We start from the raw sequence: 54,855 nt of genomic DNA on the forward strand, positions 1-54,855 counted from the left end.
GTAATGCCCTGGCGCTGGTGGAAGAGGATCAGGGCACACTGATCATCAAGTGGGGTGAGCAGCATTGTCGTGCCGCCTATACGTTGCCACCGCAGAACAAGGCGCTGAACTACGAGCGCCAGGCACTGGTGTGTACGCCTTGATTGTGCGGGGGAATGCGCTACTGTGCCGACGACGCACCCATCCTCTGCGAGATTTGCCCATGCGTAACCTGTTCCTCGCCAGTGCCTGCCTGCTGACCGCCGCCCTGGCAGGCTGCCAGCAAACACCCCTGGCCAACGATCAACTCGACGCCGTGCTCTGGACCCAAACGTCCATCGAGCACGAACTGATCTACCGCCAGCTCTTCGCCAACGCTACCCGCCAACTCGATATAGCGCTGGCCGACCCCAACTGGGACGCACTGCCTTTGCCTGCGCGCAAGCTGACCGGTCTGCCGCCGGCGGTAATCGTGGATATCGACGAGACCCTGTTGGACAACGTGCCGCTCAACGCTCGCGACATCATCAACAATCAGGTCTATTCCTACGATCGCTGGAATACCTGGGTCGAGCAGGCCAAGGCTCAGGCGCTGCCGGGTTCCGTGGCGTTCCTGCAAGCGGCCAGACAAAAAGGTGTCAAGGTGTACTACCTCACCAACCGCGAGCACAGCCAGGTCGCGGCCACCGCCAAAAACCTGCGTTTGCGCGGCTTTCCGATTGAGAGCGACGCACAGATCCTGGCGGCCAGCACCCCCACCGGCCACTGCGAAAGCGCAGGCTACGGCAAGCAGTGCCGCCGCCAGTGGGTCGCCAGCCATGCCCGCGTGCTGTTGATGGCCGGTGACTCGCTGGGAGATTTCGTGCAAGCCGAACACAACACCCTGGATGCACAACGCAAGGCCGTCGAACCCTATGTGAATTGGCTAGGCCAGCGTTGGTTCCTGCTGCCCAACCCGAGCTACGGCAACTGGTACAGCGCACCGTATGGGGATGATGAGAGCTTGCCGTTTGCGCAGAAACGCAGGCTCAAGCAGAGCGCACTGCTCATGCAAGAGTAGCCTTGGTAGGATAAGAACGTTTTTGAGTGACTGCTCACGAGCAGCGCACCAGCAAGGACACTTTTACTTGACAGGAAGTCCACCAAAATGACCATCAAAATTATCGGTCTGCTTATACTTTCGTTTATGGCATTCGCTTTTCTCAGCGGAGTGGCGATCGTCCAATTACGCAAAAAATATGGTGATGATCTAAGAGTCACCTTCTATCTATTTTCCCTAACGATGGTCATTACCCTCGCGTTAGCGACGTACGCATTCATAACGGGCGCAATCAGCAATGGTACATTCCAAGGGCCGATTGGATCATTCCTCAGTCGCCTATTGACTGTAATGCTTGACCTTGAAAAGGACTTGATGATCTTGCTGGTGATCGTGGGCATCATCTTAATACCCCAAGTGCTGAACTACATAATTTGTGGATTCATAGGCTGCGCGTCTCCGGTGATTTTTATTGAAGGTAGCCTGACATTTCTGATATGGGGCGTCATCAAAGCTTTTTCCGTGTCCGCGGCCATATTTGCTTCGCTATTCATTCTTTATGCATGCAGTGTCCTTAAAACCAACGGACATGAAATGCTCGGAACGCTGTACATGGCGTCAATGTCGCTGTCCTTTTCACTTACCACACTTATGCTTTATAGGGACTCGCAAGGCGCGGTTGACGCACTTCAGACGAACTGTCCAAAACTCATGAACAAACTCGCCAGCCTGCATGCATTGGCTGCCCGACATGAGCAAAGCTCTGCTTCAAATAAGAAAATCAATCTTGCGGAGCAGAGCAAGCCATTTACAGAGCATTTGTCATCCAAAGAGCCGAGTGATGACACACATGCGCAGACCTCATCGAGCCCTCAAAAAGCACAGTCTTGAGGATCAAAGGTTCCTGGCCGCAATCGCCTCCACCTCCACCAACGCCCCCGGCAACGGCAACGCCACTACTTGCAACGCGGTGCGCGCCGGCTTGTTCGGTTGGTCCACCGTGCCAAAGAACTGGGTATAGCCGCGCTGCAACCCGGCAAAATCCAGCTTGCCACCGGTCTCTTCAGCGCCGACCAGAAACACCCGTAACTGCACGATGTCGCCCAGGTCCAGGTCATGTTGGCGCAGGATCTGGCGCAGTTTGTTGAACACTGAAACGCTCTGCACTTCGGTGTCGCCATATACACCAGGCACCTTCGGGTCAGCGGGGTCCGGTAGCGTGCCGCTGACAAACACCAGGCTGGCCGAGGCCGGCACGGTGACGGTTTGCGAGATAGGGAATTCGCCGACGCTGGTGCGTTGGATGCTGTCACTCATGGTGTGGCTCCTCAGGATGCGGCCAACGCCGCGAGTTGGTGTTGTTGGGTGATGCGCTCGGCCAGTTGCGCGACCACATGGCGCGCCGAGTTGGCTGCCGATTCCTGCCAGATACCCACGCCGCTCTGCACCAGACCGTCGCCGGCGAAGTACACCCGGCCATGGGGCTGTTCAAGCAAGGCGTGGGCTTGGGCGGGGAAGTGTTCGCGTTGCAACCACGGGCCTTCGCTGTAGGGGATCTGCTCCCAGGACACCGCCAGTGGATTACGCAAATGCCTGGAATAACCTGGATGCAACAGCTCCACGGCTTGCCGGGAAGCGGCGTACTGCTGATCGAGGGGCTGACCGCCAAACACGTCGGCGCCCTCGCCGGTCACGTAACCGGCCACCAGCACGCCTTCGCGAGTGTTGAGGTCGTTGCTGGGGTACCACAGCAGGCGCGTCGGGTGCTCGATCCACGACAAGCCGCCGTAGGTGCGGTAGTCGGTCTCCCAAAAGCGCGGGGATTGCCAGGCCACCTTGGTTGCCTGGTCGCTGCGGGTGCTGAGCAGGGCCGCCTTGACCGGCGCGCTGAAGTCGGTATCAAGCTTGGCCAGCAGGGGCAGTGGCAAGGTGGAGACCAGAAAGTCGCCACGCACCACCTGTTCACGGCCACTGTGCTGGTCGTGGTAGGTCACCGCCACGCCGTCCTCCAACTGGCGGATCTGCCGCACCTGGGCGCCCAGTTGCACCTGCTCCTGCACGCGTCGGTAGAAGGCCTCGGTGATGCGGTCCATGCCGCCCACCGGCTGGAACATGGTGGCCGAAAATTCCGGGAACTCGGTGTGCAGCAAAGCCCCCCAGAGTTCCGGGTGCAGCAACCGCTCTAACGTCAACGGGCTGCGGCGAGCAGGCAAGGCACCAGGGTGAGCGGCGGATTCGAGGTGCCCCGAACGCAGGGTGCCCTCAAACGCCAACGCCTGGGACAGGTCGCCATAGACCTGCAAAAAAGCCAGCAGGCGCGTGCGCTCTTCGCCACTCAGCACATCGTCAAGGGCATCGCGTTGCACCGCCTTGGCCAACAAGCCGGATAAATGCCCGCGCGTATCGTTGAGCGCCTGGCCGACGCTGAACGCTGCCTGGCTCAAGTCCGGTCGCACCTGGGCACCATGACTGCTGTTGACCAGCACTTCCAGGGGCACGCCCAGTTCACTGCAATAGTCGAGGATTGTGCGGTGCTGGCTGGGGATGCGCGCCGGCCCGGCGTTGAAATACTGGCCTGGGTCAAACCCCACCGTCTGCGAGCGACCGTCCTTATAGTCCACGCGGTCGCCGTTACGCAGGGTCCAGGTGCGGCCACCCACGCGCTCGCGGGCCTCCAGCACCTGCACACTGAAGCCGGCGCGCGTCAACTCCAGCGCAGTGACCAGGCCGGCAATCCCGGCGCCCAGCACCAGCACGCGGGTGCCTTGCCCCAGACCATCCTTGAGTTTCAGCGGTTGCGGCCGACGGTGTGACGATGGGCCCAGGCCCAACACTGCCAGTGCGTCCTTGACCGCTTTCTCACCGCCCACCGCCGCGATACTCGACAGCGCTTCACGTCGTGTCAGTCCCATGTCTGTGCCTCCTTAATCCGGCAGCCCAGGCGGGTTGATCAGCGACTGGTCGACCCGTTCCACATCCAGGCCCCAACGTTGCAGCACCTGTGCGTATTGCCCCCCGGCAATCGCACCTTGCAGGGCGGTGTGAATCGGTTTGACCAGGCCGTTGTCCTTGCGCGTGGTCACCGCGATATCGGCCTGCAACGGCCAACCACCGTTGACGGTGCCGACGCGCTTGATGCCGCCGGTGATCGCCGCCGAATAGGCGTACACCGAGTTCGGCCCGAACAGTGCGTCACTGCGCCCCGACTGCACCGCCAGTTGTGCGGCGGCCTGGTCGTCGAAGTACTGCAACAACGCAGGTTTGAGGCCGGCTTTCTCATTGGCCTCGTTCCAGGCCAGCAGGACTTTTTCCTGGTTGGTGCCGGAGCCGACGATGATCTTCAGCCCGGCAATGTCCGCCGCCTGCTTGATCTCACTGATCTTGCTGGTGCTCTTGACGTAAAACCCGAGCACATCCTGGCGGTAGGTGGCGAAGTCGAAACGCTTTTTGCGCGCCTCGGTCACGGTGACGTTGCTGATCACCGCGTCGTATTTGCCCGAGCTGACGCCCAGGGGCCAGTCTTCCCAACTGGTCTGCACCACGTTGAGTTGCAGGCCAAGGCTGTCGGCCACCAGTTGGGCGGTGTCGGCCTCGCTGCCGATGGTGGTCTTGTCGTCACTGGCCAGCAGCGCCAGCGGTGGCCCGGCTACGCCTGACACGGCGACGGTGAACTTGCCCGGCTGGGCGAACTTGAAGCCGGGCGGGATCTGCGCAATGGCCGCTTCATTGCGTGGCGCATGGATGCGCGGGCGGTCGGGGCTGAGGTCGACCTGTTGCACGGCAAATGCGCTGTGGGCAGTGGCGCCAGCAAGCGCCAACAGGACGACACGGGCAGTGGTGATAAACATGGGCAGTCACTCCTTGAACTAAAGCACTTTGCCGAGAAAGGCCTGGGTGCGGGGATGTCGGGGTTGGCGCAAGATCTGTTCGGGCGGGCCTTCTTCGATCAGTTGGCCGTCGCAGAGGAACACCACGTGGTCGGCCACTTCGCGGGCAAAGCCGATCTCATGGGTGACGATCACCAGGGTCACGCCCAGTTGGGTCAGGCCCTTGATCACGTCCAGCACCTCGCCCACCAGTTCCGGGTCGAGGGCCGAAGTGGGCTCGTCGAACAGCAGCACTTTGGGGTCGAGCGCCAAGGCCCGGGCGATGGCGACGCGTTGCTGTTGGCCGCCGGAGAGCTGACGCGGGTAGGCGTCGGCCTTGTCCGCCAGGCCGACCTTGGCGAGTAATTCATCGGCCTTGTCACGGGCCTGCACCCGGCTCCAGCGCTTGTGCGCCAGGGGCGCTTCGGCGATGTTTTCCCAGGCGGTGAGGTGGGGAAACAGGTTGAAGTTCTGGAACACGAAGCCCACGTCGATACGGCGCTTGAGAATCTCGCGTTCGGTGAGTTCAAAAAGCAGGTCGCCTTTGCGCCGATATCCGACGTATTCACCGTCGATGGTGATATGCCCGCTGTCGATCTTCTCCAAGTGGTTGATGGTGCGCAGCAAGGTGGACTTGCCCGAGCCGGACGGCCCGAGGATCACCGTGACCTTCCCAGGGTCAATGCTCAGGTCGATATGATCGAGTACCTGCTGGTTGCCAAAGCGCTTGCCCACGCCCTGGATCTGAATGCGCCCGGCGCGTGCTTCAGGCATGGGCCTTCTCCTTGAACCAGCGGCGCACGCGCTGCAACGGCGTGGGTGGCAGTACCCGCGCGGTGCCCCGGGCGAAGTGGCGCTCGACGTAGTACTGGGCGCTGGTGAGCACGGTGGTGATGATCAGGTACCAGACCGTGGCGACGATCAGCAACGGGATCACCGCCTGGGTGCGGTTGTAGATGACCTGCACGGTGTAGAACAGCTCGGGCAAGGCCAGTACGTAGACAATCGAGGTGCCCTTGACCAGGCCGATGATTTCGTTGAACCCCGACGGCAAGATCGAGCGCAGCGCTTGGGGCAGGATGATCCGGAAGATGCGTCGAGAGGCCGGCAGCCCCAAGGCCGCCGCCGCCTCATGCTGGCCGGCATCCACGCCAATCAGCCCACCGCGAATGATCTCCGCCGCGTAGGCCGCCTGCATCAGGCTCAAGCCCAGGACGGCCACGGTAAATTGGCTGAGCACATCCACCGTCGACCACTCGGCGAACACCAGGTCGGTGAACGGCACGCCTAGCACGATGTGGTCGTACAGGTAGGCAAAGTTGTAGAGGATGATCAGCACCAGCAGTGCCGGCATCGACCGGAAAAACCAGATATAGCCCCAGGCCAACGCCGCCAGCAACGGCGAACCCGACAGCCGCGCCAGGGCCAGCGCGGTACCCAGCAGGATGCTGAACACTGTGCTCAGCAGCGTCAGCAGCAACGTCTGGCCCAACCCGCGCAGCACCGAGGGCGAAAAGAACCACTGGCCGAACACCCCCCATTCCCAGCGCGGGTTGGTGGCCAGGGAGTGCACGATGGCGAGTAATACCAGCGCGGCGAAAATCGACCCGGCCCAGCGCCAGGGGTGCCGGGCCGGCACCACCCGCAACGCCTTGATCGGCGTGGCGGCACGGCGCTGGCGCAGCGGTTGGGCGCTGACTTCATCCAGCAGGTCATAGGGTTTGGCGACAATGGGCATGTTCTTTTCCTCGCAGGCCTCAGAAGGCGTAAGTCAGCCGGGTGTAGTAATACCCGCCGGTAAAACCGTAGGGCGAATAGGTGCCGTAGCTGGCAACCATGGTGCTGCTCGGCACCCCTTGTTTCTTGGGATAGAGGTCGAACAGGTTCTTGGCGCCGATGGCGATGTTCAGGTCTTTGGTGAGGCTGTAGCCAAGGTCGAGGTCGGTAATCCAGCGGGCGTTGTAGACCCGGTCCAGGTCACGATTGGCCGATGAGTTCACTTCCTTGTACGAGCCGTAGCGGGTCAGGGCCAGGTTGAGGTTGAAGCGTTCGATACTCCAGTCGCCGCCCAGGATCAGCTTGGTGTTGGGTTGCACACCGGTGATCAGGTTGCGCGCCTGGCGGTCCATCAGGTCGTAGGACGTGCCGAGAATGTGGGTGGATTCTTTGTAGTTGAGGATTTGGGTCTGGTTCCAGTTGAACGCGGCGGTCCACTTCAGCGCGCCGAACGCGCCCAGGTCCTGGTTGTAGCTGCTGACCAAATCCAGACCCTTGGTGCGAGTGTCAGCGCCGTTGATAAAGTACTGGCCGCCGGAGGTGGAGTTGATGCCGTTGTTCTGCAGCACCTGGGTGACTTCCGGGCCCAGCAAGGTGCCGGTGAGGGTAATGCGGTCACGCAGGTTGATCACGTAGGCGTCGGCGGTGAAGCTCAGGCGGTCTGTGGGTGTGAGCGTAAAACCCAGGCTGAAGTTGGTGGAGCGCTCGGGCCTCAACGCCTGCGCGCCTAGCGCCTGGGCCGCCGCCGAACCCACGGGGAGCACGCCATAGTTGATCGACTGATACACCCCATCGACGACGCCATAGGTGGTGGAGCGCGCACTGAACAGACTGTTGGCCAGGGACGGCGCCCGAAAGCCATTGCTCACCGTGGCGCGCACCGCGAACTGCGGGGTGAAGTCGTAGCGGGTGGTCAGCTTGCCGCTGCGGGTGGCGCCTACGCCCTCGTTGTAATGCTCATAACGCACCGCCGTGCCGACGTACCAGTCCGGCAGGGGGTTGAAACCCACATCCACATAACCGGCCAGGCTGTTGCGTGACGCGCTGCTTTCTTCGTCCGGTGAAATACCGTTGGTGACCTGTGCCCCGGACGATGCGCAGTTACCCGGCGCCACGCAGTAACCACCATTGGCATAGGACGCGTAATCGCCGGCTTGCACCTCGTATGTGTCGCGCCGATGCTCGAAGCCGTAGGACAGGTCCAAGGGCTTTTGCAGACCGATGTCGAAGCCACGCTTGAAGTCCAGGTTGGTGGTCAGCTCGGTGGAAATCCAGGTGCCGGAGGTGAAGCTGTTCGGGGTGACTTCGCCCAGGGAAGGGTTCTGGTTGTGGGTGGTGCCCTGCTCCGCTTCGTTGCGCCCATAGGTGGTAGACAAGTCCCAGTCCCACTCGCCCACAGTGCCCTTGCCACCGAACGCCGCCTGGAAGTCGTCCTCGTCGATGTACCAGGTCGGGGTGTACCCGGCCGGGTAACCGTTGGGCCCGGTGGTGATGGTGTTGGTAATGGTCGGCAGGCGGAAGTTCTGCCCCTGCTCGGCCTTGCGTCGCGAGTAGGTGGTAAAGGAGTAGAGGCTGAGGCTGTCGTCGATCGGCAACTCGGCGTTGTAGCCCAGGGTCAGCAGGTTGGTCTTGGGCGTGCCGTAGCCGCCATAGGTGGACTTGCCCGCCAGGCCATAGGCTTGCTCATAGGTGTAGCCGTTGGCGCTGGCCTTGTTGTCATCGTTCTGGCTGCGCGCATCCAGGGCCAGTTGCACGATGCCGCCGTTGCCGATTTCGAAGCCCTTGTTGAGGCTTTGCTGCACGGTCTGTTTCTTGCCGTCGTAGCCAAGGCCCGCGTGGGTCACCGAAGTGCCGCGGGTGTCGGCCTTGAGGATTACGTTGATCACCCCGGCGATGGCGTCGGACCCGTATTGGGCAGCCGCACCATCGCGCAGTACTTCGACATGGTCGATGGCGCTGATGGGGATCAGGTCCAGGTCAGCTGGCGCCGCGCCGGTGTTGATGCCGTTGATATTCAAGGTGGCACTGGTGTGGCGGCGCTTGCCGTTGACCAGCACCAATACTTCGGCGGCGCTCAAGCCCCGCAGGTTCGGTGCCCGGGCAATGCCGCTGGCGTCCCAACCGGTTTTTTCCGGCAGGGTCAGCGAAGGGATCACCGCGCTCAACGCTTCCATCAACCCGGGCTTGCCGGTGTTTTGCAATTGCTGGGCGCTGACCACGTCAATCGGCACCGGGCTGCTGGTGACCGTGCGCTGCTCGGCGCCACGGTTGCCGGTCACGACGACCGTCGACAAGGTGCTGTCATCCTGGGCCTGGGCTGCTGCGGCGAACAGCGACAGGGTCAGGGCAGCAGTAGGTTGCAGAATTTGCTTCATATCCATTCCCAGCTTTTTCCAAATCGCAAAGTCGGGCAGACACGCGCCTGGCGCGGTGTGGCCGGTAATCAAAGGGGCGATGCGGCTTGGGCTAGGTGTGGGGCAAGCGAGGGGGTTGAAGTGGCAACATACGTTGAGCTCCCGTCCAACGATTCTGCTGCGGCGGGATGATTACCCGGTCAGGCGCGCAGAATCTGAATCACGCTGGGTACCATCCGAGGTCAGGGGTAGGCTGTTGGGATCAAACATAACGGAATGGATATTAAAAATATAATGCTATTTGGGCATAAGCTAATATTCTGTACTTTCATTATTTATAAAAATAATTATTCATAAAAATGATTTTTAATCTGCGCGCGCAGCACGCTCAAAATGTGGGAAGGGGCGTGCTACCGATGACTGTGGGCCAGTCAAAATTCATTTACTGACACGCCCCCATCGCAACGGTAGCTACCGACGGTAACCACGATGCGAAGCGAGCCGCTCTTGATCTGGCTCTTGATCTGGCTCTTGATCTGGCTCTTGATCTGCTCTTGATCTGAGGCGCCCCGTCAAACCACGCTGGCCGGAATTCGACAGGGATTTGGGGGGTAAACCGGCAGGGATGCCGGTTTAGCCGCCCCGCGCCATGGATGGCGCGTGGCGGCGGCCCCCCAAATCACTGGCGGATTACGGGTACACCGAGCCCAAGCGAGGTGCCGAGTGGTGGGGCAAGAGCCCTTTGGTTACTTTGGGGCTCTTTTCCAAAGTGACCCGCTGTCAGAGCGGAACCCTAAGTGGTCGTTACCGCAGGAATGGATATACACCCGGTATAACTGCATCGGCTGTCAGGCCGCATTCGCGAGCAAGCCCGCTCCCACATTTTGATTGCGGGGTGTCAGATAGATAGGCGTCGGCTAGCAGGCCGCCATCGCAGGCAAGCCAGCTCCCACATTTTTGATCGCGGGGTGTCAAGTAGATAGGCGTCGGCTAGCAGGCCGCCATCGCAGGCAAGCCAGCTCCCACATTTTTGATCGCGGGGTGTCAAGTAGATAGGTGTCGGCTGGCAGGCCGTCATCGCAGGCAAGCCAGCTCCCACATTTTTGATCGCGGGGTGTCAGGTAGACAGGCGTCGGCTGGCAGGCCGTCATCGCAGGCAAGCCACACATTGGTACTCGGTGCAGCCAGGATCATTGAACAGGGCGCAACAGCTGCATCTGCTGGCGATAATCATCCGTCACCTGCCGCGCCTGGCTGCTGCTGGTAATCACCCTCGGCGTAATCAGCACAATCAGCTCCGTGCGGTCCTTGGACTTGCCGGTATTGCCAAACAACCAGCGCAACCCCGGAATCTTCCCCAGGTAAGGCACGGCACTGACGCTCTCAGCGTTGTCCTGCTTGATCAACCCGCCGAGCAATACTGTCTGGCCACTCTGCACCGCCACCTGAGTGGACACCGAGCGCGTGGAAATGCGCGGGTTCACCGGCGTCTCACTGCTCCCCGCCGGGTTCTGGGCATCACTGACCTGTTGCTGGATATCCATGTACACCAGCCCGCCCGGATTGATACGTGGCACCACATCCAGAATCACCCCCGTCTGCACATATTCGACACTGCTCAAGGTGGTGTCGGCGTCTCCGGTGTTAACGGTGGTCTGGCTGATGGGAATGTTGTCCCCCACCTGGATCTGCGCTGGCTGATTGTTCATCACCACCAGCGATGGCGCCGACAGCACCTGGGTGCGGCCGTTGGTTTCCAGGGCGTGCAGGGCCACTTGCAGGTTGGAGCTGACGAAGGAGTAGAACAACGAGTCCGCCGCCCCCAGCCCTGCCCCGCCACCGCCCAAGGCGCCTTGGCTGCCGGAGGCGTTGGCCACCGTGGTGCTGGTGGAATTGCCGGCCAGGCGGCCCAGGTACCACTGCACGCCCAGGTCCAGTTCGCCGGTGAGCTTGACCTCCAGGATGCGGGTCTCGATCTGCACTTGCAGCGGTGGGTTGTCGAGGCGTTTGATCGCCGCTTCGATCTCTTTCCATTGCGCCGGGCGGGTGCGTACCAGCAGTTGGTTGCTGCTCTTTTGCGCGGTGATGCGCGTGCCCGCTTCGAGGTCGCTGGTGGGCGGCGCCTGGGTGCTTTCGGCAGGCTCGGATTCAGGTTCTTCGGCTGCGGGCACGGGCGCGTTGGCCTGCAAACCGGCGCTGGTGGACGAGGACAAGGTGGTGGTACGCAACCCCGGCGCTACCTTCGCCGGGGCGTCATCCTTGATCGCGCCATTGCCGTAGATTTGCCGCAGGTACTTGGCGAGGTCGGCGGCCTTCATATTGCGCACGTCGTACACATACATCTGCGGCTCGTTGCCGCCGCCCTCGTCGATGGTGCGGATCCAGTCGCCCACTTCGCTGAGGTACTGGGGCTGGGAAGAAATCGCCACCACCGAGTTGGTGCGCTCGACCGGCAAGAACCGCAGCATGCCGGCCAGGGGAGTACCGCTGTCCGCGCCGAACATGGCTTGCAGCTCGGGCATCAGCTCGGCCACCGAGGCGCGCTGCAGGCCGAACACCGCCACCGACATGCCCTTGAGCCAATCCACGTCGAAGGTGTCGATGGTGTCCTGGTAGTTGGCCAGTTCGTCGGGCGTACCGGCCAGGCTCAGGACATTGCGCGCCGGGTCCACCAACAAAAAAGCGTTTTCACGGGCGAAGGGCTTGAGCAATTTCTGCATCTCGGTGGCCGAGATATAGCGCAGTGAAAACAGACGTGCCGAGAGGCCGCTGGCCGGTTGCGCCACGCGCATCTGCGGCACCAGCTTGCCCGCCACTGCCTGGTTGGCCGGCAGGATCACATAGCGGTTGCCCTGCTTGATCATGGCGTTGTCGGTCCAGGACAGCAGGGTTTCGAGAATCGACAGCGCATGCTGTTTGTCCACGGGTTTGGAGGTGGAGAAGCTGACAGTGCCCTTCACGCCCTCGGCGATGCTGTAGTTCTCGTGCAGCAGGTCGCCCATCACGCTGTTGATCACGGCCTCGATGGGCTGATCGGCGAAGTTGAACACGATATCGCCACCCTGCTCCGGCACGTTGGCAGGCGCGGCGGGCTGGCGCACGAACGCTTGATTGCCGCGAATCAACTGGCGCTGTGGCGGGGCTTGGCTGGCAGGTGGAGGGCTTTCGGCCACAGGCGCCTCAAGCGGCGGGCGTTGTGCGCCGGTGCCCTGCAGGGCCTCGTGCAGCAGGTCGTCGTCCGGGTCGAGGGTGTCGGGCAAAGATCCACAGCCGCCCAGGGAGACGGCGGTAGCCAGGCAAAACAGCGAAGTGCGCATATCGATCAAGGGAGAGACTCGCGGGGATGTGAGATCAAAGGTAACCGCTTACCGTAGAGGCTCAGGGTCTGGGTGCGCCCGTCCAGGGCAAAACGGGCGTATTGCGGGGTCAGGTGTTCCAGGCGCCAGCCGTTGGGCAACGCCTGGCCCAAGCGCACCGTAAGCGTTGGGCCACCGGTTTGCTTGAGCATGGCCATTTGCAGGTTGCCGGTGATCATGATGCCGCTGAGGGTCAGGTTGGCCAGGCTCGCCACCTGGGTTTTGCCCACCTCCCGGTCCGGGCGGCGATCCGGGCTGAACAGCGGCGCTTGCCAGGTGCCGGCAAGGTCTTGCAACGCCGGCGTGGGAGCGGCCTGCACCTGGAACGAGGGTGGCGCGTGCACCGGCGCATCGGGTAACCACCGCGGAGCATCGCCGATGCTGCTGAGGATCATCGCCATCAACACCCCCAAGAGCCCGGCCACGCCGAGCCAGCCCCATTCAAGAGGACGCAAGGGGCCGATCATGGTGCCACCCGCGCCGGTTGCAGGTAGCCGCGCACCAGGAGTTGCACCGCCAGCTTGCCTGCCCCGCCACTGGCTGGCGCCTGTTTGTCGCGACGAATATGCAGTTCATCGACGAACAGAAAAGGCGGCTGATATTCCAGCCCATGCAGGATCGCGGTCAGCGGTTCGATGGCGCAATTGAGCGTGAGGCTGACCTTGACCTGGCGATAGGGCTCGCTGTCGTCCTGTTCGGGCGTGATCGGCTTGCGCTGGGTCAGGTTGCAGCCGCCGCCGAGGTTGGCGTGGCTGTTGATCAGGTCGGCGAGACGCTGCATCAGGTCGGCGGCGACCACGTCCGGGTCGTCCCCCGGCAACAGGCTGGCGCTGCTGGCCGGGTCTTGCTGTGCTTGCGCCAGCTGTTCGCGCAAGGCATCGCCCTGGCGTATGACGCTGGCATAGCGCTGCTGTTGTTCACGCAACTGTTCGGCCTGTTCACCCATTGCCCGCAGCGGCCCGGCGAACCAGCTGTCGATCAACAGCCAATAGGCCGTGCCAAGCACCAAAGCCAGGGTCAACAAGGCGGCGCCGCGGCGTTCACGGGGTGTGAGGGGTCGGCGCATCGGCGGCCTCCTGGCGTAAGTGGGCACGCAAGGCAAACTGGTCCTTGCCGGTGCGTGCGTCGGGTTGGATCACCCCTTCGAACTGTGCGTTGTCCAAGCGCTGGCAGCCTTTGATGCGGCTGATCAAGCCACTGGCCTTGGCACTCTGGCCGGAAAAGCTCACCTCGCCGTCCTTGACGTCCAATTGGTCGAGCCAGGTGTCGGCGGGCAGGCAGCTGGTCAAGTCATTCAGCAGCCCGGCCAGGGGGGGTTGTGCCCGTTTGCGCTGGGACAGGTACTGCGCCGCACCACGGGTGTTGAGCAGTTGCTGGCGCAGGGCGTGCACCTGGGCGACCTCGGCTTTTTGCTGTTGAACAGTGGCGTGCATGCTGTCGAGTACCCGCTGGCGATCGTTGAGCCACAACAGCATCGCCGCGATCAGCAACGCGCCGCACAACCACGGCAGGCTGCGCTGCAATTGCTTGCCGGCAGAACGCGAACGCGGGCGCAACGGCGCGGGCAGCAGGTCGATACCCAGGCCCGCCACATCCACGCGGTGCGGGTACAGGCCGAGGGCGGCGCAGTCAGTAAGGACCTGGTCAAGGCGCTCGCGCAGGATCGCCACCACCCTCACCTCCAGGTGGCTGGGTGTGCGCCGCTCCTGACGGGCGACGAAGTAGAGCTGCTCGGCGTTGAACGGGGTGTAGCGGTCCAGTTCATAGCCAACCACCTCCACGAGGTTGCGTGCGGCGGCCAGAGGCAGTTGCACCCTTTGCTGCAACACGGCGTCGGGGGCAAGCATCAGCACCTGGCGCGCATTGCCTGGGACCACCGGTGCCGTCAGCGGCCAGTGATGAACCTGCTCAGGCGGGTCCTGGAACGCCAGCCACTTCGGCACACAGCCGCGTAACTCCGTGAGCCACAGGCGCCAGCCTTGTTGCAGCAGGCTGCCGCGCCAATAGCGGGCAATCGGTTCGAGTTGAATCATTCTTGCCACCGCACCACCCGATAGGGCTGTGCGCTGTCCTCCGCAGGGCTCAATAAAAGGGTCAGTCGCAAGCGTGCCTGATAGCCGCCGGGGCGCTCGGCACGGCTGTCGATTTCCACGACCTGGCCGGGGTCGGCGCCCTCGGCGTTCTGACTTGGCAGGTTCAACGCCTTGCGCATCAGGGGGCTGGCGAATGCCGGAGCGGGCCGGTCGAGGTCGCTCCACAAGGTGATTTGCGGCAGTAGTTGGCTGTAGAGCGCCTGGGTCATGCCGGGGAGTTGACGCACTTCCTCCAGCACCCGAAACGGCGCCAGGCCCTGATGGCGCCGCGTCTCAAGGGCCTTGGCCAACTGCCGGGCCTGAACCGGTGTAGCGCCGCAGGCCAGGGCCAGACGTGTAAGGTCTTGGGGGGCAGCGTTGACCAGGTACAGCTTGCCGCGCTCACTGCGCAGACTGACCTGTAAGCTGGCGTCGTCGAAGGTCAGCGCAATAGAACGCCCGTCCGCCACCCACTGCCCTTGCGCCATGACCTGTGCGATACCGGCCTGGGCGGCCAACAGCGTCTGGGTGTGCTGGCGCAGCCACAGCGCCTGGCGACTTTGCAGTTGCACCCACCCGGCCAGACCACCCAGCAATACGCTGAGCAGGGCCAGCACCCACAGCACCAGCAACAGGGCCGCACCACGTTGGCACTTCATTCTTCGCTGCTCGGGCTGGACAGGTTCAGGCGCAGCGCAACCACCTGGGCGACCCATGGCACCGGCCCGTCGACGGAGGCGTCGATGCGCACCGCTGTGGGCAGGCGCCGGGGCCAGGGCCACGAGCTCAACCAGTCGGTGGGCTGGCCCAGTGGCGAGACACCGCGATAGCTGAACTGCAGCGCCTTGACGTCATGCAAAAGCACCTGCGGCTCATCGCGCTGCGCGTTGGCGTGGGAGTCCCTCTGCGAAAAAGCCACCTGCAGATCCTGCCCGACCCGTTGCAGGGTAAAGCGCTGGATACCCCCGCCCAATACACCGGGCAAGGTCGCCACAAACTGCAGACGCTCAGGCGTGCCGATAAAAAAACCTTCGGCCTGGCTGTCATCGTCAGTGAGCTTTAGCGGCAGCGCCTCGCTGATCGAGGTGCGCAAAAACTGTTGGGCGGCGCGTATTTCATCCAGGCTGACGGTGTAGGCCTGGGCCTTGGCCACCGCCCGATTGGCCCCCAGCAACGCTGCGCTCACCAGCAGCAACAATACCGACAGCAAGCTGAGCACCACGAGCACCTCCAGCAACGTGAAGCCCTGCTCAGGGCGCTTCACAGGCGCACCTTCAAGGTGCTGAAGTGCGCCTGATGCGCGCCTTCACGCACGTTCAGGTCGAGACGAAACAGGTGCGGCTGTTGGCGGGTACTGGTCAGTTGCCAATGGATACCATCGAGTTCGCCTTGGCGGGTTCCCTCCGTCAGCGGGCCGGCGGCTTCCTGGTCCAGCACCGTGAGCGCGGCATGGCTGAGGCGGTCGCTGTGGGCCACCTGGGACAAGGCGCGCGCGCTCTGGCCGAAGGCAACCAGCAACACGCTGCTGCACACCGCCATCAACGTCAGGGCGGCGAGCATTTCCAGCAAGGTGAAACCGGCCTGGTGCTTCATGGCAGCGCCTTGGACTGCACACTGCCGGTAAGCCAGCCAATGTCGATGCGCCAACGCCGGCTGCCGTTGGCCAGCAGCAGGTTACCGCCGGTCGAACTGCCGTCGGGATAGAACACCACGGCGGACCCAGCCTGTTCGGCACCGTGCAAGGTCACCTGCACCTGCGCCGGCCACTGCTGTGACGCGCGCCCTGGAGCCTGGAACGTGCGGCCCTGGAGGTCAAACCGAGTGTGCGTCGCCTGGCCGCTGATGATCGCGCTCGCCCGCGTGGCGCGCAGCGCCTCGACCATCTGCGCGACCACCCGACGCTCCTTCGCCACCTGTAGCCCTTGCCGTACACCCAGCCCCAACAACCCCGCCGCAATGCCGATCAATAGAATGACCACCAGCATCTCCAGCAGGGTAAAGCCTCGCTGGGCCACGGGCGGGTTATTCCCAGTTGCCCAGGTCGGCACTGTAGCCCTCGCCGCCGGGTTGGCCGTCCTGGCCGTAGAAGATCAGGTCGAAGGCGCCATGCTCACCGGGGAAGCGATAGCCGAACCCGTGGCCGAACGGGTCTTTCAGCTCCGAAGGCTTGGCGTAGGGGCCGGCCCAGTTGGAAGCACTGGCCGGCTTGTCGAGCAGCTGTTGCAGGTTGTTGGGCGGCGCCCCCACGTCCAGGGCGTAGCTGTCGATCTTCATGCTCAAACTGGCCAGTTGCGCCTTGCCCGCGCCGTACTTGCCCTTGTCCACATTGCCACCGACCTGGCGCACCACAATGGTCGCGACTATGCCCAGCAGCACGATCACCGCCAGCATTTCCAAAAGGGTGAAGCCGCCTTGGCGGTGTCGGGTTTTCATCGGTTCTGCTCCTTGAAAATTCATATATGGCTGGTGAGGCTCATCAGCGGCAGCATGATCGCGAGCATGATCACCGCCACCAGCACCGCCATGACCACGGTCAGGGTCGGCACCATTGCCGCGAGCAAGCGTTCGATAGCGCGCTTGGCCTCGACGTCGAAGATGTCGGCGACCTTGAGCAGCATGCTGTCCAGTTCGCCGGCCTGTTCACCGACTTCAATCATGTGCAGCGCCAGCTCGGGTAGCAGCGGCTGGCGGCCGAACGCATCGGCCAGGGTGCCGCCGCCCTTGACCCGTTGCGCGGCCAGCGCCACTTGCGCCTGGAGCGCACGGTTGCTGCAGACCTGCCTGGCGATCACCAACGCGGGCAACAGCGCCACGCCATTGCTGAGCAACGTACCGAGGGTGCGGGCCAGGCGGGCGGCTTGCACCCGTTGCAACAGCGGGCCGATCACGCGGATGCCCAGCAGGTGACGGTCGTAACGCTCACGGCGGAGGGGGTCGCGCACGCGCGCTGCCAGGATCAATCCACTAATCACCAACCCGGCCAGCAGCACCAGGCCATAAGCGCCGAGGAACTCGCCAAGCCCCAGGATCACCTGGGTAATCAGTGGAATCGGTACACCCAGGTCCTGAAAAATCGGCACGAATTGCGGCACGACATAGGCCAGCAACAGCGCCAGGGAACCCAGTACACCCACCACCAGGAACGCCGGGTAGATCAGCGCATTGATCACCTCGCCGCGCAGCAACTGGCTGCGTTCCAGATAGTCGCTGAGCTGGCGCAGGGTGCCTTCCAGCGCCCCGCCGGCTTCACCGGCGCGCACCATGCTCAGGTACAGCGGGGAAAACGTGCCGCCCTCCTCCTCCAGCGCAGCCGAGAGCGGTTTGCCGGCCTTGACCTGATCGCGAATGCGCTCGATCAAGGCCCGCACCTGGGGATGACGGGCTTGCTTGAGCAACAGGTTTAAAGCGCGTTCGAGGGGCTGGCCGGCGCCCAGTAGCGTGGCCAATTGCTGGGTGAAACTCACCAGCGCTACGCCCTTCAACTGCCCGCGTGCCTGGCGCAACAAGGGGCCGCTGGCCGTTTCGATGTGCAGCAGCAACCACCCGCGCTGATGCAAGACGGCGACAGCGGCCGCCTGGTCAATGGCCTGCAACGTACCGCTCTGGGCCACGCCCTGGCTGTCCAGGGCGCGGAACTTGAACAGGCTCACACGTCATCTCCACGGGTGACGCGCAGTACTTCTTCCAGGGAGGTGACACCGGCCAGGGCCTGGCGCAAACCGTCTTCATACAAGGTGCGCAAACCGGCGCGGCGGGCGGCGTGTTCGAGGCTGGCGGCGTCGGCGTGGCCCATCAGCAAGCCACGCAACTCATCGTTCATCACCAACAATTCAGTGAGGGCGCTGCGGCCGTGATAATCGCCGCGGTAAAGCAGGATTGGACGCTGCTCGGTCAGGCGATCCAGGCCATGCTCCTTGATCAATTCCGCTGGGGCCTGGAAGGCTACTCGCGTGGCCGGGTCCAGGCGCCGCACCAGGCGCTGGGCGAGAATACCGCTGACCGTGGAGGCAATCAGGTAGCTTTCCACGCCCATGTCCAGCAAGCGCGTGATACTCGCCGCAGCACTGTTGGTGTGCAGGGTCGAGAGGACCAGATGGCCAGTGAGTGAGGATTGGACGGCAATGCGGCAGGTTTCCAGGTCGCGGATTTCGCCGATCATGATCACGTCCGGGTCCTGGCGCACGATGGCGCGCAGCGCTCCGGCAAAGTCCAGGCCGATGGCCGGCTTGACCTGGATCTGGTTAATCCCTTCAAGCTGGTATTCCACCGGGTCTTCCACGGTGATGATCTTGCGTTCTGCGGTGTTGAGCTGCGACAACGCGGTATAGAGCGTGGTGGTTTTGCCCGAGCCCGTGGGCCCGGTGACCAACAGGATGCCGTGGGGCCGCGTCAATAGATCCTGGAAGGCCGCCAGGCGCGGGCCATCGAAGCCCAGGCTGGGGAAATCGAATTGCACGGTTTGCCGGTCTAACAGGCGCATCACCACTGACTCGCCAAAGCTGGTGGGTACCGTGGACACCCGCAGGTCCAACGCCTTGCCCTGGATGCGCAGCATGATGCGCCCGTCCTGAGGCAGGCGCCGTTCGGCAATGTCCAGGCGCGCCATGATCTTCACCCGCGAGATCACCGCCGCCGACGAACTGGCAGGCGGTGCTTCGGCGTCGTGCAGCACGCCGTCGATGCGGTAGCGCACCTTGAGTTGGTTTTCGAAGGGTTCGATATGGATATCCGAAGCGCGCTGTTCCACCGCACGCTGCAGGATCAGATTGACCAGGCGAATCACTGGCGCTTCGGAAGCCATATCCTTGAGGTGTTCGATGTCTTCAAGGGCGCCGCCCTGCTCATCGAGGTTTTCGATCAGGCTGCCCATGGCGGAACGGCCCTGGCCGTAATAGCGCTCGATCAGCGTGTCGACTTCATTACGCGAACCGATGGCCAGCCAGACCGGCACCTCGCAGGCATACGCCAGGGCCTGGAACGGATACCACTGCGCCGGGTTGGCGGCCATTACGCGCAACCCGCCCTGATGCCAACCCATCGGCACGACCTGGTAATGACGCATAAAGCGCTCGGTGAGCACCGGAAGCGGGTCGAGCAACGGCGGCGCCGCGTCGGCCAGCAGCAGTGGCGCATTCAGCAAATCCGCCCAGGCGCGGGCCAGTTCGACTTCGGACACCAGGCCCAGGCGCGTGAGTAAACCGAGCAGGTCACCAGGCTCAGTGGATAAACGCTGGGCGCGTTCCAGATCGGCGGTTTTGAGCCCGGCGTTTTGCATCAGCCACGCGCACACCTGGTCGGTGTGCGGGATCTGCATCTTGCAAGCATCGATGGGCGCTGACGACATCATTGAGGAATATCTAACGTTGCGAAAAGTATGGCTATTTAGAACTACCGAACAATGCCATTAGTTCGCCATAGCCCAGGCAGGCGTTAGCCGGGTGTATCGACTGGAAGTTATAGCCCTAGTTCCGGATGAAGGGGTAATTAAATACAAAACATTGCCAAATGCACTGATTTAGAGCGTTAGCAGCCAATAGCCACTAGTTGCAATTAGCCATATTGAAGGTTGTTCAGGTGCTCTCTCGTTCAATTAACTGACAGTGCAAAAGATTCAAGCGCTTAACTTCCTCATCGGTGGCTAATACGCCCAGACTTTGCAGGACGCGTGTGGCAGCGAGTACACCGATCTCCAACGCGGGTGGCTGGAGGGTGCTGAGGCTGGGCAGCAACATGTGGGCAAACGGGTAGTCGCCAAAACCCAATACGGCGCAGTCCTGGGGGATGTTCAGCCCGGCGCGTTGACCGGCCAGCAAACCGCCGGCGGCGAGGTTGTCATTGGCGAAGAAAATTGCGTCGGGCGTGATCGCCTGCCCCATCAGCGCGTCCATGGCCTGCTTGCCCGCTTCAAAGGGCGCGCGGTCGGCGTCCGGCACAAAGACCCAGGGCTGCACACCCAACTCGCAGAGCGTCGCGGTAAACCCATCGCGCCGCTCCAATGCGCTGAAGTCGCCCACTGCACTGTTTTGTACGAAGGCGATGCGCCGATAGCCCTTGCCATGCAAGTAGCGCGCGGCGGTGACGCCCACTTCATAATGAGAAAAACCTACTTGCAACGGCGCGCGTTCAGGCACGTAGTCCCAGGTTTCGACGATCGGTATATCTGCCTCGGCGATCATCTTCTCGGTGCCAGGGCTGTGAAAGCGGCTGGTCAGCACTAGCGCTGCCGGCGACCAGCCGAGAAAGGCACGCACCGCGCTTTCCTCCTGCTCGATGCTGAAATAGCTGGAGGCCAGCAACAGCTGGTAGCCGTGACGACTGAGGGTGTCGCTGAACCCCTGCAGCGTATTGGCAAAAATCGGCCCCGAGATATTCGGAGTCACCATCGCAACGATTTTGCCGCGCGCGGAGGCCAACCCACCGGCCACCAGGTTCGGCACATACCCCAACTGCGCGACCACCTGGGCGATACGTTCACGGCGCTCGGGTGAAACCTGTTCAGGTTGGTTGAAGTAACGCGACACCGTAATGGCCGACACCCCGGCTTGGCACGCCACGGTGTTCAGGGTGACGCGGCCGGCGCCCCGGCGCTTACGCGGTTTGTGTTCATCCACAGCAAAACCTCAAAAAAGGAATATAAAACTAATTTTTTAGTATTTGACGCTCTAAACCGACGCCTTCAATAATGCCGATGTTAGCGCTAACACAGCGCATTGTCTGCTACTCGCTCGAGCGAATGCCCAAGACATTTTCACAGGCGCTGACGGTCGCAGAACCGCAGCGGACCAGGGTATTTTTTCGAGCGGGCACAGCATGCATAACTTTCCACGGCACACCCATTTGTGGCTTCTGGCAGGCCTCTGCGCCTTGCCCGTCTGCGGCGCTGTTGCGGCTGACGAGCAGGAACCCACGCTCCAATCCGTGACAGTCACCGCCACCCGCCGCGAAGAATCGCTGCAAAAAGTCCCGGTGGCCGTCTCGGTGCTCGATGGAGAGCAACTGGAGCGTGACAATCGCAACGGGGTGGCGAGCATCGCGCAGCAAGTACCGTCGCTGAACTTTCGCACCGGCGCTTCGAACAAGGACACGTCATTGTTCGTGCGCGGCGTGGGTACCATTTCAACCTCGCCGGGCGTTGAGCCAACGGTGGCTACGGTGATCGATGGGGTGGTCTATGCGCGCCCCGGCCAGGCCACGCTCGACCTGTTGGACTTGGAGCGCATCGAGGTGCTGCGTGGCCCGCAAGGCACGCTGTTCGGCAAGAACGCGTCGGCCGGTGTGCTGAATATCACCAGTAAGGCGCCGACTGCCCAAACCCACGGTTTTATCGACCAGTCGTTCTACAGCGGCAATGAAAGCCGCACGCGCTTTGGCATCGGCGGCAGCCTGGTGCCGGAGGTGCTCAAGGGCTCGATCAGCACTTTGTTCGGCAGCTACGACGGTAACGTCGATAACCGCCACAACGGCCAGGAGGTCAACGGTTACAACCACAAGGGCATTCGCGGCAAGCTGGAATTCACGCCCAACGATGACGTGAAACTGACCCTGATCGCCGACTACATGCAATCCCACGATGACGCGCCCAATGGCGTGGTCAGCAAATCCCTGAGCCCGGCGTTCAGCAATGCCTTGAGACCGGTACGCGCCTCAAGTGACAACCGCGATATCAACACCGATACCCGCAGCCATGTGGAAGACACCAACAAGGGTTTATCGGCGCAGTTGGACTGGAACCTCGGCGACTACACCCTCACCTCGATCACCGCCTGGCGCGGTTGGGACAACACTCAATATCAGGATGGCGACCGCCTAGGCACGGTCACCGCCGTGTTCCCCGGCACCGCCGACAAAGGCGACCTGGCGTTCGACCAGTACTCCCAGGAGCTGCGCCTGGCCTCGCCAAAAGGTGAGTTCCTTGAATACGTCGGTGGCCTGTTCTACATGCATGGCAAGGATGAGGAAACCTATCAGCGCACCCTCACCACCACGACGCGGGTCGATCGAGGCATTGCCGACTACAGCACCACCAGCGACAGCTACGCGGCGTTCGGCGAGACCACGCTCAACTTCACCTCGCGTTTTCGTGGCATCGCCGGGTTGCGTTACACCCATGACGACTTGAAGTATGACCATCGCCGCGTGTCCACCTCTGCCACTACCGTCAGCGGCATTCAACCGGCGACGTCGAGTTCAGGTTCGGTAGACGAGGATGGTTGGTCCGGTCGGCTGGGTGTGCAGTACGACATCAGCGACAACATCACCAGCTACCTCACCTACTCGCGTGGCTACAAAGGCCCGGCCTATAACGTGTTCTTCAACATGCAGCCGCGCGACACCGACGCGCTCAAGCCAGAGACCTCCAATACCTGGGAAGCCGGAATCAAGGCCACTGCCTGGAACAACCGCCTGACCACCAACCTGGCGGTGTTCCACAGTGACTACGACAACTACCAGGCCAACTTTTTCGACACCGTCGCCGGCCAAGTCGTGACGCGCCTGATCAACGCCGGCAGCGTCAGCACCGAAGGCGTCGAGCTCGATTACGCCCTGCAAGCCACCCAGCAACTCAAGCTCTCCGGTGCCCTGGCCTATACCCGAGCGCGCATCGATCAGTTCGCGTGCCCGCCAGGCGCAGCAGCAACCTGCAACGTCAATGGCAAGCCATTGCCGTTCAGCCCGGACTGGAAAAGCTACGTGCGCGCCGACTACAGCATCCCTCTGGATAACGGCCTGGATATCGAACTGGGCACTGACTACAGCTGGCAGAGCGAAGTGCAGTACGACATCAGCCAGAACCTGGACACCAAGCAAGGCGCCTACGGCATCTGGAACGCCAGCGTGGCCCTGGCCGACTACACCAATGGCTGGCGCGTGGCGCTGTTGGCGAAGAACCTCGCCGACAAATCCTACTCACCGCTGCTGGCCAGCGGCGGCAACTACATCTACCGCGCCGTGCCTCGTGACGATGAGCGTTACTTCGGCGTGCAACTGCGCAAGGATTTCTAGCATGAGCCGTCAACTCAAACTTGGCGCATTCCTGATGGCTACGGGGCACCACGTGGCCGCCTGGCGCCACCCCGATGTACCGGCGAATGCCGGGCTGGATTTCGCCCACTACAAGCACTTGGCGCAGGTAGCAGAAGCGGCCAGGTTCGACGCGCTGTTCGTGGCCGACAGCATTGCCGCCGCCACCGGTGAGATCGCCAGCCAGATGGCGCGCTCGGATCATTTCGAGCCGCTCACCCTGCTCTCGGCGCTCAGTGCGGTGACCGAGCATATCGGCCTGATCGCGACCGCTACCACCAGCTACAACGAGCCCTACCATGTGGCGCGCAAATTTGCTTCGCTGGATCACCTGTCCGGTGGCCGTGCGGGCTGGAACCTGGTGACCTCGGACAACGCCGCCGAGGCACTGAATTTCGGCCGCGACGAGCACCTGGGGCACGCCGAACGCTACAGCCGCGCGCGGGAGTTTCACCAGGTGGTGACGGGTTTATGGGACAGCTGGGACGACGATGCTTTCGTGCGCGACAAAGCCAGCGGCCGCTATTACGACCCGCATAAACGCCATGTACTGGATCACGTGGGCGAGCATTTCCAGGTCAAAGGCCCCCTGAACGTGGCGCGCTCGCCCCAGGGCCAGCCGGTGATCGTCCAGGCCGGTTCTTCGCACACCGGGCGGGAACTGGCGGCACAGACTGCCGAGGTAGTGTTTACCGCGCAGACTTCGCTGGCCGACGCCCAAGCGTTTTACCGCGACCTCAAGGGGCGCCTGGGCCAATACGGGCGCAAGGCCGATTCGCTGAAAATCATGCCGGGCGTGTTCGTGGTGGTCGGGGAAACCGAAGCCTGCGCCCAGGCGAAATTTGAAAGATTCCAAGCATTGGTCGAACCCGAGGTAGGCGTGGCGTTGCTGGGGCGCATGTTGGGTAATTTCGACCTGTCCGGCTACCCGCTGGATGGGGCGCTGCCCGAGCTACCCTTGACCGACAGCGGTCAACGCAGCCGCCAGCAACTGCTGAGCGAACTGGCCCAGCGCGAACAGCTGACACTGGCGCAACTGGGCCGACGCATTGCCGGTGGACGCGGTCATTACAGCCTGATCGGCACGCCTGTGCAGATCGCCGATGAGCTGCAGCGCTGGTTCGAAGAAGGCGCGGCGGATGGCTTCAATATTCTGGTGCCACACCTGCCGGGCGGGCTGGAGGACTTTGCTCGCCTGGTCGTTCCCGAGTTACAGCGGCGTGGCTTGTTTCGGCGCGAATACAGCGGCACCACACTGCGCGAAAACCTCGGCCTGGCGCGCCCGGTCAACCGCTTCAAGGAGACCCGAGCCTGAAAATCCCCACCCTGCTGCTGACCCAGACCGCCTGGGCGGCCAATCCATCAACCTTGCGCATCGACTACCAGAAAGGCTCCATCGCCCTGGTGCTCGCCAAGGAGCATGGCCTGCTGGAAAAACGCTTCCCACAAACCGAGGTGAAATGGATTGAATTCCCCGCCGGCCCGCAGATGCTTGAAGCGCTGAACGTCGGCGCCGAACCGCCCAAGCCCAGCGCCGAAACGTTGCTGGTACGCAACGATAGCCCAGTGCTGCCGATTGACGACAGCATCATTGGCGCACAACAGGCCACGGCGGATCTGTTTTATCAGAACCGCTTGCTGCCCAAGGCCATTGAGGTGCGCAAGGTGATATGGCGACCCGAAGCCCGTTGAGATCTGAAGTGTGAAACTGTCTACGGTTTCGTCGCCAACACCAAACGGTGCACGAGGCCGCCAAACAGCCCACCCAGCAAAGGCACCACCCAGAACACCCACAACTGAGCCATCGCCCAATCGCCCTGGAACAACGCCACACCAGTACTGCGCGCCGGGTTAACCGATGTATTGCTCACGGGAATACTGATCAGGTGAATCAAGACCAGGGCAAAACCGATGGCCAGCGGCGCAAAACCGGCAGACGCCTTTTTGTCGGTGACGCCCAGGATGATCAACAGGAAAAACGCCGTGAGTACAAACTCGGTGACCACTACCGAAAGCAGCGAGAAGCCCCCGGGTGAATGCTCGCCATAACCATTGGTGGCAAACCCCGCAGTCACATCGAATCCGGCCTTGCCGCTGGCGATCAGGTACAGCACGCCGGCCGCCGCAATCGCGCCCAGAACCTGAGTGAGGATGTAGGGCACCACATCCTTGCCGTCAATACGCCCAGCGGCGAGCAAACCCAAGGTGACCGCCGGATTGAAATGCCCACCGGAAATATGCCCGACCGCGTAGGCCATGGTTAATACCGTCAAGCCAAATGCCAATGCCACACCGGCAAAACCAATGCCCAACTCAGGGAATGCGGCCGCCAACACGGCACTGCCGCAACCGCCCAGTACCAGCCAGAACGTGCCGAAGAACTCGGCGGCGAGACGTTTTATCATCAGGAAACTCCTTGAAGTCAGGTCAAAGAGTTGGAGACTAACAACAGGGTACGGGCATTGGATGTGGGAAATTTCCTTAGCGCGTAACTAATGAGCAGGTGTGATTCGCGGTGAAGATTGTTCACGCGGGAAGACATTTATTCCCGGCATGAAAAAGCCCAACCTATTCAGGTTGGGCTTGATCAGAAATAGAGCGGGACGCAGGGATTCGAACACTCGACGCCTGGCCCCCATACAGGCGGACCTTGTGAAAGCCATAATCAGCAACAACCGTGGCGCATCAAGGCAAAGCCGGCCTCTTGCTGCTCAGCGTGGCCCCCCTCTGGATACCCTCACCGTAGCGCGCCCGCCTTGGCGATCAACTCACGCAATCGGGAATCCTTAGGCTCAAACACGTCGAGGAGCCCGATCGCCTTAAGAGCGGGCAGAGATTGAATAATTTCTCGCTCAGCTAGCAGTTGATCATCCATGCTCGCGCCTGGGTTACTCCAAACTCGTACGTTTGCCAAAAAGGCACCCACCGTCCCTTTACGTACGGTCACTCCCTCAAATGTTGCTTCGTTTGTGTCGTCGGCAAGAACATCTTCGGCACGCATATCCGTCTCCGCAGTTGGGTTGCTTTAACTTCTCGGCCTTTCGGAAAAGTGCATCACGCCGACAATAACGTAATTATCTTGCGCTGACATTTAAATGAAAACCCGACGCTTGGCCGGGTCCATTGATGCTCAGTTGTCAGGATGCTCACTGGCTACTGAATCGGCAGCGTCCACGTCCGACATATCTTCCTCGAGGGGCGCCTCGTCGTCCGGTGGCAGCGGGATATGATCCTCATCGCGCTTTGGATCATGACCAGCCTCATTGTCCGTTCCACGCGTTACTGCCTGCTGTGAAATATTGCCTGGGGCGTTCTCGTTGATTTCCAAGCTGTCTCTCCGCTCTAAAGCGCGACAAATACGCACTTAACCATTGGAGCAGGCGTGTAACAGGGAGTGCCGAACTTTGGACGAACGGAAAATCCCCGAGACGGTGTTTGGCGTAAGGACGCCAGCACCAGCAGCCATAACGGCGACTGAGGATCCCGCCAAGGGCTCACGCAGTAGCCCTGTATGTCATCCGCCTTGGCCTGATTGAGTAGTTTCAGCCAATCAATGACTTCCTTGTCGAGGCCCCTTATGGCACTTCCTCACACCGCCTGCATCTTCCTTTATTTCCTGTTGCTCAGCACTGTCTGGCCCAGCCATGCCAGGGATCTGGCCGAGGGCCTTACCGAGCAGTCACCGTCTGTGGCCCTTGAAAATAAAAACCACCGTTATCCGCAATGGACCGGCATCGGTTCACTGGAAAACGCCTTAGGCCAGACCTGCAATGCCGTTCTGCTCGACACGCGCAATCGCCAAGGTAAGGCCATCGGGCCGGCTTATGTGCTGACCGCCGGGCATTGTGTGTTCTACAGCTACGGTACAGCGCGCGTCCACCAGGCGCTCACCGCCGACGTGACCTTCAACTACTTTCATGACACACCCGAACGGCGTATCGCCTACGCCGTCAAGACGGCGCATTGGAGCAGCATGGCGGGCACTGACCTGGCCGTGCTCGAACTGGATACGTCACTGGCGGTGCTGGTGGCCAAGGCGATCATGCCACTCAAGCTGGCCTCCCAGCGTCAGACATCGGATCGAGAGGTGATCAACGTGGGAGCGCCGACTGGCTTTCTGAAAAAGGGCCTACGCATGAGCGCCTGCGTGGAATCGACCCTCAACAGTTTTGCCGAACATCCCGGCGTGTTCCCCAGCGCCTTGCGCAACCGCTGCAACGGTCTGCGCCCAGGCAGCTCCGGCAGTCCGATGCTGGACCGGAACACCAATGAAATCACCAGCATCATCAGCAAGGTCGCGTCTGCCATTCAGAAAGACATTCTCAATAGCTGCCAGAACAACTCGGCGTGCGAAGCCGCCAAATTCAACTACAGCTACCCCGTCAACGACTTGTACTACTGCTTTGTAGACGGTGTTTTCCGTAACGACACCCCAACCTGCCAGCTCAAGGCGGTTGAAATCACGCTGGATGAGCCATGGAACCTGAAGTCCTATGTGCATTTAAAACGTGACGCCACCGACCAAATTACCCGTCCGACTTGGAACCTGAGGTTCTCGATCCAGGAACCGTTCTACCGATTCAAAGCCGTGAATCACATCAGCGATTGCGCACGCACACACGGCTACCAAGTCGCTGCCGCTTCTGACGAAGCCTACATCAACCAACCCATCGGCCCAGTGCTGGGGCCGCATGTGTTATGCATACTCGGGGTGCAAACGGCCGAACAGCCGCTGACCGAAGCGCTGCTGCGCAATGCATTCACCCATTCGGTATTCCTGACCAACCCGGCACCGGCACCGCAGCTCAAGCACCGCTATCACATCGCCTGGGAAAACCAGCAGGACGGTTTTAGCCAGCATTATTACTACAGCGTGAACTCGGCGATCAGCACCATCTGCGAAGATATTGACGACGATCGCTACATCTTGGCCATTGACGGCATATTCCTTGATATAGCAGAGCTGCCGGTCACGTTATGCAGTTATGCACGCAACAACGCCGGGCAACCGTCGGCTATTCGCACAGACGTGATCACAGGCGCAACGGTTCGCTCGCAGCGTCAGGCCAGGTGAGGCAGGGAGATGTTTTAAGCAAATGTTGATGAGTCAAGTCAGCGCAATCGAGGGCAATGCCTGAAAGGCACGGCTTGAGCGGGATCACTTGGGCTCTCCCCCGCCGAACCGCAGCGGGGGCGACCCGATTACCATTGACCAGAGAGCAAACAGGTTGCCGCCTCAATCATGCTGAAGTGGTACCACGGCTGAGAATCCTGGCAACTGGTGGCGAAAGACGCATGCGCACTTGAGGTCGCTAACAGGCAGGCTGCAGCCGTCATATAGACGTACTTTTTTATAGTCATCTTCACTCCCCTTCCCATCGTTAATACATTGGCTTGCGCTTCAAACTCTACTGCCGGGTTCGTACAACGATCAATTAGGGCAGGTATGCTAGTGGCTTATCGACATGCACGCGACAACGCCTATCGACGTCACGCCAGTCATTTCAGGGGAGTGTCGTGCAGCACTGGGCAATCATGCCCCTCAGCATTGCAGTAGCGATTGCATGTTCGCTGTGCCCCACCTGCAGATCACAGAGGTGAAATAGGCTCTCGAGCCCATAACAGCCCCACGGCGCGGTAGGGGGTTTAGTAGGGGGTATTTTTCAGACATGAAAAAGCCCAATCTTTTCAGATTGGGCTAAGTCATTGAATAATATGGTCGGGACGGAGTGATTCGAACACTCGACCCCTAGCACCCCATGCTAGTGCGCTACCGGACTGCGCTACGCCCCGACTAGGCGTGTTACTGGGTTTGCTTCTTAACGAAGCGAACCGGAATATACCGCAAGCTTTTGAAATGTGGAAGTATTTTTAAAGCTTGAATCATTTTTTCAGCACCACCAGCACATCTTCCAGTTCGGAGATCATCTGGCGGATCAGTTGCTTGTATTGGGTGGTGTCGTCTTTGGCTTCATCACCGGACATACGCTGGCGTGCGCCGCTGATGGTGAACCCCTGGTCGTACAGCAACGCGCGGATCTGTCGGATCATCAGCACGTCCTGGCGCTGATAATACCGACGGTTCCCGGTGCGTTTGACGGGGTTGAGTTGAGGAAACTCCTGCTCCCAATAGCGCAGCACGTGCGGTTTTACCGCACACAGCTCGCTGACTTCACCGATGGTGAAGTAGCGCTTGCCTGGGATGACGGGTAGTTCGTCGTTATGACTTGGTTCCAGCATAAGCCTCAACTCGGGCCTTCAACTTCTGCCCTGGACGAAAGGTGACCACACGGCGAGCCGTGATCGGGATTTCTTCTCCCGTTTTTGGATTGCGGCCAGGCCGCTGGCGTTTGTCTCGCAGGTCAAAATTGCCGAAACCGGACAATTTGACCTGTTCGTTGTCTTCCAGAGCGTGGCGGATCTCTTCAAAAAACAGTTCGACCAATTCCTTGGCCTCGCGCTTGTTCAGACCCAACTCTTCGTACAGACGTTCCGCCATCTCAGCTTTCGTCAAAGCCCCCATACGTCACTTCCTTAACGTGGCGTTCAACCTTTGTTCGAGCGAGGTGAGGATATTTTGCGTCGTGGTATTCACCTCATCGTCATTAAGAGTGCGCGATGGATGCTGCCAGGTCAAGCCAACTGCGAGGCTTTTTCTATGCGGATCAATGCCTTTACCCTGATAGACGTCAAATAGCCTGAGGTCTGTCAGCCATTCCCCTGCATTTTCACGGATTACATCCAGAACGGCAGTGGCAGCGACTTCACGGTCGGCAATCAGGGCCAGGTCGCGACGCACTTCAGGGAAGCGCGACAACTCGCTGAATTTAGGCATTTTGCCCGACGCAACTTCAGCCAAGACTAGCTCAAACACGAAGACTGGACGGTCCAGCCCCAAGGTTTTCGACAGTTCCGGGTGAATGGCGCCGACAAAACCTACCAAGCGTCCTTCGCGCTCGATACGTGCAGTCTGGCCTGGATGCAAGGCTGGATGGCTACCCGGCACGAACGTAAAGGCGTCCAGCGCACCGGCAAAGCCCAGCACCGCTTCCACGTCAGCCTTGACGTCGAAGAAGTCCACGACCTCACGGCCTTGCGCCCAGCCTTCCGGCAGACGGCTGCCGCAGACGACGCCCGCCAGCATTGGCTCTTGCTTCAAGCCATCGAGTTGGCCGACGAAACGCAGGCCGCTTTCGAACAGGCGCACACGGTCTTGCTGGCGGTTCAGGTTGTGGGAAAGCGCTTTCACCAGGCCCGGCCACAGCGACGAACGCATGGCGGCCATGTCGTTGGAGATCGGGTTGGCCAACAACAGCGGCTCAACACCCGGGTTGAACAGCTCAAACTGTTTTGGATCGATGAAGCTATACGTCACGGCTTCCTGGTAACCACGAGCAACCAGCAGGCGGCGCAGTTCAGGCAGGTGCGCGCGCGCTTCGGCTTTGGGTTGCGGCGCGAGGCGCGCTTGCGGGTAGCGAACCGGCAGGCGGTTATAGCCATACAGACGTGCCAGCTCTTCGATCAGATCGACTTCCAGGCTGATGTCGAAGCGATGGCTAGGTACTGCAACCTGCCACTGCCCTTCCCCATTCGAGGAAATACCCAGGCCGAGGGCGGACAGCAGTTGCTCGATTTCAGCCGGCTCAATGACCAGCCCGAGCATCTGCTCAACGCTTTTGGCACGCAGGGTGATCGGCGCAATCGACGGCAGGTACTGTTCGTTGACGGTTTCGGTGATCGGGCCGGCTTCGCCACCGGTGATTTCCAGCAGCAGGCCGGTGGCGCGCTCCATGGCTTCACGGGCGAGATTCCAGTCCACGCCACGCTCATAGCGGTGCGAAGCATCGGTGTGCAGGCCATAGGAGCGGGCCTTGCCTGCGATGGCGATCTGGTCGAAGAACGCGCTTTCAAGGAATACGTCACGAGTGGTCGCGGATACACCGCTGTGCTCGCCACCCATCACGCCGGCAATTGCCAGGGCGCGAGCGTGGTCGGCGATGACCAGGGTGTCGGCACGCAGGCTGACTTCCTGACCGTCGAGCAGCACCAGCTTTTCGCCTTCCTCGGCCATGCGCACGCGGATGCCACCGTTGATTTCGGCGAGATCGAAGGCGTGCAGCGGCTGACCCAGCTCCAACATCACATAGTTGGTGATGTCGACGGCGGCGTCGATGCTGCGCACGTCGGCGCGACGCAGGCGCTCGACCATCCACAGCGGGGTCGGCTTGGACAGGTCGACGTTACGGACCACACGCCCCAGGTAACGTGGGCAGGCGTTCGGCGCGAGCACTTCGATGGAGCGAACTTCGTCATGCACCGGCGGCACAACAGCAACCGCAGGACGGGTGACGGGAGCGTTGTACAGCGCGCCCACTTCACGGGCCAGACCGGCCAGGGACAGGCAGTCGCCGCGGTTCGGGGTCAGATCGACCTCGATGCTGGCGTCTTCCAGTTCCAGGTAAATCCGGATGTCCTGACCCACAGGCGCGTCGGCCGGCAGCTCCATCAGGCCATCATTGCCCTCGCCCACCTGCAATTCAGCCTGAGAGCACAACATGCCGTTGGACTCGACACCACGCAGCTTGGCCTTCTTGATCTTGAAGTCGCCAGGCAGTTGGGCACCGATCATGGCAAACGGGATCTTCAGGCCCGGGCGCACGTTGGGCGCTCCGCACACGACCTGGAAGGTTTCTGTGCCGTTGCTGACCTGGCATACACGCAATTTATCGGCATCCGGGTGCTGCTCGGTGCTCAACACCTCGCCCACCACCACGCCGCTGAAAACACCGGCGGCCGGCGTAACGCTATCGACCTCAAGACCGGCCATCGACAGACGAGCAACCAGCCCGTCGCGATCTACCTGCGGGCTTACCCAGCCACGCAGCCATTGTTCACTGAATTTCATCCTGCTCTCCTAAAGATTCGTTACGACTAGCGAAATTGCGCGAGGAACCGCAAGTCGTTGTCGAAGAACAGACGCAAGTCGTTCACGCCGTAACGCAGCATGGCCAGACGCTCAACGCCCATGCCGAAGGCAAAGCCCGAGAACTCTTCCGGGTCGATCCCGGACATGCGCAGCACGTTGGGGTGAACCATGCCGCAGCCCATCACTTCCAGCCAGCCGGTCTGCTTGCAAACGCGGCAGCCTTTACCGCTGCACATCACGCATTCCATGTCGACTTCAGCCGATGGCTCGGTGAACGGGAAGAACGAGGGACGGAAACGCACCGCCAACTCTTTTTCGAAGAACACCCGCAGGAATTCTTCGATGGTGCCTTTGAGGTCGGCAAAATTGATATCGCGATCAACCAGCAGGCCTTCGACCTGGTGGAACATCGGCGAATGGGTGATATCCGAGTCGCTACGGTACACACGGCCTGGGCAGACAATGCGGATCGGCGGCTTGTTCGCTTCCATGGTGCGGACCTGTACCGGCGAGGTATGGGTGCGCAGCAGCATGTTGGCGTTGAAATAGAAGGTGTCGTGCATCGACCGGGCCGGGTGATGGCCTGGGATGTTGAGCGCCTCGAAGTTGTGGTAGTCGTCTTCGACCTCAGGGCCTTCGGCAATGCCGTAGCCGATGTGGGTGAAGAACTGTTCGATACGTTCCAGAGTCCGGGTGATCGGATGCAGACCGCCCGAGGCCTGGCCACGACCAGGCAAGGTCACGTCAATGGACTCGGCGGCGAGCTTGGCCGCAAGATCGGCCTCCTCGAGCGACGCCTTGCGCGCATTGAGAACCTCTGTGACACGCTCCTTGGCGACGTTGATCAGCGCACCGACTTGCGGACGCTCTTCAGCGGGCAAATTTCCCAGGGTCTTCATCACCTGAGTCAATTCACCTTTCTTGCCAAGGTAGTGAACCCGGATTTGCTCCAGGGCATTTACATCTTCAGCGCTTTGCACAGCCTCAAGGGCTTGGGCGACGAGCGCGTCCAGGTTTTCCATGTACAGACTCCAGATACAAAATAGGGGAAGAGCTTGAAGGCTCTTCCCCTATTTATGACGTTTACCACCTTGGGCCACAGGAGTGGCCCAGGGTGACTGTCGGGGGTACTTAAGCCAAGGAGGCTTTAGCTTTCTCGACAATCGCAGCAAACACCGCTTTTTCGTTCACGGCCAGTTCAGCCAGAACCTTACGGTCGATTTCGATGGACGCTTTTTTCAGGCCAGCGATGAAACGGCTGTAGGACAGACCGTTAACACGTGCACCAGCGTTGATACGAGCGATCCACAGAGCGCGGAACTGACGTTTTTTCTGACGACGGTCACGGTAGGCGTATTGGCCTGCCTTGATTACCGCTTGCTTGGCAACACGGAATACGCGTGAACGCGCGCCGTAGTAGCCTTTAGCAAGTTTCAGAATTTTTTTGTGACGCTTACGGGCCATGACGCCACGCTTTACACGAGCCATGAGTTACTTCCTCTATTCTTGAACCAAAATTAACGAAGGCGCAGCATGCGCTCGACTTTTGCCACGTCAGACGGATGCAGCAAGCTGCTACCGCGCAGTTGACGCTTACGCTTGGTCGACATTTTGGTCAGGATGTGGCTCTTGAAAGCGTGCTTGTGCTTGATGCCGTTAGCAGTTTTCAGAAACCGCTTAGCAGCACCACTTTTAGTTTTCATCTTTGGCATGTTCGGTACTCCGCATTCAGTTGATAAACATAATCAGAAGGCCTGCCGTGCCCTGTTGATTACTTCTTCTTTTTCGGGGCGATGACCATAATAAGCTGGCGTCCTTCCATCTTAGGATGCTGTTCGACCGAACCGTACTCGAGCAGGTCAGCTTCAACCCGCTTGAGGAGTTCCATCCCCAGCTCCTGGTGGGCCATCTCACGGCCGCGGAATCGCAAGGATACCTTGGCCCTGTCCCCATCACTCAGGAAACGTACCAGGTTGCGCAGTTTTACCTGGTAATCCCCTTCCTCCGTCCCTGGACGAAACTTGATTTCTTTTACTTGAATCTGCTTCTGGTTCTTCTTCGCTGCGGCAACCTGCTTCTTCTTTTCGAAGATCGATTTGCCGTAGTCCATCACCCGACAAACAGGTGGGATTGCATCGGCGGAGATTTCCACCAGGTCCAGCTTGGACTCTTCTGCAATACGAAGCGCTTCATCAATCGAGACGATGCCAATCTGCTCGCCATCAGCGCCAATTAACCGAACCTCGCGTGCCGAGATATTCTCGTTGATCGGGGCTTTCGGTGCAGCTCGTTTATCTTGTCTCATTTCACGCTTAATAATAATTACTCCGAATCTGGGCGACCACGCCGGGAAACCGCTTGCGCGAGGAACTCAGCGAACTGGGCGACGGGCATCGAGCCCAGGTCAGCACCTTCACGAGTACGCACAGCGACAGTCTGCATCTCGACTTCCCGATCTCCGATAACCAAGAGATAGGGAACCTTGAGCAAGGTATGCTCGCGGATTTTAAAGCCGATCTTTTCATTTCTCAAGTCGGACTTGGCACGAAACCCGCTTTCGTTGAGAGTTTTTTCAACTTCAGCGGCAAAATCTGCCTGTTTATCAGTGATATTCATGATCACTGCCTGGGTCGGAGCCAGCCACGCAGGGAACGCGCCCTCGTAGTGCTCGATCAGGATACCGACGAACCGCTCGAACGAACCGAGGATCGCCCGGTGCAGCATAACCGGGTGTTTACGGCTGTTGTCTTCGGAGACGTATTCGGCTCCCAGACGGATCGGCAGGTTAAAATCGAGCTGCAGGGTACCACACTGCCAGACACGGCCAAGGCAATCTTTGAGCGAGAACTCGATCTTCGGACCGTAGAAGGCGCCCTCACCCGGCTGCAGATCGTACGCAAGGCCCGCACTGTCGAGCGCAGCAGCCAGTGCCGCTTCGGCGCGATCCCACAGCTCGTCGGAACCGACGCGCTTTTCCGGACGAGTGGACAGCTTCATCTCGACGTCGGTAAAGCCGAAATCGCGATAAACGTCCATGGTCAGCTTGATGAACGCTGCGGACTCGGCCTGCATCTGCTCTTCGGTGCAGAAGATGTGGGCGTCGTCCTGGGTGAAGCCGCGCACGCGCATGATGCCGTGCAGCGCACCCGATGGCTCGTTACGGTGGCAGGCACCGAATTCGGCCAGGCGCATCGGCAACTCGCGGTAGCTCTTCAGGCCCTGATTAAAGACCTGCACGTGGCACGGGCAGTTCATCGGCTTGATGGCGTAGTCGCGGTTTTCCGACTGGGTGGTGAACATGTTGTCGGCGTAGTTGGCCCAGTGCCCGGATTTCTCCCACAGGCTGCGATCGACCACCTGTGGAGTCTTGATCTCCAGGTAACCGTTTTCGCGCTGCACCTTGCGCATGTACTGCTCAAGCACCTGGTACAGGGTCCAGCCATTCGGGTGCCAGAACACCATGCCCGGCGCTTCTTCCTGAAGGTGGAACAGGTTCAGGCGCTTGCCGATCTTGCGGTGGTCGCGTTTTTCGGCTTCTTCGATGCGCTGGATGTAGGCGGCCAGCTGTTTCTTATCAGCCCAGGCCGTGCCGTAGATCCGTTGCAGCTGTTCGTTCTTGGCATCACCGCGCCAGTAGGCACCGGACAGCTTGGTCAGCTTGAACGACTTGAGGAAACGCGTGTTCGGCACGTGTGGGCCACGGCACATGTCGACGTATTCTTCGTGGTAGTACAGGCCCATGGCCTGCTCGTCCGGCATGTCTTCCACCAGGCGCAGCTTGTAATCTTCACCACGCGCGGTAAACACGTCGATCACTTCGGCACGCGGGGTGACTTTCTTGATGACGTCGTAATCTTTTTCAATCAGCGCGTGCATGCGCTGCTCGATGGCCGCCAGGTCGTCCGGAGTAAAAGGACGCTCATAGGCGATGTCGTAATAGAAGCCTTCGTCAATAACCGGGCCGATCACCATCTTGGCGGTTGGATACAACTGCTTCACCGCATGACCAATCAGGTGGGCGCAAGAGTGGCGAATGATCTCCAGCCCCTCTTGGTCCTTGGGCGTGATGATTTGCAGGCTGGCGTCGCTGGTGATCAGGTCGCTGGCGTCAACCAGCTTGCCGTCGACCTTGCCGGCCACGGTGGCCTTGGCCAGGCCAGCACCGATGGATGCAGCGACCTCGGCTACGGAAACCGGATGATCGAATGAACGTTGACTGCCGTCGGGAAGAGTAATAGTTGGCATGGCGCCTCCTCTCCTAGTGGTGACCCCTACCAAAGGTCACGTGGGTTGGGATGAGCCAGTACAAGATCCAACACCAGGCCGTTCAATGAAGAACGCCTGCCTTACAGCGGCAGGAGCCTTTCGGCCAACCGATAATCGAACCAGAGTGACTGGAGTGAACAAAAAGGACCTGGCAAGGCGGCAAATGGCGCGCCCGGAAATAGCCAGGCAAGGATGCTAGCACAGATGAACGGTCATCGCGTCGGCCAAGCGTTGGGTAAAGAGCAATTGATGGCTTTATAGCTGCGAAAGTGAACTTGAGCTGTACGCAGGGCCTCAAAGCCACTGAGAATCGCCGTTCGTCCTCGACCCAAAGGAGCATCCCATGATGCGTTTTACCTCTACCCTCGCTGTCGCCGCTACCCTGAGCCTCCTTTCCCTCGGCGCGCAGGCTGCAGCCCCTTCCAACTGGCCAGCCGGCGCCCGTGACGCCTTCGTCAACGACTGCAGTGCCGCCGCCAGCCAGAACGTGGACGTCAAGACCGCCAAGGCCCATTGCGAATGTGGCGCTGACAAGATCAATGCCGAATTGAGCACTGCCGAGATCAAGGAATTGATGACCAACCAGAACGCCAGCCCGGAGCTTAAAAACAAAGCGGTCGCGGCTATTTCGTCCTGCAAAGTGGTGAAGAAAAAGTAAGATTGGCTGACGATTCGACGGCCATTTCGCTGGAAAAACAGCCTGAAAACTGCCATTTCACACAAATTACGCAGGTTTTATGGCTTTTTTTAACAGCTGATATTTCGTCGCAAAGCCCCGTAAATCGGGGCTTTCAGCCGAATGATGAATCAAACGCAAAGCGATTGATTAGCAAACAGTGCCTTGGGGGGGCTCCCAAGCCGAACATTTCGACTATGATAGCCCAGTGTGCCCAGTTGGCCTGAGCAGCACAGCACTACTGAAAATATATGTTTCTTGGAGATACACCATGTCTAATCGCCAAACCGGCACCGTTAAATGGTTCAACGATGAAAAAGGCTTCGGCTTCATCACTCCTACAGGTGGCGGTGACGACTTGTTCGTACACTTCAAAGCTATCGAAAGCGACGGTTTCAAAAGCCTGAAAGAAGGCCAAACCGTTTCCTTCGTGGCTGAGAAAGGCCAAAAGGGTATGCAAGCTGCACAGGTTCGCGGCGAGTAATTCTCCGCTGAGCTAAAAAAACCCCGTCCATGTGACGGGGTTTTTTATGGGTGATGCAAAAACCGTATCAGCCGCAGTTAACCCGGTTGATCACCAGATTGTTGTCGGTGTTCAGGTTCAAGCGGTCGGAGCGATACTCCAGCGTGATCATGTCATTGGGCTTGAGAATACGTGCATTCTGCGCGCCGGCACGCGTGCGAGCTTGCTCCAGCAACTGGGGCGAGGCCTTCTGGCCGATGGCGAACTCTGCAGCCTTCGACTCACAGCGGCTATGACCGGCATCGGTCGCAGTGGCAGCTTTGCCTGGCTCAGAGGCACCCGGGGTGCTGCAACCTGCCAACGCGAGCGCAGCCAACAAAGTACCGAATGATGCGAGCTTCCAAGGCATGAAGCCTCCTATGATAAAAAGTGGACAGAGATCGTGCGACATCAGTCAAAGCGATTGGTTTCAAGACGTTAACCGCTTGTGGGCAAGTCTGCCTGACTCACTGCTGGCAAGCGCCCTGTCAATCGTGACTAGATATGAACGCACTTAGTAGATATCGATATAGTCTGACGTCGCTGTAGGCCAATTCTGCTTCAGCGCGTTAAAAATCTGCATGACCCACACTTCATCACTGGCCGCCACGAGGCCGACATAACCGGAACCCTTGGCCCAGGTCTCCAGGCGAAACAGCAGGCCACCGATATCAACCCCCCCGACTACGCCGGAAGAAATGTAGGCAACGCCTGCCTTGCTCACCCGCAACTGGGTATGTTCGTCGTCACTGGCGCTGCCAAGCAATTGGCGCACGGCCTCCAGCGTCAGGTTGTCGGGGTTGCTCAAATCGATTTGCACGCGGTGTTTCCCGGCCATTTAACAGGCCGACAGTGTCGCACAGCCGCTGCTTCATGCCTAAGTAGCAGTGCCAAATGCCGTACAAAATGCTTAACTGCGCCCCTCTGGAACGGCGTTCCAGTGCACTACCCCGCATTTTCAGCCCGTGAGATTTCCATGACCACCGTAACGCTTCAAGCCGACATCAAAGCCAAGTGGCCCCAAGGGCAAAGCTCCTACAGCCCCGGAAGCCCGGAAGAACTGGCGATCATTGGTATCGACCTGTTGGTCAAGGAATTGGGCACCCAGGCGGCGCAAGCGTTCATCGGCCAGATATTCGAGAAATACCCGGCCGACTACAAGGGCGCCCAAGAGCGCGAATAGAACCGGGCGACGAGTGCCGCCCCGCTAACTTACTTCAGACGTGCCAGGCGTTCGGTCAACAGATCGAAGAAGCCCTGGGCGTCGCCATTCTCAACCCAGAACACATTCTTCTCCTGCTTGAGGCCGTCGTACCAATCGACGATGGTCTGGCCGAAGGTCGGGCCTTCGCGGCTGTCGACCACCATATTGGCCTGACGACCGCTGAACAGCGATGGTTTGAGCAGGTAGGCAACCACGGTAGCGTCGTGGACCGGGCCACCCGGAATGCCGTAGTGCTCCATATCGCCTTTGACGTACTCATTCAGAATACTGCTGACGACCTTGCTCGCGTTGTTGTTCAGGTCCGCAATCTTCTTCAGGCGGGCGTCGCTGGTGAGGACTTTATGGGTCACGTCCAACGGCAGGTAGGTCAGCTTCACACCGCTTTTGAGCACGATCTCCGCCGCCACCGGATCGGCGAACAGGTTGAACTCAGCCACTGGGGTGATATTGCCGCCATTGAAGTGGGCGCCGCCCATCACGACCACTTCCTTGATGCCCTGGGTGATTTCGGGCGCTTGAGTCAGTGCCAGTGCCAGGTTGGTCTGCGGCCCGAGCATGGCGATGGTGATGCTGTGCGGCTTGGCGCTGCTCAGGGTCTTGATCAGGTAATCGACTGCATTGCCTTCGGCCAGGCCTTTTTTCGGTTCATGCACCGTGACGCCCGAGATGCCTTCCTTGCCATGAATATTCTCGGCGTAGATCGGTTTGCGCAGCAGCGGCGCTGGCGCACCTGCGTACACCGGGATGTCCTCACGCCCTGCCCACTCGCGCGCCAGGCGCGCGTTGCGGGAGGTCTTGTCCAGGCGCACATTGCCGGCGACGGTGGTCAGCGCACGAATGCTCAACTCCTGCGGCGAGGCCATGGCGAACAGCAAGGCCACCACATCATCGGCACCCGGGTCGGTGTCAATGATCAGGTCGATTTTTTCCGCCGCTTGGGCGCTTGCAGCTGTGAGCGCGGACAAAAGCAGAACACTCCGGAACAGGTTTTTCAGGGTAGGTAGACCACGTTGCATAAAGCACTCCTTGTCATAGGGGGGACGCTAGAACGTTACGCCGGACACCAGCGCGATATTGCAGTACGGCTGGCACTCGCCAGTGCGCACCACAGCGCGGGCATTGCGGCTCAATTGCTTGAATTGATCATGGCTGAGCAGGCGTCGCTCGCCCAGTGCAGCCTGCTCTGTGAGCACATCAAGCTCGGTCAGCGCGGGCGGTTGTTTCAACAGGATCTCTTGTGCCAGCACATGGCTTTCCACCTGCATTTCGCTCAGCACGATACGCAAGGTGCTGATGAAATCCGGGATACCCTGGGTCAGTGCCAGGTCGATCAGTTCGACGCCGGGCGGCACCGGCAGGCCGGCATCGCCGATGACCAGGATGTCGCCATGGCCCAGAGACGCGATCACGCGCGACAGGGCGATATTCAGCAAAGGGGTCTTTTTCATGCGGGCACAAAACCTTTTACGTCGTGCAGCGTAGGAATGGAAGGCTGAGCGCCGGCGCGGGTCACCGACAACGCCGCCGCCACCTGGCCAAAACGGATCGCCTCGGCTTCGCTCTGGCCCGCGGCCAGCGCGGCGGCAAAGCCACCGACAAAGGTATCGCCAGCAGCGGTGGTATCCACCGCCTTCACCTTCGGCGCCACCAAGTGCTCAAAGCTCTTGCCGTCGGCAAACAGCGCGCCCTGGGCGCCCAGGGTAATGATGACCTTACCGGCGCCCGCTTTAATCAGCGCGCTCGCGGCGACCTTGGCGCTGTCGAGGGAGTCGACCGTCACGCCGCTCAGAGCGCTGGCCTCGCTTTCATTGGGGATCAGATAATCGATCGAGGCATACCAATCAGCGGGCAACGGTCCGCTTGCCGGGGCAGGGTTGAGGATGACCGTCTTACCCAGCTCGCGCCCCCGCTTGAGCGCATACCCAACGGTCTCCATCGGCACCTCAAGCTGACAGATGATCACATCTGCAGCCTGCAGCACAGCGTCGCACGTTCGCAGTGACGCAGGCGTCAGCTCACCGTTGCTGCCGGCCACAATGACAATGGCGTTCTGGCTGCTGTCATCGACCACGATCAACGCCACACCGCTGGAGCCGTCCACCGTGCTGACGGCCTGGCAATCGATCCCTTCCACCAGCAGCGCATCGCGCAATTGGCTGCCATAGGCGTCGGTACCGATGCACCCCACCATTGCGACACTCGCCCCCAGGCGTGCCGAGGCGACGGCCTGGTTGGCGCCCTTGCCACCGGGCACAGTGGAGAACGTCTGGCCGATCAGGGTTTCACCGGCACGCGGCAAGCGACTGGCGCGGGTGACCAGGTCCATGTTCAAGCTGCCTATTACCACTACTTTTGCTGGCATACATCAGTACTCATCAATTCGGTTCAGCGGTATTGGGCGAACACATCAGCCAATGGCGCGGTCGACTCACGCAAAACAATACTGGGCGTCACGATACGTTGATCGATCGGCAGTTGGGGTGTTGCTATTCGTTGCAGTAATAATTCGGCCGCAGTCTCGCCCAATTGCAGGATCGACTGGCCAACCGTCGTCAGCGCCGGGTAGACGTAGCACCCCATCTGGATGTCATCGAAACCGATGACCGACAGCTCGCCCGGCACACGCACATTGCGCTCGGCGGCGGCGCGCAGCACGCCAAAACCAATCATATCGTTGCTGGCGAAAATCGCGCTGGGCGGGTGTTGCGATAATAACTGTACGGCTGCGGCATACCCGCCCGTGCTGGTGAAATCGCTTTCCAGGGTACGACTGGCCAGCACCTCGATGCCCGCCTCGCGCAATGCACGCTGGTAACCCGCCAGGCGCATCTGCGCCACGCGGGTATGCCCAGGGCCGCCGATACAGGCGATGTCCCGGTGCCCCAATTCCAGCAAGTGCCGGGTCGCCAGGTAAGCGCCCTCTTCGTGATCGATGCGCACCAGGTCCACATCAATCCCATCCAGCGCCCGATCGACAATCACCATGGGCGTGCGCACTGCACTCAAGCCTGCGGCAAGGCCACTGTCATCGCCGCCCACGGATGTCACGATCAAGCCGTCGACGCGCTTTTCCAACAACACGCGCAAATAACTGCGCTGTTTCTCTGCGTCGTCATCCGAGTTGCAGAGGATCACGCAATAGCCATTACGCTCGCAGTAATCCTCGATACCCCGAGCCAGCTCGGCAAAATACGGGTTGAGACTGTTGGGCACCAGCAGGCCGATGGTCGCCGTGGTCTTGGCCTTGAGCGAGCGCGCGACGGCACTGGGCACGTAGTCCAACTGCTTGATCGCCGCCTCGACCTTGATGCGTACCGGCTCGCTGACCGGGCGCGTCTTGTTCACCACATGGGACACGGTGGTGTAGGAAATACCTGCAAGCGCTGCCACATCCTTGATCGTTGCCATGGTTCAGCCCCGCCGACTGGCGCGCTGGCTGCGATAAGTATCGAGGACCACGGCAATCACGATCACGGCACCGGTGATGATGCGTTTAGTCGGTTCCGTCGCGCCAATCTGCGCCAGCCCGGCGGCCAAGACCGAAATGATCAACACCCCGAAGAACGTACTGATGACCGAGCCACGCCCGCCCATCAGGCTGGTGCCACCGATCACCACGGCGGCGATCACTTGCAGCTCCAGGCCCGAACCGGCATTCGGGTCCGCCGCTTCCAGACGTGAAATCTGGAACAGCGCCGCCACACCAGCCAACAGGCCCATCAGGCTGAACACCAGGATCTTGTAAGGCTTGGGGTTGATACCCGCCAGGCGCACCGCTTCTTCGTTGGTGCCGATACCGATCAGGTAACGACCGAAGACCGTACGGGTCAGTACCAACTGGGCCGCGATGATCACCAGCAGCGCGATGATAAACGACGGGGAAATACCGAAGGCAATCGGGTTGGACAGCCAGGCAAACGAGTCACCGATATAAGCGGTGCGCGAGCCCGTCATCTGGTAGGCCACGCCGCGGGCCATCTCCAGCACGCCGAGGGATACGATAAATGACGGAATGCGCCAGGCCACCGTAATGGAACCGGTGATGGTGCCGGCCAACGCCGCGCAGCCCATGCCCAACAGGGCGGCGGGCAACACGCTCCAGCCCCAGCCCAGGATCGCCACGCTGACTGCCGAGGCCGCCAATGCCAACACCGAGCCCACGGACAGGTCGATGCCGCCAATGATCAGGATGAAGGTCATGCCCACCGCGAGCACCATCAGGTCTGGGATCTGGTTGGCCAGGGTGCTGAAGGTGTCATAAGACAGGAAGTGATCGCTGAGTACCGAGAACAGCGCGATCATCGCCAGCAAGGCACCTGCCAGCCCCAGGTAAGTACCCAGGCCATAGAAGTTGCCGCCAGTTTTACCGGGGGAAATGTTTGTTTTCATGGGGTATTCCTAGGCGCGGCTTCGTTGAGCAGCGCATCACGTTTCTGATAGCCGGCAAAGGCGGCGGCGAGCAATTCGTCCTGGGTCCAGCTGTCACGCTCGAAGGTCTCGATCAGGCGCCCGGCGGACAACACACCGATGCGGTCACAGATCAGCATCAGCTCACGCAGGTCACTGGACACCACTACCAGCGCTTTGCCCTGACGGGTCAATTCACCGAGCAAGGCGTAGATGTCGAACTTGGCACCGACGTCGATACCGCGGGTGGGCTCATCGAACAGCATCACCGCGCAATCGCGCTCCAGCCATCGGCCAATCACCACCTTCTGCTGGTTACCACCCGACAGCTCGGACACCCGTTGCGTCGGGCTGGAACTGCGGATACGCATGGCGTCGATCTGGCGCTTGGCCAGAGCGGTTTCGTTGCGGCTGTTGACGACGCCACCGCCGGAAATTTCCGGCATGTTGCCCAGGGCGATGTTGGCGCTGATGGACTGGGTCAGCAGCAGGCCCTCACCCTTGCGGTCTTCGGTGATCAGGGCAATACCATGACCGACCGCGTCTACCGGCGAGCGAATGCTCACCACCTTGGCCGGTGACCCCAAGGCCACGGTGCCGCTGTCGGCCGGGTCAGCGCCGAAGATCAGGCGCAGCAATTCGGTGCGGCCGGCGCCGATCAGGCCAGAAATGCCATAGATTTCACCGGCGCGCACTTCAAAGGACACATCGCGGACCTTGTCCGAACGGGTCAGGCCCGTCACTGTCAAGGCCGGGCCTCCTATGGTGCGCGGGCCCAAATCGATGTGTTCACCCAGTTCGCGACCGACCATCAAGGTCACCAACTGCTCACTGTTGTAATTGGCCATCGGCTCGACGCAGACCAGCTTGCCGTCGCGCAATACCGCAATGCGCTGGGCGACACGGGCCAACTCTTCGAGCCGGTGCGAAATATAAATGATCGCCACGCCTCGGGCCTGCAGGCGCGTGATTTGTTCAAACAGCATCTCGACTTCACGAGCAGTAAGCATCGCCGTGGGCTCGTCGAGGATCAATACATGGCAGTCGCCGATCAGGTTACGGGCGATCTCGACCATTTGCTGGTGACCAATGCCCAGGCTGCCCACCAGCGTGTCCGGGTCGATCGCGTCCAGGCCGACTTGGGCCATGGCTTCGATCGCGGCTTTGCGCAGTTGTTTACGGCTGATCCAGCCACAGCGGCTCGGCAGGTTATCCAGGAACAGGTTTTCCGCCACGGTCAGCGTGGGCAGCAGGTTGAGTTCCTGCATGACCATGCGCACGCCCAAGGCTTCGGCCTGGGTGCGGCTGGCGGGGCGGTAATCCTGACCATTGAATTGCATGTGCCCGGTGGTGGGCGTGACCAGGCCGCCGATGATCTTCGACAAGGTACTTTTGCCTGCGCCGTTCTCACCGGTCAGCGCCAACACTTCCCCGCGATTGAGCGTCAGGGTGATGTCGGACAGAACCGGTTGGGCATAGGTCTTACCGATACCGCTGACCGAGAGGACAGCGTTCGGGGCGGAAGATGACATAGGAAAATCTCCAGGCGCCCGCTCAGGACGAGCGGGCGCTGTTGGGTACTGCCAGGATTACTGCTTGATGACGAGTTCGACCGGGGTTTCGATCACGCCATCTTTGGCATCGACTTTCTCACCCTTGACCAGCTTCAGCGCGTTCTGGATACCGAATACGGCTTGCTGGGCGGCCGCCTGGTCAGCGGTGGCCAACACGCGGCCGTCCTTGAGCATTGGTTTGATCGCGTCAATGTTGTCATAGCCCACAACCAACACCTTGCCGGCCTTGCCTGCCGCACGCACGGCGGAAACAGCGCCAAGGGCCATGTTGTCGTTACCGGCCAACAGCGCCTTGATATCCGGCGTTTCGCTCAGCATCGCTGCCGCGATCTTGTTGCCTTGGTCGATTTCCCAGTTACCGGATTGGGTGGAAACAATCTTCATGCCTGCCGCGTCCATCGCATCCTTGAAGCCCGCGGTGCGCTGCTGGGCATTAGTGGTCGTGGGTACGCCCTCGATGATGCCGACCTTGTCACCAGCGGCCAGTTGCTTGGCCAGGTAGTCACCCACCAGCTTGGAGCCTTTGCGGTTATCCGGGCCTACAAACGGAATATCGAGGTTTTTGCTTTTGAGTACTTCCGGGTCCAGGCGATTGTCGATGTTGACCACTTTGATACCGGCATCGGAGGCCTTCTTCAGCACACTGGCGAGTGCCTTGGAGTCGGCGGGAGCGATGACAAGCGCATCAACCTTGGCGTTGATCATTTCGTTGACGATGGCGATCTGCGCGCTGGTATCGGTTTCGTTCTTGATGCCGTTGGAGATCAACTTGAATTCTGTTGGGTGCGCTTTCTGGTAGTCCTTCGCACCGTCGGTCATGGTGACAAAAAACTCATTGGCAAGGGACTTCATGACCAAACCCACGGTAGGCGTTTTGGCAGCGTCATCGGCAAATGCAGAAGAGAGAGGCAAAGCGGCGGATGCGGCAGCAAGCACAGCAACAGCAAGAAGACGTCCAGCAAATGGCAGCTTCATGGGTTCACTCCGATCTTATGATTATTGTGAGCAACGCTTGCACCGAAGACCCCTTCGGCAGCCCTCCCACCTGGGCGGCTGATACGAGCTGTCACGATGTGCCAAGGGCGCAGTGAAACATCTCGCAAACGTTTGCGTTGAGCAAACTATGAGAACCTTGTCGAGATTTGTCAACGGTAGCAGCGAGCCTTTCATGGACGCCCTCCAAGCCCTCCCTTCAGCTACCCGCCGCTGATACGTTTAAGCAAAATCGCCCTCTCTGACGTTCGCTGAAACGACAGGCTGGGTGGCGAATGATCACACAGGGTGCCCGGACAAATCGTGAACGCTTTCGGACAACCGAACACCACAGCCCTTCTCGTTCGGAAAGCCGGACAGCACCGAGCCCAACCAAACCAAAATATTACTTTAAGTTGTTTTAAATCAATAAGTTAATTTAAAAAATCCAACATGCTCAGCCTGGTACAAATCCTGCTCTTTCTCAGCACCTCGCGGCGTTCAGAACCGCCCGGGTGTTCTAGATGAACCTGCTACAGCACTCATCAAAAACCAGAGAGAAAAATAATGAAATCTGCATTGAAGAACGTTATTCCGGGCGCCCTGGCCCTTCTGCTGCTGTTCCCCGTTGCCGCCCAGGCAAAGGAAGTTGAAAGCAAGACCAAACTGTCCAACGTAGTCATCCTCGCCACCGGCGGTACCATCGCTGGCGCTGGCGCCAGTGCGGCCAACAGTGCCACCTACCAGGCGGCCAAAGTCGGCATCGAACAACTGATCGCCGGCGTTCCTGAGCTTAGCCAGATCGCCAATGTTCGCGGCGAACAAGTGATGCAAATTGCGTCGGAAAGCATCAATAACGAAAACCTGCTGCAACTGGGTCGCCGTGTCGCCGAATTGGCCGACAGCAAGGACGTGGATGGCATCGTGATCACCCACGGCACCGATACCCTTGAAGAAACCGCCTACTTCCTGAACCTTGTGGAAAAAACCGATAAGCCTATCGTGGTCGTTGGCTCCATGCGCCCAGGCACCGCGATGTCGGCAGACGGCATGCTCAACCTGTACAACGCCGTTGCGGTCGCGGGTAGCAAGGAAGCCCGCGGCAAAGGCGTGCTGGTCACCATGAACGACGAGATCCAATCGGGTCGCGATGTCAGCAAGATGATCAATATCAAGACCGAAGCCTTCAAGAGCCCATGGGGCCCAATGGGCATGGTCGTTGAGGGCAAATCCTACTGGTTCCGCCTACCGGCCAAGCGTCACACCATGGATTCTGAGTTCGACATCAAGACCATCAAAAGCCTGCCTGACGTTGAAATTGCCTACGGCTACGGCAACGTGAGCGACACCGCTTACAAAGCATTGGCCCAAGCGGGCGCCAAAGCGATCATTCACGCCGGTACCGGCAATGGGTCGGTATCGTCCAAGGTCGTTCCAGCGCTGGTGGAATTGCGCAAGCAAGGCGTGCAGATCATTCGCTCTTCCCACGTCAACGCCGGTGGCATGGTTCTGCGTAACGCCGAACAGCCAGACGATAAATACGACTGGGTCGCCGCCCTTGACCTGAACCCGCAGAAAGCCCGCATCCTGGCCATGGTCGCCCTGACCAAGACCCAGGACAGCAAGGAACTGCAACGGATCTTCTGGGAATACTGATCCCTGCTGATTCACCTGTAGAAAGATGCTTTTGTGGCGAGGGAGCTTGCTCCCGCTGGGCTGCGAAGCGGCCCAAAATACTTGCGGGCGCTACGCACCCGAGCGGGAGCACGCTCCCTCGCCACATTCAGCCCCTCTCCCCCGCACCTCAACAAACTTCCTGATTCGCTGTCAGACGAACTTCTTGAAATTTAAGCAGTTGCGAAATTGCCTACAGTTAAATACTGTATGTGCGTACAGCAAATTAAGGAATGCTCTGTGGCAAAGCCCTCTTCCGCAGCACCTGCATCGCCTGACGCCTACCAGCGCCTGGCTATCCGCGTGCAAAAAATCATCAATTCGACCAACGCTCAAAAAGCCAAGGCAGCGTTGATCTTCCGTTTACCCGATGAGCCGGAGAACGATTGGCAACGTTTACTGGAAGAGATTGCAGAAAATGACAATGTCACCCTCGCCTATCGGGATGACGGTGGCGTGCAGATTTTTTGGGTTGTGCCGAAGGAAGATTGATTGTGAGTGCCCGTTTTATTGCTGTGTGCTGTCTGTTTTTAACCTTCACCGCCAACGCCCAAGCCCCTCGCACCTTCAGCGAAGCCAAGAAAATCGCCTGGAAGCTTTACGCGCCGCAATCCACCGAATTCTATTGCGGCTGCAAATACACCGGTAACCGGGTGAACCTGAAAGCCTGCGGTTATATACCGCGTAAAAACGCCAACCGCGCCGCGCGCATTGAGTGGGAACACATCGTACCGGCCTGGCAAATCGGGCATCTGCGCCAATGCTGGCAAAATGGCGGACGAAAAAACTGCACGCGCCATGACGAGGTGTTCAAGCGCGCCGAGGCAGACCTGCACAACCTGGTGCCGAGCATCGGCGAAGTGAATGGCGACCGTAACAACTTCAGCTTTGGCTGGCTGCCGGTGCAAAGCGGGCAGTACGGCTCATGCCTGACTCAGGTGGACTTCAAGGCGAAGAAAGTCATGCCGCGCCCGTCCATTCGCGGAATGATCGCGCGCACGTATTTTTATATGAGCAAGCAATATGGCCTGCGCCTGTCGAAGCAGGACCGGCAATTGTATGAAGCCTGGAACAAGACCTATCCGGTGCAAACCTGGGAGCGCCAGCGTAACCAGACCGTGGCTTGCGTGATGGGGCGTGGTAATGAGTTCGTCGGCCCGGTCAACCTGAAGGCCTGCGGCTGAACGTGGGCGGGGTGCCCGCCCACCTGGCCTGCTGCTACTGCGCAGCCTTGTGTTCGATAATCTCCGATACGGTGTCGTTTTTCTTGGCCCGCGCCATTTTTTCGTTTAGCAGTGCCTGCTTGGCTTCGGCCTCGGCTTTGGTCGCGAACGGCCCCAATAGCACCTCATCCTTGCCGTCGACTTTCACGATATAGAAATTGAACCCGTGTTCCAGCAACCAGGCGGTCAGGTCGGTGATCGCCTGCAACTTGTGGTCCGGCGGGCCGACCCGTATATCCCACTCCTGAGCGGCAATCGCACCGGTTTGCGGCAGGCTTTCGGTCACGGCAGGCTTGGCCTTGGGGGCATCGACCGACTTACCTTCACCGCATCCGGCCAACGCCAACACCACAATTGCCATCGCTACTTTACGCACTGCCCTGCTCCTTTGAGGATCAAAGAGGCAACTTTACCATTCACTGTCTATTCTGGCCGTCATAAACGTTGGCTTAAACAATGCGAATCATGTATCGCGACCTGTATGATACCGCCATGGGAATTAATGTCGCCTCTATGCGTCCTAAAAGAGGCAGTCACAGGGAAGCGCTTCGCAGTAAGCTACACACATCCGACACCTACCCTGTCTGAAACATGTGTCCTTAAAAGTAATTCAAGGAGAAGTCCATGCTTATACTCACCCGCAAAGTCGGTGAAAGCATAAACATCGGTGATGACATTACGATCACCATCCTGGGCGTTAGCGGCCAGCAAGTACGAATCGGCATCAACGCCCCTAAGGATGTTGCCGTGCATCGCGAGGAGATTTACCAGCGTATCCAGGCTGGCCTGACTGCACCCGACAAAAACCAGACGCCTTGAAACGCCTCCAGTAGCCAGCCTTTTCGTTCACTGTAACGGCTGGCGAAAACCCAATTGGCCTGTTCGCGTTTCCCCACGTGACCAGCGCGCCTTGAGCTTTCCCTTCGCTGCAAGATGAAACTGTCAGGATCTCTGGAACTTGTCGCGCTATTGGCAGCCCAATTTCTGACACTTTATCCTGCCATCAAAGTGCATTTCAGGAACACGTCGATGAGGCCAGCCGCGTCGCAACCGCTTGTTTCAAAATCCTGGATGATTGCCCTGCTGATAGGGCTGGTCTTCGTGGCACTCGGGTGCTGCTTGAGAATGGAAGTGGAAGGAGCCGATCCCGACACTCATTCCTGGTTGGATCTTGCACTTCTGCTCTGTGGCTACCTGCTTGCGTTCTGCCTCAAGCCCATCCAGAAGGTGATCTTGCGCAAGCTGCGCCAGCGCGCCGCTCATCGCCCCCCTGAAAAAACTGCACGCTGAGGGCGTTTACCTGTTATCGGATCGCCGGTATTTACAGCGCCGCCGCACCACCTATCATTGGGCTTGCGCGGTCAGTCAAAGGTGCAGATACAGATGGACACCCTTAGCAAAACCCAGATCGAATCGGCATTGGCAGCGCGCCTGCCCAGCTATACCGTTGAGTGCACGCTGCATGCCGACGGGACGCTCTCAGCCGTTCTCAGCGGCCCGGGAACCGATCACTTCGCCATTACCGGCATCGTGCGTGCGCATTATCACGGTACAGAAGCCATCAACCGGCTCGCCACCGAGATACTCAGGGAAATGGTGGTGTCGCGCCAGGGGATGAAAAACAGCCGGCTGCAGGCATTGTCAGACCCCATCGACTGCGCAGAAGGCCGCGACCGGTAACGGGCTTGGCCTTCTGCGCATCATGGCGCCAGTTGACGCAAGGACAACAAGCCATCAGCCCCACGCTGGGCTTTCAACGCACTATATTCCTTGATGCAAGCATGGGCAGTCACCATCGGCGCCACGTGTGTCGAGGTCACCACCATGATATCCGCCCCCGCCGCTTCCCCCGCCTGAATACCCACTGCGGCATCCTCGAACACCAGGCAGTCTTGCACCGGCACGCCCAGGCGCTGGGCACCCAGCACATAACAGGCCGGATCGGGCTTGCCCGTCTTCACATCTTCGGCTGTCACCAGTACCGCCGGCACCGGGATGCCCGCCGCTTGCAGCCGGCGCACGGCCAATGCCTTTGGCGCTGAGGTGACCAACGCCCATTGATCGGCGGGCAGGCTGGCCAAAAACGCCACGGCGCCAGGAACGGCCACGATGCCTTCGACATCGTCCAGCTCAGCCTCGGTGATCCATTGGGCTTCTACCTGTGGATCGACACCCGGCAACGCCTGGCGGGTGATCGTATCAATCGCGCGGGCACCATGAATGGTGTGCAGGAACGCTTCCACATCCAAGCCGTGCCGTGCAGCCCAGATGCCCCACACGCGCTCCGCAGCGGCAATGGAGTTGAGCAGGGTCCCGTCCATATCGAACAGAAAGGCGCGGTAACGCCGGGTAAATACCTTTGGAGTTGGGGTGGACACTGCACGGCTTCCTCATGGGCTGGGCCCTGCAATCTACGGATCACCTCGACGCTTGTAAACGCCGAGTCCTGGCCCGTCAGCTCCAAGGCAAAAATGACGAACTTGTCATGATCCTGTTGGTTGGCTGTTGGGGTCGCCTGGTTACCGTGAGCTCACTACCAACCCGGAACGTGAGACACCACCATGAAACTGATTGCCCTGGGCTTCGCCGCTTTGCTCGTCACTGGCTCGGTATTCGCTGCCGACGCCGCCCCTGCCGCCAACGTGATCCATGACAAAACCGGCTTCTTCGTCCACTTGGATGTCGCCAAGGTGTTGTCGAGCACCGACACCTACGGCCAATGCGGGGTTGTGCCCGCGCAACTGCGCTACCTGGACCACCAAGACCGCGAACATGTGCTGGATTACCAAGTCCAGGGCACCGGTTGCGCCAATGACAATTGATCGGGCTACACTGGCGCAACTTATTGAAGCAGAGCACTTCCCATGAACATCCTTGTAGTCGAAGACGAACCCAAGGCCGGCAATTATCTGCTCAATGGCCTGCAGGAGCTGGGGCATTATGTGAGCCTGGCCCGCGATGGCGTGGACGGTTTGCACCAGGCCCTTGAAACGCCCTTCGACGTGATCGTACTGGACGTGATGATGCCAAAAATGGATGGCTGGGAAGTGCTGCGTCGCCTGCGCAAAGAGGCCGATACCCCGGTGCTGTTCCTCACCGCCCGCGATGACATCGCCGACCGCATCAAAGGCCTTGAACTGGGTGCCGATGACTACCTGATCAAGCCCTTTTCGTTCGCCGAACTGGTGGCGCGCCTGCGCACCCTCAACCGTCGTGGCCCGAGCCGGGATGAAGAACAACTGCACATCGCCGACCTGCACATTGACGTACTCAAACGTCGAGTGACCCGCGCCGGCACGCGCATTACCCTGACCAACAAAGAGTTCGCCCTGCTGCATCTGTTCGCAACGCATCAAGATCAGGTGCTGTCCCGCTCGCTGATTGCTTCGCGAGTGTGGGACATGAACTTCGACAGCGACACCAATGTGGTGGACGTCGCCGTGCGCCGCCTGCGCCTGAAAATCGACGACCCGTTCCAGCTCAAGCTGATCCACAGCGTGCGTGGCATTGGCTACCGCTTCGATACCCAGCCATGAACCGCCAACACCCTTACTCCCTGACCCTGCGCCTGGCGTTGATCTTTGCCCTGCTCGCCTTCGTCCTGCTGGCAACCCTGGGCGTGGCGCTGTACCGAGAACTGGAGCGCGAACTGATCCGCCGCGATGACGCCGCGTTGATATCCCGAGTGGATCAGCTACGCAACCTGCTCAACGACAGCAATACCCTGGACCTGATCAAGACCAAGCCAGAGCTGTTCCAGAACATGTTGGGCAACCGCGAATCCGTGCTGAGCATTGCCGCCCCCGGCAAACAGCCACTGCTGCTGGTAAACCCGGGGAATATTGAGCTGCCGTCGATCCAGCCACTGCCCAAAGATCACAAACTCATGTTGAGCGACGTGCAACATTTGCCAGGCCTGAACGGTATTCCCTTCTCGGTGGTGGCCGTGGCCATCGACTCCGGCGACTTGGGCAGCCTGCAAATCACCAGCGGCCGCCTGATGACCGAGCGCACCGCAGTGCTCGCCAGTTATCGACTCAGCGTATACATCCTGGCGAGTATCGCCGCGATCATCCTGGCGCTGGTGGGTTACCTGCTGGTTCATCGTGGCTTGTTGCCGTTGCGCCGCCTGGCCCGGCATGCCCAGGGGATCGGCGTCAGCAACCTGGCCGAACGCCTCGACAGCCACGGCGCACCGAAGGAATTGCTGCCCATGATCGACTCGTTCAACACCATGCTTGAACGCCTGGCCAAAGGCTTTGTACAACTGGGCCAAGTGTCCACCGACATGGCCCATGAACTGCGCACCCCGATCAACAACCTGCTCGGCGAAACCCAGGTGGCCCTGCAGCAGCACCGCAGCATCGAGAGCTACCAGCAACTGCTGGCCTCCAATGTCGAAGAGCTGGAACGCCTGGCGCGGATGCTCGACAACATGCTGTTCCTGGCCCGCACCGACCCCGCCAGCGCACTGCGTCAGCGCCAGGCGCTGGACGCGGCGGATGAAGTGGAACGTATCGCAGATTATTTCGAAGGGCTGGCGGGTGATGTGGACATGCACATCACCGCCTTGGGCGAAGGGGTGATCTGGGCTGAACCGATGTTGCTGCGCCGGGCCTTGGCCAACCTGTGTGCCAACGCCATCAAGTATGGCGCGCCGGGCTCGGAGCTGAGTATCCAGGCAGTGCAGGATGGCGCGGGCATCAACCTGAGGGTCAGCAACCACGGCCAGACGATCCCGGCCGAGCACCTGCCGCGGCTGTTCGAACGGTTCTACCGGGTGGATGAATCCCGCGAGCGTTCATCTCAGTCCAACGGCCTGGGACTTTCGATCGTGGCGACCATCATGCAGCTGCATAACGGGCGGTACCGCGTGAGCAGTGAAGATGGCGTGACCTGTTTTGAGTTGTTTTTCCCCGGCCGTGAAGCCTGAGGGCGCTGCAACTCAATCAAACGCACCGTTCAGAACTTCGTAGATGATACCGGTCGCAATGGCCACCAATATCAAGTCAGTTCCCGCTTGCTGCCATTCGTAACCATCATAACGAGGCAACTGCCCCAGCAAGCGGCCGTCCAGCTTCTTGGCAATTCCGGGCGGCAGGGGCTTGCCGCGTGCCAGGTTTTTCTGAATGCCAGGCGGTAAGGCCGGGCCAGCGCGCCAATAATCGCGGTGCCCGCCCAAGACATTCAGCACAAGACTGCGATCAACGCTGAAGTCATTTCTGGAGTGACCGCCCTTGTCTTTGGCCTTACCCGGCCCGCCCTGGGCATTACCTTTGTTATTACCGTGACCTTTGCCGTTGTCCTGCCCACCATAGGCATCACCCTTGTTATTGCCTTGGCCTTTGCCATTACCTGGATCTGCAAGGGCAAGGCCACTGGTCAAAGACAGTGCAAGGGACAACGCAACCGACACGAACTTCGTACGCTTTAACATGGCGGCTTCCTAAGGCCAATATGTGCTTGAACTGTAGTTGAAATCGCAACACAGCGTACACAAACAACAGCGCCTGCCGTCAGCTCACCTGACCACCACTCAAGGCGATATCTACTTGGGTTTGCCAGGCTGCCAACGCCGCCACACGCAATCCCTCGACTATTGTCGATAGCGCCATCGACGGCTCGCCCGACTCAGGCAAACCAGGCACATGAATAAACCCACTGCGCACCCCAGTTCCCGCCAGCGCATGCTGCAAGCGATAAAACACCTGATTACACACAAACGTCCCCGCCGTTTGCGATACCGAGGCGGCAATACCCGCCTCACGCACCGCCTTGACCATGCCCTTGATCGGCAACGTTGAGAAGTACGCCGCCGGGCCGCCATCCACCACTGCGGTATCAATTGGCTGAGCCCCCAGATTGTCGGGAATACGCGCATCGTTAACGTTGATCGCAACGCGCTCGATGGAAATATCGTTGCGCCCAGGCCCCAGGCCCGTGGCGA

Annotated in this window: 60 protein-coding genes, 1 tRNA gene and 1 pseudogene (2 of these 62 running past the window's edge); 19 read left to right on the plus strand and 43 right to left on the minus strand. The window is 60.1% G+C overall.

Features of this window, described 5'->3' with window-relative positions:
• The 3 genes from ODQ19_RS13105 to ODQ19_RS13115 form a co-directional block, all read left to right on the plus strand.
• Window positions 1-143, plus strand: the 3' portion of a protein-coding gene (locus ODQ19_RS13105) for a fimbria/pilus outer membrane usher protein (RefSeq protein WP_330210251.1). 2,368 nt of this gene lie to the left of the window's left edge; only the last 143 of its 2,511 coding nucleotides appear in the window; the start codon falls outside the window, past its left edge; it ends in the stop codon at window positions 141-143.
• A 59-nt stretch (window positions 144-202) separates the two neighbouring features.
• Entirely contained in the window at window positions 203-1,039 is an 837-nt protein-coding gene (locus tag ODQ19_RS13110; protein ID WP_330210252.1) for a 5'-nucleotidase, lipoprotein e(P4) family, read from the plus strand.
• An 87-nt stretch (window positions 1,040-1,126) separates the two neighbouring features.
• The gene (locus ODQ19_RS13115) at window positions 1,127-1,909 is read left to right on the plus strand and encodes a hypothetical protein (RefSeq protein WP_330210253.1); all 783 of its coding nucleotides are present in this window, start codon (window positions 1,127-1,129) and stop codon (window positions 1,907-1,909) included.
• A gap of 3 nt (window positions 1,910-1,912) precedes the next feature.
• Here ODQ19_RS13115 and ODQ19_RS13120 read toward each other — a convergent pair whose 3' ends face one another.
• The 18 genes from ODQ19_RS13120 to ODQ19_RS13205 all read right to left on the minus strand — a co-directional run bounded on the left by ODQ19_RS13120 (window position 1,913) and on the right by ODQ19_RS13205 (window position 21,053).
• On the minus strand, window positions 1,913-2,335 hold the full coding sequence (locus ODQ19_RS13120; RefSeq protein ID WP_330210254.1) for a RidA family protein: 423 nt from the start codon (window positions 2,333-2,335) through the stop codon (window positions 1,913-1,915).
• Between the two features lie 11 nt (window positions 2,336-2,346).
• Window positions 2,347-3,930, minus strand: a complete 1,584-nt coding sequence (locus ODQ19_RS13125; RefSeq protein ID WP_116665323.1) for a flavin monoamine oxidase family protein — start codon at window positions 3,928-3,930, stop codon at window positions 2,347-2,349.
• A 12-nt stretch (window positions 3,931-3,942) separates the two neighbouring features.
• On the minus strand, window positions 3,943-4,866 hold the full coding sequence (locus ODQ19_RS13130) for an ABC transporter substrate-binding protein (protein ID WP_116665322.1): 924 nt from the start codon (window positions 4,864-4,866) through the stop codon (window positions 3,943-3,945).
• Between the two features lie 18 nt (window positions 4,867-4,884).
• Window positions 4,885-5,658: an amino acid ABC transporter ATP-binding protein gene (locus ODQ19_RS13135; protein WP_047711276.1), complete on the minus strand. Its 774-nt coding sequence runs from the start codon at window positions 5,656-5,658 to the stop codon at window positions 4,885-4,887.
• Window positions 5,651-6,622, minus strand: coding sequence for an amino acid ABC transporter permease (locus ODQ19_RS13140; RefSeq protein WP_054898355.1), 972 nt, complete (start codon window positions 6,620-6,622; stop codon window positions 5,651-5,653). Before ODQ19_RS13140 ends, ODQ19_RS13135 begins: the two co-directional genes overlap by 8 nt.
• Window positions 6,623-6,641: 19 nt before the next feature.
• Complete coding sequence (locus ODQ19_RS13145; RefSeq protein ID WP_330210255.1) at window positions 6,642-9,035, minus strand: TonB-dependent receptor plug domain-containing protein; 2,394 nt, start codon at window positions 9,033-9,035, stop codon at window positions 6,642-6,644.
• A 1,169-nt stretch (window positions 9,036-10,204) separates the two neighbouring features.
• Window positions 10,205-12,331 (minus strand): type II secretion system secretin GspD, encoded by a 2,127-nt coding sequence (gene gspD / locus ODQ19_RS13150; protein WP_330210256.1) that lies wholly within the window; start codon window positions 12,329-12,331, stop codon window positions 10,205-10,207.
• 5 nt (window positions 12,332-12,336) lie between these two features.
• Window positions 12,337-12,837 (minus strand): general secretion pathway protein GspN, encoded by a 501-nt coding sequence (locus ODQ19_RS13155; protein WP_116668312.1) that lies wholly within the window; start codon window positions 12,835-12,837, stop codon window positions 12,337-12,339.
• The gene (gene gspM / locus ODQ19_RS13160) at window positions 12,834-13,436 is read right to left on the minus strand and encodes a type II secretion system protein GspM (RefSeq protein WP_330210257.1); all 603 of its coding nucleotides are present in this window, start codon (window positions 13,434-13,436) and stop codon (window positions 12,834-12,836) included. Before gspM ends, ODQ19_RS13155 begins: the two co-directional genes overlap by 4 nt.
• The gene (locus ODQ19_RS13165) at window positions 13,411-14,403 is read right to left on the minus strand and encodes a PilN domain-containing protein (RefSeq protein WP_330210258.1); all 993 of its coding nucleotides are present in this window, start codon (window positions 14,401-14,403) and stop codon (window positions 13,411-13,413) included. Before ODQ19_RS13165 ends, gspM begins: the two co-directional genes overlap by 26 nt.
• Entirely contained in the window at window positions 14,400-15,101 is a 702-nt protein-coding gene (locus tag ODQ19_RS13170; RefSeq protein WP_330210259.1) for a type II secretion system minor pseudopilin GspK, read from the minus strand. The genes ODQ19_RS13165 and ODQ19_RS13170 overlap by 4 nt, the downstream gene beginning before the upstream one ends.
• Window positions 15,098-15,706, minus strand: coding sequence for a prepilin-type N-terminal cleavage/methylation domain-containing protein (locus tag ODQ19_RS13175; protein WP_330210260.1), 609 nt, complete (start codon window positions 15,704-15,706; stop codon window positions 15,098-15,100). The genes ODQ19_RS13170 and ODQ19_RS13175 overlap by 4 nt, the downstream gene beginning before the upstream one ends.
• Window positions 15,703-16,035 carry a type II secretion system protein gene (locus ODQ19_RS13180; protein WP_330210261.1) on the minus strand — a complete coding sequence of 111 codons (333 nt, stop codon included), beginning with the start codon at window positions 16,033-16,035 and terminating at the stop codon, window positions 15,703-15,705. The genes ODQ19_RS13175 and ODQ19_RS13180 overlap by 4 nt, the downstream gene beginning before the upstream one ends.
• Window positions 16,032-16,457 carry a type II secretion system protein gene (locus ODQ19_RS13185; protein ID WP_330210262.1) on the minus strand — a complete coding sequence of 142 codons (426 nt, stop codon included), beginning with the start codon at window positions 16,455-16,457 and terminating at the stop codon, window positions 16,032-16,034. Before ODQ19_RS13185 ends, ODQ19_RS13180 begins: the two co-directional genes overlap by 4 nt.
• Window positions 16,458-16,464: 7 nt before the next feature.
• Entirely contained in the window at window positions 16,465-16,875 is a 411-nt protein-coding gene (gene gspG, locus ODQ19_RS13190; protein WP_019821138.1) for a type II secretion system major pseudopilin GspG, read from the minus strand.
• Between the two features lie 20 nt (window positions 16,876-16,895).
• Complete coding sequence (gspF, locus tag ODQ19_RS13195) at window positions 16,896-18,092, minus strand: type II secretion system inner membrane protein GspF (protein WP_330210263.1); 1,197 nt, start codon at window positions 18,090-18,092, stop codon at window positions 16,896-16,898.
• Window positions 18,089-19,756: a type II secretion system ATPase GspE gene (gspE, locus tag ODQ19_RS13200; protein WP_442962746.1), complete on the minus strand. Its 1,668-nt coding sequence runs from the start codon at window positions 19,754-19,756 to the stop codon at window positions 18,089-18,091. The genes gspF and gspE overlap by 4 nt, the downstream gene beginning before the upstream one ends.
• Window positions 19,757-20,012: 256 nt before the next feature.
• Entirely contained in the window at window positions 20,013-21,053 is a 1,041-nt protein-coding gene (locus tag ODQ19_RS13205; RefSeq protein ID WP_330210264.1) for a LacI family DNA-binding transcriptional regulator, read from the minus strand.
• 199 nt (window positions 21,054-21,252) lie between these two features.
• Between ODQ19_RS13205 and ODQ19_RS13210 the strand changes: the two genes are divergently transcribed.
• The 3 genes and pseudogenes from ODQ19_RS13210 to ODQ19_RS13220 form a co-directional block, all read left to right on the plus strand.
• Complete coding sequence (locus ODQ19_RS13210; RefSeq protein WP_330210265.1) at window positions 21,253-23,445, plus strand: TonB-dependent receptor; 2,193 nt, start codon at window positions 21,253-21,255, stop codon at window positions 23,443-23,445.
• A 1-nt stretch (window position 23,446) separates the two neighbouring features.
• The gene (locus ODQ19_RS13215; RefSeq protein ID WP_330210266.1) at window positions 23,447-24,778 is read left to right on the plus strand and encodes an LLM class flavin-dependent oxidoreductase; all 1,332 of its coding nucleotides are present in this window, start codon (window positions 23,447-23,449) and stop codon (window positions 24,776-24,778) included.
• Window positions 24,775-25,032: pseudogene (locus ODQ19_RS13220) on the plus strand (aliphatic sulfonate ABC transporter substrate-binding protein); the annotation flags it as partial. The gene ODQ19_RS13215 and the pseudogene ODQ19_RS13220, both read left to right, overlap by 4 nt.
• Window positions 25,033-25,175: 143 nt before the next feature.
• On the opposite strand, the gene aqpZ reads toward ODQ19_RS13220, so the two are convergent.
• From aqpZ to ODQ19_RS13235, 3 genes are all read right to left on the minus strand, one after another.
• Window positions 25,176-25,868 (minus strand): aquaporin Z, encoded by a 693-nt coding sequence (aqpZ, locus tag ODQ19_RS13225; protein ID WP_330210267.1) that lies wholly within the window; start codon window positions 25,866-25,868, stop codon window positions 25,176-25,178.
• A gap of 332 nt (window positions 25,869-26,200) precedes the next feature.
• Window positions 26,201-26,464, minus strand: a complete 264-nt coding sequence (locus tag ODQ19_RS13230) for a hypothetical protein (protein WP_078821836.1) — start codon at window positions 26,462-26,464, stop codon at window positions 26,201-26,203.
• A gap of 129 nt (window positions 26,465-26,593) precedes the next feature.
• Window positions 26,594-26,791, minus strand: coding sequence for a hypothetical protein (locus tag ODQ19_RS13235; protein ID WP_032880294.1), 198 nt, complete (start codon window positions 26,789-26,791; stop codon window positions 26,594-26,596).
• Window positions 26,792-27,040: 249 nt separating this feature from the next.
• On the opposite strand from ODQ19_RS13235, the gene ODQ19_RS13240 reads away from it, so the two are divergent.
• A complete protein-coding gene (locus ODQ19_RS13240) occupies window positions 27,041-28,537 on the plus strand; it encodes a trypsin-like serine peptidase (protein WP_330210268.1) in 1,497 nt (498 codons plus the stop codon).
• Between the two features lie 642 nt (window positions 28,538-29,179).
• Here ODQ19_RS13240 and ODQ19_RS13245 read toward each other — a convergent pair.
• The 9 genes from ODQ19_RS13245 to thrS all read right to left on the minus strand — a co-directional run bounded on the left by ODQ19_RS13245 (window position 29,180) and on the right by thrS (window position 36,634).
• Window positions 29,180-29,256, minus strand: a tRNA-Pro gene (locus ODQ19_RS13245).
• A 90-nt stretch (window positions 29,257-29,346) separates the two neighbouring features.
• A complete protein-coding gene (locus ODQ19_RS13250) occupies window positions 29,347-29,703 on the minus strand; it encodes a MerR family transcriptional regulator (protein ID WP_003174972.1) in 357 nt (118 codons plus the stop codon).
• Window positions 29,684-29,986, minus strand: coding sequence for an integration host factor subunit alpha (gene ihfA, locus ODQ19_RS13255; protein ID WP_002553164.1), 303 nt, complete (start codon window positions 29,984-29,986; stop codon window positions 29,684-29,686). Before ihfA ends, ODQ19_RS13250 begins: the two co-directional genes overlap by 20 nt.
• A 3-nt stretch (window positions 29,987-29,989) precedes the next feature.
• Entirely contained in the window at window positions 29,990-32,368 is a 2,379-nt protein-coding gene (gene pheT / locus ODQ19_RS13260; protein ID WP_330210269.1) for a phenylalanine--tRNA ligase subunit beta, read from the minus strand.
• A gap of 26 nt (window positions 32,369-32,394) precedes the next feature.
• Window positions 32,395-33,411, minus strand: coding sequence for a phenylalanine--tRNA ligase subunit alpha (gene pheS, locus ODQ19_RS13265; RefSeq protein ID WP_003192486.1), 1,017 nt, complete (start codon window positions 33,409-33,411; stop codon window positions 32,395-32,397).
• A 109-nt stretch (window positions 33,412-33,520) separates the two neighbouring features.
• Window positions 33,521-33,877, minus strand: a complete 357-nt coding sequence (gene rplT, locus ODQ19_RS13270) for a 50S ribosomal protein L20 (RefSeq protein ID WP_003192488.1) — start codon at window positions 33,875-33,877, stop codon at window positions 33,521-33,523.
• Window positions 33,878-33,906: 29 nt separating this feature from the next.
• Entirely contained in the window at window positions 33,907-34,101 is a 195-nt protein-coding gene (gene rpmI / locus ODQ19_RS13275; RefSeq protein ID WP_002553160.1) for a 50S ribosomal protein L35, read from the minus strand.
• Window positions 34,102-34,160: 59 nt separating this feature from the next.
• Entirely contained in the window at window positions 34,161-34,712 is a 552-nt protein-coding gene (gene infC / locus ODQ19_RS13280) for a translation initiation factor IF-3 (RefSeq protein ID WP_015884933.1), read from the minus strand.
• The gene (gene thrS, locus ODQ19_RS13285; protein ID WP_330210270.1) at window positions 34,712-36,634 is read right to left on the minus strand and encodes a threonine--tRNA ligase; all 1,923 of its coding nucleotides are present in this window, start codon (window positions 36,632-36,634) and stop codon (window positions 34,712-34,714) included. The genes infC and thrS overlap by 1 nt, the downstream gene beginning before the upstream one ends.
• A 364-nt stretch (window positions 36,635-36,998) precedes the next feature.
• On the opposite strand from thrS, the gene ODQ19_RS13290 reads away from it, so the two are divergent.
• Window positions 36,999-37,313, plus strand: a complete 315-nt coding sequence (locus tag ODQ19_RS13290; protein WP_019820908.1) for a hypothetical protein — start codon at window positions 36,999-37,001, stop codon at window positions 37,311-37,313.
• Between the two features lie 289 nt (window positions 37,314-37,602).
• Window positions 37,603-37,815 carry a cold-shock protein gene (locus tag ODQ19_RS13295; protein WP_003192493.1) on the plus strand — a complete coding sequence of 71 codons (213 nt, stop codon included), beginning with the start codon at window positions 37,603-37,605 and terminating at the stop codon, window positions 37,813-37,815.
• Between the two features lie 67 nt (window positions 37,816-37,882).
• Here the strand turns inward: ODQ19_RS13295 and ODQ19_RS13300 are convergent, their stop codons facing one another.
• Both ODQ19_RS13300 and ODQ19_RS13305 read right to left on the minus strand, forming a co-directional pair.
• A complete protein-coding gene (locus ODQ19_RS13300; RefSeq protein ID WP_003192494.1) occupies window positions 37,883-38,203 on the minus strand; it encodes an I78 family peptidase inhibitor in 321 nt (106 codons plus the stop codon).
• Between the two features lie 144 nt (window positions 38,204-38,347).
• Window positions 38,348-38,653 carry a hypothetical protein gene (locus ODQ19_RS13305; protein ID WP_330210271.1) on the minus strand — a complete coding sequence of 102 codons (306 nt, stop codon included), beginning with the start codon at window positions 38,651-38,653 and terminating at the stop codon, window positions 38,348-38,350.
• A gap of 156 nt (window positions 38,654-38,809) precedes the next feature.
• On the opposite strand from ODQ19_RS13305, the gene ODQ19_RS13310 reads away from it, so the two are divergent.
• A complete protein-coding gene (locus ODQ19_RS13310) occupies window positions 38,810-39,016 on the plus strand; it encodes a hypothetical protein (protein ID WP_330210272.1) in 207 nt (68 codons plus the stop codon).
• Window positions 39,017-39,045: 29 nt separating this feature from the next.
• Here the strand turns inward: ODQ19_RS13310 and ODQ19_RS13315 are convergent, their stop codons facing one another.
• Genes ODQ19_RS13315 through ODQ19_RS13345 form a run of 7 tightly spaced genes read right to left on the minus strand, consistent with a single transcriptional unit; the run spans window position 39,046 to window position 46,014 of the window.
• Window positions 39,046-40,074, minus strand: a complete 1,029-nt coding sequence (locus ODQ19_RS13315; protein ID WP_330210273.1) for a nucleoside hydrolase — start codon at window positions 40,072-40,074, stop codon at window positions 39,046-39,048.
• Window positions 40,075-40,101: 27 nt separating this feature from the next.
• A complete protein-coding gene (rbsD, locus tag ODQ19_RS13320) occupies window positions 40,102-40,506 on the minus strand; it encodes a D-ribose pyranase (protein ID WP_330210274.1) in 405 nt (134 codons plus the stop codon).
• Entirely contained in the window at window positions 40,503-41,420 is a 918-nt protein-coding gene (gene rbsK, locus ODQ19_RS13325; RefSeq protein WP_330210275.1) for a ribokinase, read from the minus strand. The genes rbsD and rbsK overlap by 4 nt, the downstream gene beginning before the upstream one ends.
• Before the next feature lie 23 nt (window positions 41,421-41,443).
• Window positions 41,444-42,466: a LacI family DNA-binding transcriptional regulator gene (locus tag ODQ19_RS13330; RefSeq protein ID WP_330210276.1), complete on the minus strand. Its 1,023-nt coding sequence runs from the start codon at window positions 42,464-42,466 to the stop codon at window positions 41,444-41,446.
• Window positions 42,467-42,469: 3 nt separating this feature from the next.
• Window positions 42,470-43,447, minus strand: coding sequence for an ABC transporter permease (locus ODQ19_RS13335; RefSeq protein WP_044275169.1), 978 nt, complete (start codon window positions 43,445-43,447; stop codon window positions 42,470-42,472).
• Window positions 43,444-44,997, minus strand: coding sequence for a sugar ABC transporter ATP-binding protein (locus ODQ19_RS13340; protein WP_330210277.1), 1,554 nt, complete (start codon window positions 44,995-44,997; stop codon window positions 43,444-43,446). Before ODQ19_RS13340 ends, ODQ19_RS13335 begins: the two co-directional genes overlap by 4 nt.
• 57 nt (window positions 44,998-45,054) lie before the next feature.
• Window positions 45,055-46,014, minus strand: coding sequence for a sugar ABC transporter substrate-binding protein (locus ODQ19_RS13345; protein WP_003192504.1), 960 nt, complete (start codon window positions 46,012-46,014; stop codon window positions 45,055-45,057).
• Window positions 46,015-46,578: 564 nt separating this feature from the next.
• On the opposite strand from ODQ19_RS13345, the gene ODQ19_RS13350 reads away from it, so the two are divergent.
• From ODQ19_RS13350 to ODQ19_RS13360, 3 genes are all read left to right on the plus strand, one after another.
• Entirely contained in the window at window positions 46,579-47,667 is a 1,089-nt protein-coding gene (locus tag ODQ19_RS13350) for an asparaginase (RefSeq protein ID WP_019820900.1), read from the plus strand.
• Between the two features lie 258 nt (window positions 47,668-47,925).
• The gene (locus tag ODQ19_RS13355) at window positions 47,926-48,177 is read left to right on the plus strand and encodes a DUF1654 domain-containing protein (RefSeq protein WP_003192507.1); all 252 of its coding nucleotides are present in this window, start codon (window positions 47,926-47,928) and stop codon (window positions 48,175-48,177) included.
• 2 nt (window positions 48,178-48,179) lie between these two features.
• On the plus strand, window positions 48,180-48,869 hold the full coding sequence (locus tag ODQ19_RS13360; RefSeq protein WP_330210278.1) for an endonuclease I family protein: 690 nt from the start codon (window positions 48,180-48,182) through the stop codon (window positions 48,867-48,869).
• A 34-nt stretch (window positions 48,870-48,903) separates the two neighbouring features.
• On the opposite strand, the gene ODQ19_RS13365 is transcribed toward ODQ19_RS13360, so the two are convergent.
• Window positions 48,904-49,269 (minus strand): SPOR domain-containing protein, encoded by a 366-nt coding sequence (locus tag ODQ19_RS13365; RefSeq protein WP_019820896.1) that lies wholly within the window; start codon window positions 49,267-49,269, stop codon window positions 48,904-48,906.
• A 263-nt stretch (window positions 49,270-49,532) separates the two neighbouring features.
• Here ODQ19_RS13365 and csrA point away from each other — a divergent pair, with 263 nt between their 5' ends.
• From csrA to ODQ19_RS13380, 3 genes are all read left to right on the plus strand, one after another.
• Window positions 49,533-49,727: a carbon storage regulator CsrA gene (gene csrA / locus ODQ19_RS13370; RefSeq protein ID WP_003192511.1), complete on the plus strand. Its 195-nt coding sequence runs from the start codon at window positions 49,533-49,535 to the stop codon at window positions 49,725-49,727.
• 210 nt (window positions 49,728-49,937) lie between these two features.
• Window positions 49,938-50,198: a hypothetical protein gene (locus ODQ19_RS13375; RefSeq protein WP_116666577.1), complete on the plus strand. Its 261-nt coding sequence runs from the start codon at window positions 49,938-49,940 to the stop codon at window positions 50,196-50,198.
• Between the two features lie 93 nt (window positions 50,199-50,291).
• Window positions 50,292-50,588 (plus strand): hypothetical protein, encoded by a 297-nt coding sequence (locus ODQ19_RS13380; protein WP_116666576.1) that lies wholly within the window; start codon window positions 50,292-50,294, stop codon window positions 50,586-50,588.
• 20 nt (window positions 50,589-50,608) lie between these two features.
• Here ODQ19_RS13380 and ODQ19_RS13385 read toward each other — a convergent pair whose 3' ends face one another.
• Window positions 50,609-51,286 (minus strand): HAD family hydrolase, encoded by a 678-nt coding sequence (locus tag ODQ19_RS13385; RefSeq protein WP_330210279.1) that lies wholly within the window; start codon window positions 51,284-51,286, stop codon window positions 50,609-50,611.
• Window positions 51,287-51,469: 183 nt separating this feature from the next.
• Between ODQ19_RS13385 and ODQ19_RS13390 the strand changes: the two genes are divergently transcribed.
• Genes ODQ19_RS13390 through ODQ19_RS13400 form a run of 3 tightly spaced genes read left to right on the plus strand, consistent with a single transcriptional unit; the run spans window position 51,470 to window position 53,841 of the window.
• Window positions 51,470-51,730, plus strand: a complete 261-nt coding sequence (locus ODQ19_RS13390) for a DUF2790 domain-containing protein (RefSeq protein WP_014719138.1) — start codon at window positions 51,470-51,472, stop codon at window positions 51,728-51,730.
• 42 nt (window positions 51,731-51,772) lie between these two features.
• Window positions 51,773-52,444: a heavy metal response regulator transcription factor gene (locus ODQ19_RS13395; RefSeq protein WP_330210280.1), complete on the plus strand. Its 672-nt coding sequence runs from the start codon at window positions 51,773-51,775 to the stop codon at window positions 52,442-52,444.
• A complete protein-coding gene (locus ODQ19_RS13400; RefSeq protein WP_330210281.1) occupies window positions 52,441-53,841 on the plus strand; it encodes a heavy metal sensor histidine kinase in 1,401 nt (466 codons plus the stop codon). The genes ODQ19_RS13395 and ODQ19_RS13400 overlap by 4 nt, the downstream gene beginning before the upstream one ends.
• Window positions 53,842-53,853: 12 nt before the next feature.
• On the opposite strand, the gene ODQ19_RS13405 is transcribed toward ODQ19_RS13400, so the two are convergent.
• Both ODQ19_RS13405 and pcp read right to left on the minus strand, forming a co-directional pair.
• The gene (locus ODQ19_RS13405; protein ID WP_116666571.1) at window positions 53,854-54,345 is read right to left on the minus strand and encodes an anti-virulence regulator CigR family protein; all 492 of its coding nucleotides are present in this window, start codon (window positions 54,343-54,345) and stop codon (window positions 53,854-53,856) included.
• Window positions 54,346-54,424: 79 nt separating this feature from the next.
• Window positions 54,425-54,855, minus strand: partial view of a pyroglutamyl-peptidase I gene (gene pcp / locus ODQ19_RS13410; protein WP_330210282.1) — the 3' portion only. The gene runs 199 nt beyond the window's last position; the window shows 431 of its 630 coding nt (coding positions 200-630); its start codon lies off the right edge, out of view; it ends in the stop codon at window positions 54,425-54,427.

The sequence above is a fragment of the Pseudomonas sp. AM4(2022) genome, assembly GCF_036346515.1.
Classification (GTDB): domain Bacteria; phylum Pseudomonadota; class Gammaproteobacteria; order Pseudomonadales; family Pseudomonadaceae; genus Aquipseudomonas; species Aquipseudomonas paracarnis.

Excerpts from the sequence above, each read along its gene's own strand:
- ODQ19_RS13145 (WP_330210255.1), bottom strand. The coding sequence starts at position 9,035 with ATGAAGCAAATTCTGCAACCTACTGCTGCCCTGACCCTGTCGCTGTTC.
- ODQ19_RS13350 (WP_019820900.1), top strand. The coding sequence starts at position 46,579 with ATGAAATCTGCATTGAAGAACGTTATTCCGGGCGCCCTGGCCCTTCTG.
- ODQ19_RS13215 (WP_330210266.1), top strand. The coding sequence starts at position 23,447 with ATGAGCCGTCAACTCAAACTTGGCGCATTCCTGATGGCTACGGGGCAC.
- ODQ19_RS13110 (WP_330210252.1), top strand. The coding sequence starts at position 203 with ATGCGTAACCTGTTCCTCGCCAGTGCCTGCCTGCTGACCGCCGCCCTG.
- ODQ19_RS13130 (WP_116665322.1), bottom strand. The coding sequence starts at position 4,866 with ATGTTTATCACCACTGCCCGTGTCGTCCTGTTGGCGCTTGCTGGCGCC.
- ODQ19_RS13290 (WP_019820908.1), top strand. The coding sequence starts at position 36,999 with ATGATGCGTTTTACCTCTACCCTCGCTGTCGCCGCTACCCTGAGCCTC.
- ODQ19_RS13140 (WP_054898355.1), bottom strand. The coding sequence starts at position 6,622 with ATGCCCATTGTCGCCAAACCCTATGACCTGCTGGATGAAGTCAGCGCC.
- ODQ19_RS13250 (WP_003174972.1), bottom strand. The coding sequence starts at position 29,703 with ATGCTGGAACCAAGTCATAACGACGAACTACCCGTCATCCCAGGCAAG.
- pheT (WP_330210269.1), bottom strand. The coding sequence starts at position 32,368 with ATGAAATTCAGTGAACAATGGCTGCGTGGCTGGGTAAGCCCGCAGGTA.
- gspE (WP_442962746.1), bottom strand. The coding sequence starts at position 19,756 with ATGCAGATCCCGCACACCGACCAGGTGTGCGCGTGGCTGATGCAAAAC.
- ODQ19_RS13395 (WP_330210280.1), top strand. The coding sequence starts at position 51,773 with ATGAACATCCTTGTAGTCGAAGACGAACCCAAGGCCGGCAATTATCTG.
- ODQ19_RS13300 (WP_003192494.1), bottom strand. The coding sequence starts at position 38,203 with ATGCCTTGGAAGCTCGCATCATTCGGTACTTTGTTGGCTGCGCTCGCG.
- ODQ19_RS13310 (WP_330210272.1), top strand. The coding sequence starts at position 38,810 with ATGACCACCGTAACGCTTCAAGCCGACATCAAAGCCAAGTGGCCCCAA.
- ODQ19_RS13335 (WP_044275169.1), bottom strand. The coding sequence starts at position 43,447 with ATGAAAACAAACATTTCCCCCGGTAAAACTGGCGGCAACTTCTATGGC.
- rplT (WP_003192488.1), bottom strand. The coding sequence starts at position 33,877 with ATGGCTCGTGTAAAGCGTGGCGTCATGGCCCGTAAGCGTCACAAAAAA.
- ODQ19_RS13365 (WP_019820896.1), bottom strand. The coding sequence starts at position 49,269 with ATGGCAATTGTGGTGTTGGCGTTGGCCGGATGCGGTGAAGGTAAGTCG.
- ihfA (WP_002553164.1), bottom strand. The coding sequence starts at position 29,986 with ATGGGGGCTTTGACGAAAGCTGAGATGGCGGAACGTCTGTACGAAGAG.
- ODQ19_RS13180 (WP_330210261.1), bottom strand. The coding sequence starts at position 16,035 with ATGAAGCACCAGGCCGGTTTCACCTTGCTGGAAATGCTCGCCGCCCTG.
- aqpZ (WP_330210267.1), bottom strand. The coding sequence starts at position 25,868 with ATGATAAAACGTCTCGCCGCCGAGTTCTTCGGCACGTTCTGGCTGGTA.
- ODQ19_RS13380 (WP_116666576.1), top strand. The coding sequence starts at position 50,292 with ATGGACACCCTTAGCAAAACCCAGATCGAATCGGCATTGGCAGCGCGC.
- ODQ19_RS13405 (WP_116666571.1), bottom strand. The coding sequence starts at position 54,345 with ATGTTAAAGCGTACGAAGTTCGTGTCGGTTGCGTTGTCCCTTGCACTG.
- csrA (WP_003192511.1), top strand. The coding sequence starts at position 49,533 with ATGCTTATACTCACCCGCAAAGTCGGTGAAAGCATAAACATCGGTGAT.
- ODQ19_RS13345 (WP_003192504.1), bottom strand. The coding sequence starts at position 46,014 with ATGAAGCTGCCATTTGCTGGACGTCTTCTTGCTGTTGCTGTGCTTGCT.
- gspM (WP_330210257.1), bottom strand. The coding sequence starts at position 13,436 with ATGCGCCGACCCCTCACACCCCGTGAACGCCGCGGCGCCGCCTTGTTG.
- ODQ19_RS13170 (WP_330210259.1), bottom strand. The coding sequence starts at position 15,101 with ATGAAGTGCCAACGTGGTGCGGCCCTGTTGCTGGTGCTGTGGGTGCTG.
- ODQ19_RS13125 (WP_116665323.1), bottom strand. The coding sequence starts at position 3,930 with ATGGGACTGACACGACGTGAAGCGCTGTCGAGTATCGCGGCGGTGGGC.
- ODQ19_RS13240 (WP_330210268.1), top strand. The coding sequence starts at position 27,041 with ATGGCACTTCCTCACACCGCCTGCATCTTCCTTTATTTCCTGTTGCTC.
- ODQ19_RS13155 (WP_116668312.1), bottom strand. The coding sequence starts at position 12,837 with ATGATCGGCCCCTTGCGTCCTCTTGAATGGGGCTGGCTCGGCGTGGCC.
- ODQ19_RS13295 (WP_003192493.1), top strand. The coding sequence starts at position 37,603 with ATGTCTAATCGCCAAACCGGCACCGTTAAATGGTTCAACGATGAAAAA.
- ODQ19_RS13340 (WP_330210277.1), bottom strand. The coding sequence starts at position 44,997 with ATGTCATCTTCCGCCCCGAACGCTGTCCTCTCGGTCAGCGGTATCGGT.
- ODQ19_RS13115 (WP_330210253.1), top strand. The coding sequence starts at position 1,127 with ATGACCATCAAAATTATCGGTCTGCTTATACTTTCGTTTATGGCATTC.
- ODQ19_RS13315 (WP_330210273.1), bottom strand. The coding sequence starts at position 40,074 with ATGCAACGTGGTCTACCTACCCTGAAAAACCTGTTCCGGAGTGTTCTG.
- gspD (WP_330210256.1), bottom strand. The coding sequence starts at position 12,331 with ATGCGCACTTCGCTGTTTTGCCTGGCTACCGCCGTCTCCCTGGGCGGC.
- pheS (WP_003192486.1), bottom strand. The coding sequence starts at position 33,411 with ATGGAAAACCTGGACGCGCTCGTCGCCCAAGCCCTTGAGGCTGTGCAA.
- ODQ19_RS13135 (WP_047711276.1), bottom strand. The coding sequence starts at position 5,658 with ATGCCTGAAGCACGCGCCGGGCGCATTCAGATCCAGGGCGTGGGCAAG.
- rpmI (WP_002553160.1), bottom strand. The coding sequence starts at position 34,101 with ATGCCAAAGATGAAAACTAAAAGTGGTGCTGCTAAGCGGTTTCTGAAA.
- ODQ19_RS13230 (WP_078821836.1), bottom strand. The coding sequence starts at position 26,464 with ATGCGTGCCGAAGATGTTCTTGCCGACGACACAAACGAAGCAACATTT.
- ODQ19_RS13375 (WP_116666577.1), top strand. The coding sequence starts at position 49,938 with ATGAGGCCAGCCGCGTCGCAACCGCTTGTTTCAAAATCCTGGATGATT.
- gspG (WP_019821138.1), bottom strand. The coding sequence starts at position 16,875 with ATGAAAACCCGACACCGCCAAGGCGGCTTCACCCTTTTGGAAATGCTG.
- ODQ19_RS13330 (WP_330210276.1), bottom strand. The coding sequence starts at position 42,466 with ATGGCAACGATCAAGGATGTGGCAGCGCTTGCAGGTATTTCCTACACC.
- thrS (WP_330210270.1), bottom strand. The coding sequence starts at position 36,634 with ATGCCAACTATTACTCTTCCCGACGGCAGTCAACGTTCATTCGATCAT.
- ODQ19_RS13390 (WP_014719138.1), top strand. The coding sequence starts at position 51,470 with ATGAAACTGATTGCCCTGGGCTTCGCCGCTTTGCTCGTCACTGGCTCG.
- rbsK (WP_330210275.1), bottom strand. The coding sequence starts at position 41,420 with ATGCCAGCAAAAGTAGTGGTAATAGGCAGCTTGAACATGGACCTGGTC.
- ODQ19_RS13165 (WP_330210258.1), bottom strand. The coding sequence starts at position 14,403 with ATGATTCAACTCGAACCGATTGCCCGCTATTGGCGCGGCAGCCTGCTG.
- rbsD (WP_330210274.1), bottom strand. The coding sequence starts at position 40,506 with ATGAAAAAGACCCCTTTGCTGAATATCGCCCTGTCGCGCGTGATCGCG.
- ODQ19_RS13210 (WP_330210265.1), top strand. The coding sequence starts at position 21,253 with ATGCATAACTTTCCACGGCACACCCATTTGTGGCTTCTGGCAGGCCTC.
- ODQ19_RS13400 (WP_330210281.1), top strand. The coding sequence starts at position 52,441 with ATGAACCGCCAACACCCTTACTCCCTGACCCTGCGCCTGGCGTTGATC.
- ODQ19_RS13120 (WP_330210254.1), bottom strand. The coding sequence starts at position 2,335 with ATGAGTGACAGCATCCAACGCACCAGCGTCGGCGAATTCCCTATCTCG.